Below are 56,284 nucleotides of genomic sequence, written 5' to 3' on the forward strand. Positions count from 1 at the left end.
CCCGCGGCATCCGCACCCGCCCCGGAAGCCGCGCCCCGCCGCCGCCGCGGACTGCTCATCGGCGGCGGCATCGCCGCCGCCGTGCTCCTCGCCGGAGGCGGCGTGGCCGTCGGAGCGGCGATCGGCGACGAGCTCGGCGACGACGATGACCGCCCCTCGGTCTCCGACGGACCCCGTCAGGACGACGACCGCGGCGGTGATCGCGGAGACCGGCCGGGCGACGACCGCGACGACGACGGAAGTCGTCCGCAGGGCGGCGGCCCCGTCACCGGGATCGGCACCGACTCCGCCGACGAGCTCGTGGCGATCGCGGATGCCGCTCGCGGCGCCGCCGACGGCGACGTGACCTCGATCGATGCGAAGCGGGACGGCACCTGGGAGGTGCAGCTGACGACCGCGACCGGCGGCGAGAGCGAGGTGCGCGTGGATGCCGACGGCACCGCGACCGTCATCTCCACCGAGGACGAGGACGACGACGACACCGGCTCGGCGCTGAGCCTCGACGAGGCGACCATCCGCGCCCTCGTCGACGCGGCGCTGAGCGAGGCGGACGGCATGATCACCGACCTCGACGTCGATGACGACAGCTCCAGCCCCTACGACGCGTCGGTGCTCACGAGCGACAACCGGTCGATCGACATCGACTTCGGCGCCGACTTCGCCGTCGTCGGCACCGACAGCGACGGCTGACCCGCACCTCGGCCGGATACCATCGCAGGCATGACGAACTCCGATCCGGTCGAGGTCTCCATCGGCGGCGACATGATCCGCCTCGGGCAGTTCCTGAAGTACTCGGGGCTGCTCGACTCCGGCGGTGACGCCAAGGAGGTCGTGATCGACGGGTTCGTGCGGGTCAACGGCGAGGTCGACCGTCGTCGGGGCCGCCAGCTCCACGACGGCGACCTCGTCACGTTCGAGGGACGCACGGTCCGCGTCCGCCCCTGAGCGTCGGCCCTACGCCCGGCTCGCGCATCCGCTCGTTCCAGGTGCCTAGCGACCGCTTCGCGCAGACGCAAGGCCGTAGCCGGTATCCATCGGGCGACGGACGATGAGGTCATGTCAGCCCAGCCCTCCGGTCGCCCGATCGCGGACTACGCGCCCATCGGCGACGGCCGCACGGTCGCGCTGATCGGGACCGACGGGCGCATCGACTGGCTGCCGCTCCCCGGCGTGGCCGACCTCCCCGTGTTCGCCCGCCTGCTCGACGAGCACACCGGCGGATGCATCGAGCTCCAGCCCGTCGAGGACTTCCGTTCGACGCGACGCTACGTGCCCGACACCAACGTGCTCGAGACGACCTTCACCACGGATGCCGGCATCGTCCGCGTGACCGACGCGATGGTGTCCGGCGTCGCCGGCCGCCTGCCGTGGGCCGAGCTCGCGCGCCGCATCGAGGGCGTCGAGGGCAGCGTCGAGATGCGGTGGCGGGTGCGGCCGGGGTCGTCGCTGCAGACCGCCGCCCCCTGGCTCGACCGCACCGAGCACGGAGACATCATCCGCAGCGGCAAGACCAACATCGCCGTTGTCGGCTTCGCGCACGGCCCGGCCGCGCCCGATCCCGACTCGGCCGACGGCCCGCAGTGCGACGGCGTCTTCACGGCATCCGCCGGGTCGCGGCACCTGGTCGCGCTGGCCGCCACCCACGACGAGCCGCTGCACCTCCCCGACCCGCACAACGTCGACGACAGCATCGACCGCACGATCGAGAACTGGCAGCACTGGTCGTCGGTCTTCTCGTACGACGGCCCCTGGGCGGACGCGGTGCAGCGCAATGCGCTGGCCCTGAAGCTGCTCATCCACAGCCCGTCCGGTGCGATCGCCGCGGCCGCGACCACCTCGCTGCCCGAGGATCCCCACGGCGGCAAGAACTGGGACTACCGGCACGCGTGGGTGCGAGACCTCGCCTACACGACCCACGCGCTCGTGCGGTTCGGCCTGCGCGAGGAGACCCACGCCGCCCTCTCCTGGCTGCTGCGGACCATCCGTCGCCACGGCTCCGAGCTGCACGTCATGTACACGCTCGACGGCGACCTCGTGCCCGAGCCGCAGGAGTACGACGTGCCGGGCTGGCGGGGCATCGGTCCCGTCGTCACCGGCAACCCCGCGGGGGACCAGCTGCAGCTCGGGGTGTACGGGGACCTGATCGCGATCTGCCGCACGTACGTCGACGCCGGCAACGTCCTCGACGTCGCGACGGGACGGATGCTCGCCGGCATCGCCGACCGGACGTGCGACCTGTGGCGCAACCCCGACTCCGGCATGTGGGAGCTGCCGGAGCAGCGGCACTACACCTCCTCGAAGATGGGGTGCTGGAAGGCGCTTGAGGACGCGGTCGCCCTCGCCGAGTCCGGTGCGATCCCCGGCAGCGCAGAGCGATGGCGTGCCGAGCGCGACCGCATCCGGGCATGGATCGAGGAGCACTGCTGGTCGGACTGCCGCAATGCGTACGTCTTCTACCCGGGAAGCGAGAAGCTCGACGCGTCCGTTCTGCTGCACGCGCCGAGCGGATTCGACCGCGGCGAGCGCATGTCGTCGACGATCGACGCGCTGACCGTGGAGCTCGGCGAGAACTCGCTGCTCTACCGCTACAGCGGCGTGTGCTCGGAGGAGAAGACCTTCGTGGCCTGCGCGTTCTGGGTGGTCGAGGCGCTCGCGTGCGTCGGCCGCCACGACGAGGCGCTGGAGCGCATGGAGACGCTCATCGAGCACGCCAACGACGTCGGCATCTACGCCGAGATGATCGATGCGAAGGACGGCTCGGCGTGGGGCAACACCCCGCAGGCGCTGAGTCACCTCGCGTTCCTGACCGCGGCGATGACGATCCGCGAGGTCGTGCCCACCGCCCTGCTCGCGGACCGCTGACCCGCCCGCACCCGGACCTGACCACCCGCACCCAGACCTGAACGACCACCGGAAAAACAAGGAGAGGACACACCATGTCTCGTGACCAGTACACCTTCGTCAACCCCGCAGAGCTCTACTCCGACATCGAGCCCGAGAAGCAGCACATGCCCGAGCCCGGCCTCGACGCCGATCTGGCCCCGAAGGCCGACCTCGGCGAGGAGTCGTACCGCGGCACCGGACGCCTCACGGGGCGAAAGGCGCTCATCACCGGAGGCGACTCCGGGATCGGCGCGGCGACCGCCATCGCGTTCGCGCGCGAGGGCGCGGACGTCGCGATCTCGTACCTGCCGGAGGAGGAGGAGGATGCGGCGCGCATCGCCGGCATCCTGCGCGAGGCGGGCGCGACCGTCGCCCAGATCCCCGGCGACCTGCGCGACCCCGAGTACTGCCGCACGCTCGTGTCGGAGGCCGTCGGCGCCCTCGGCGGTCTCGACATCCTCGTGAACAACGGCGGCAAGCAGATCTTCCAGGAGTCGCTCACCGACATCACCGACGAGCAGTTCGACGACACCTTCAAGACGAACGTGTACGCGATGTTCTGGATCACGAAGGCCGCGCTCCCGCACCTCACGCCGGGATCGACGATCATCAACACGACGTCGATCCAGGCGTACTCGCCGTCGGACATCCTCGTGGACTACGCGTCGACGAAGGCGACGATCAACGCCTTCACCAAGGGCCTCGCGCAGCAGCTGGCACCGAAGGGCATCCGTGTGAACGCTGTGGCACCCGGTCCGATCTGGACGCCGCTGCAGCCGAGCGACGGTCAGCCGCAGGAGAAGATCGACCAGTTCGGCGAGGACACCCCGCTCGGACGCATGGGCCAGCCGGCCGAGCTCGCCCCGGCCTACGTCTTCCTGGCGTCGCCCGAGTCGAGCTACGTCGCCGGCGAGACGCTCAACGTGAACGGCGGCATGCCCACTCCCTGACCCTCGAGGCCGTCGAGCGAGGACGACGCATCGATCCCTCGCTCGACGGCCCGGGGCTCGCCGATGTCGGCGGCATCCGCCACGATGGAGGAATGGCGGACGGCTACGACCTCGATTTCCTCCCGACCACTCTCCCCCTCCCCCGCCCCGCGCAGCAGACGCGGGAGCTGACGTATCCGCGGTTCTCCGTGCTCCTCGATCCCGCGCGCAGGCTCGCCGCTGTCACGGCTGTGAACATCGACGGCGAGCTGCTGCGGGATCTGCCGCGCACCGGCGACTGGCGCCTCGATCCCAGAGCGGATGCCGACGAGCAGACCGGCCCCGACGTGTACAGCCGCAACGATCTCGACCGCGGTCATCTGGTGCGTCGACGCGATCCGGGGTGGGGCGCCGCCGACGAGGCACGGGACGCCATGGAGGCCACCTTCTTCTACACGAACGCCGCCCCTCAGGCCGCGGGTTTCAATCAGTCGAAGGAGCTGTGGCTCGGGCTGGAGGACCACGTCCTCGCGTACGCCGAGACGACCGACCAGCGCCTCTCGGTGTTCACCGCGCCGGTTCTCGGTGACGGCGATCCGTCGTACCGCGGCATCCGCATACCGCTGCGTTTCTGGAAGGTCGTGGCGTGGCAGGGCGCCGACGGTCCGGCGGCGACCGGCTTCGTCCTCGATCAGGCCGACCTCGTCGACACCGAGAACGGACTGCTCGCCGCGCCGCCCCTCGGTGCCTTCCGCACCTTCCAGGTCGCCGTGGAGGAGGTCGCCGCGCTGAGCGGGGTCGACCTCGGACCCCTCGTCGACGCCGACGTCCTGAGGCGCAGGTCGGTGCGGGATGCCGCGTGGCGGCCGCTCACCGCGCGGGACGAGATCCTCCTCTGATCGGCTGCGCGTCGTCCGGATCGTCCTCCTCGTCACGGCTCGTCGCCGCGCTCCTCGCCTCGCCGACCAGCACCGCGGCGACCCCGACGCCGCAGAGCACGAAGCCGACGATCGTCACGCCGGTGAGGGCCTCGCCGAGCAGGAGTGCACCGCCCAGCGCCGTGGTCGGCGCGATGAGGAAGAGCAGCGCGTTGAGCGCCGTGATCCCCACGCGGCGCAGGAGCCACCAGTACAGTCCGTAGGCGGCGAGCGTCGGGAGGAGCGCGGTGAGCACGACGGCCAGCCAGAACGACGGCGATGAGGGCGGGACGAGGGCGCCGGACACCGCGGCGACGACGATCAGCAGTGCCGCCGTCAGGACGACGTGGATCGTCAGGGTGAGCAGCACGCCGGTGCGCACGGACGAGCGACGCTGCACGAACGTCCCGACGATGAGACAGGCCATGGCGATCGCGGGGAGCACGTAGGCGACCGGGGGCGCGGTGGCCGAGCCGAACTGCGAGCGCACCACGAGCAGCACTCCGACGGCTCCGAGCGCGAGGCCCGCCCACTGCACTCCGCGGACGCGCAGCCCCAGCAGCGGGCCGACCAGCACGGCGACCACGAGCGGCTGCACCGCATCGATCAGGGCCACGGTGCCGGTGGCGATGCCCGCCGCGATCGCGGCGTAGACCGCCAGACAGTACCCGAACTGGGCGAACAGGCCGATCAGCGCCTGCGTCCCGAGATCCCTGCGCGACACGCCCCTCGCCGCTCCCGATGTCCACGCGACGATCGCGAGGACCACGGCCACCGGCGCGAAGCGCCAGACGAGCAGGGTGAGCGGCGAGTCGTCGACCATCGCGACAGCGGGGATGAGGAATCCCGAGCTCCACGTCGCGACGAACGCGACAGCGCCGCCCACGGTCACCGCCGTGCGAGCTATACCGATCTGTTTACTCATCGGAGCCACTATACAGGTTGGTATACTCAGCGCATGTCCCTCGCTGCTCCCGACCTCTCCTCGTTGACTCCGGGCGCGCGACGAGTGCTGGACGCCGCGTCGACGCTGTTCTACGAGCGCGGGATCCACGCGGTGGGCGTCGACACCATCGCGGAGCTCGCGGGCGTCACGAAGAAGACCCTCTACGACCGGTTCGGGTCGAAGGAGGCGCTCGTCATCGCGTACCTGCAGCACCGCGACGCGCGATGGCGCGAGCACCTCGATGCGTGCCTCGCCGCGGCTCCTCCCGAGGGGTCGGAGCGCGTCCTCACGGTCTTCGACGCCGCACTCTCGTGGTCCGACGCGAACAGCCCGAAGGGATGCAGCGCGATCAACGCCCGCGCCGAACTCGGCGACGGGGCCGACGGTCGGGCCGTGCTCCTCGAGGTGCAGCGGCAGACCGCCTGGCTGCTCGATCTCTTCACGGAGCTGTGCGCGTCGGCCGGCCTGCGCGAGCCGCAGCAGACGGCGCAGGCCATGATGCTGCTCTACGAAGGAGCCATCGTCACGGTGGGTATGGCGACCTTCCCCGCGCCCTTCGTCACGGCGCGGGCCTGCGCCGCGACGCTCCTGGAGTCGGCGCGGGGCGACGCGTAGCTCACACGTCTCCGTCGGGGTTCCAGTGCCGGAGCTTGTCGGGATTGCAGACGACCCAGACACTCGAGAGCAGACCAGCGCGCAGCTCTCCGATCACCGCGGCCACCACCGCTCCGTCCCTCGTGAGCACGAGACCGGGAGCACCGTTGATCGACACCGTCGCCGTGGTCGTGCGCGCCGTCATGAAGGCGATGAGAGCTGCCGCCGCCTCCGCATCCGCATCCGCGTCCTCCGCCGGCGGGCGGGCGGGATGCGCGGCTCCGCCGCTGTCGACGATCAGCGACACGTCTGGCCGGAGCAGCGCGCGGATGCCGTCGGCGTCACCCTCGCCCATCAGGCGCGCGAGCCGCTCCATGACGCCCCGATCGACGGCGCCCCGATGTCTCCGGCGCGCCCGCGCCGGGTACCTCGCCGGGGTCATGCGCCGACCGCGGTCACGTGGCCGAGCTTCTGCGGGGCCATCACCCAGAGCAGCTGCTCGATACCGTCGTCCGACGTCGTCACCGTGACCATGGTGGTGACCTCGCCGTTCTCGACCAGGGTCGCCGCCGGCTGGCCGTTCACCTCGACCCAGTCGATCGTCTTGCCGATCCAGAAGTGGTGGGCGAACGCGGCCACGAAGCTCGCGACCCGTCGGCGGCCGATGACGGGGATCCTCGCGGCGAGCTTCACGCCGTTGCCGTCGGTGTAGCTGACCACGTCGTCCGCGAACAGCTTCTCGAGCTCCTGCGCGTCACCCTTCTGCGCCGCGACGAGGAACGCCTCGAGCAGGCGGCGCTGGTGGGCGGGCTCGACGGCGGCCTGCCGGGTCGAGCTCAGGTGCGCTCGCGCACGGCTGACCAGCTGGCGCGCGCTGACCACGCTCGACGAGATGATCTCGGCGATGCGCGGGTAGGGATAGTCGAACGCCTCCCGCAGGATGTAGGCGGCGCGCTCCGTCGGGGTGAGCTTCTCGAGCGTGAGCAGGATGGCGAACTGCAGCGCCTCCGCGCGCTCTGCGCCGAGCGCGGGGTCGTCATCGGTGTTCACCGGCTCCGGCAGCCAGGGCCCGATGTACGTCTCCCTGCGCGTGTGCGCTGACTGCAGGACATTGATCGACAGGCGCGTCGCGACGGTCGCGAGGAACGCCGCCGGCTCGTTCACCTGCGCCCGGTCGGTGCCCTGCCAGCGGATCCATGTGTCCTGCACGATGTCCTCGGCGTCGGCCACCGTTCCGAGCATCCGGTACGCGATGCCGAACAGCCGTCGCCGCTGCGCGGCGAACACCTCCATCGCGGTGTCGAGATCGGTCGACGCGCCCTCGGCCTCGCTCATCGCGGTCACCACTCCACTCTCCCCGTGTCATCGCGCTCCGGCAAGCGTCCGTCGACCTTCCGCATGCGCCCTCCCTTCCACCTGACAGCTCTGACCGCCCGACCCCGCGATGTGCGACGGATACATCGAAGATCGTCGACTCCGCGTCAGGCCGCCGCCTCGCGGATGCGTCGGCGCTCGTAGATCAGGGTCGCCCCGAGCAGTGCGAGCCCCAGGACGGCGCCGACGGCCTGAGCGACGAGGGGCGGGGCGCCGAGACCGATCAGCATAACCAGGGTCACGAGCGCTCCGCCGAGCACGCAGTTCACCGCGGCGATCATGCTCGCCATCGTGAACAGGAACGACGATCGCGCGTACCGCACACCGAGTTCTCCGGACGCCGGGTCATCGAGCGCGATGAGCGCGGCCGCACCGGGGTGGCGCGACACCAGGTACTCGCGGATCCGCTCCATCCGGCGTCGAGCCGTGATGTTCTCCACGGCGTTGTCGACGAGGCGGACGACCGAGCCGGCGGCGGCCTGCAGCACGAACTGCTCCGTGCCGAGGGCGGCGTTCAGGGCCGCGTCATCCGATACCTGCACGGGGTTCCTTCCGAAAAGAGGGCGCGTCGGAGCGACGCGTCGCCAGGGATGACCGGGTCCGGCGCGCCGATGTGACACCGGCCCCGATCGCGCCCCGATGTCTGCGCATCTGTCACACCGGACGCGGCTGACCGGTCATTCAGGTACGCGCGCTCTCGCGCGACCAGGCAGCGATCGAAGGAGCGACATGAGAATCACCGTCATCGGAGGCACCGGACTCATCGGCACGCGGCTCGTCCGAGCCCTCGACGAGAGCGGCCACGACGTGGTGGCCGCATCGCGCGCGACCGGGGTGAACTCCTTCACCGGCGAAGGCCTCGCGGATGCACTCGCCGGCGCGGACGTCGTCGTCGACGTGTCCAACTCGTCCTACACCGACGAGGAGGGGGCTCGGGAGTTCTTCTACGCCTCCACCATGAACATCCTCGGATACGGCGAGGCGGCGGGCGTCGGGAATCACGTCGTCCTGTCGGTGGTGGGCACCGATCGGCTCGCCCGCGCCGAGGGCGGCTACTTCGTCGCCAAGGAGCAGCAGGAGCGCCTCGTCACGGCATCCGGTCGGCCGTTCACACTCAGTGAGATCGCCGCACTCGATCTGCGCGCGCGGCAGGACGATCGTGAGGTCGTGCCCGATCCCCTCGGCACGTACTTCGGCGCGCATCTCGCGCCCCGCGACCTGCTGCCGGAGCCGACCGCGACGATCGCCCCCACCCGCTACCACGACTGGCGGGTCCGGGCGACGACGGTGTGACGCCGTCGGCTGTCACAACCGCGGCCGCGTGCCTGTCATAGCTCACAGGACGCCGGATCCGGCGTCATCCCCTCACGAAAGGCTTGGACATGGCAAGGATCATCGTCATCGGAGGCACGGGCCTCATCGGCTCGAAGGTCGTCGCGAAGCTCACGGAACACGGCCACGAGGCCGTCGCCGCATCGCCGAACACGGGCGTCGACTCGCTCACCGGAGAAGGACTCGCGGAGGCGCTCCGCGGCGCGGACACCGTCGTCGACGTGTCGAACTCCCCGTCGTTCGCTCCGAACGACGTGATGGCGTTCTTCACCACGTCGACCCGCAACATCCTCGAGGCGGAGAAAGCGGCGGGCGTCACGCATCACGTCGCCCTGACCATCGTCGGCACGAACCGTCCGCAGAACATCCCGTACTTCGCCGCGAAGACGGCGCAGGAGACGCTGATCCGCGACTCGGGCATCCCCTACTCGCTCGTGCACGCCACGCAGTTCTTCGAGTTCGTCGGAAGCATCGCCGACATCTCGACCGAGGGCGACACCGTCACGCTCCCCGGCGCGCTGATCCAGCCGATCGCCGCCGAGGACGTCGCGACCGCGGTGGCGCGCGCCGCTGCGCACGAGCCGACCGGCGACATCGAGATCGCGGGACCCGAGGCGTTCGGCATGGACGAGTTCGCGCGGCGTGCGCTGACGTTCCGCGGTGACTCCCGCACCGTCGTGCGGGACGACACGGCTCCGTACTACGGAGCGCAGATCGAGGAGCGCACGCTGATCCCAGTCGAGGGCGCGCACCTCTTCGAGACCACCCTCGAGGAGTGGCTCCCGCTGAACCCGCCGCGGGCGAAGGCCTGACCCGCACCGGGACGGCACAGGGCCGTGCGGGGCGCGAGGGTCGACGGCGCGTCCCGCGCACCGGTCCGACGGGGTCTTGCGCGACCGCCTGCCCGGTGTCACCATTGCCGCACAGCTCTGCCGCGCATGCGGCACCTGGGGTGCCGCCCGTATGACGGCATCGGCGGGGCGCCCTTTCCGCCGCCTCCCCCGTGGTGGGGGCGTCCCGCCTCCTCAGCCCCCTGCGCGGATCACCCCGGCTCGCCCGCCGGCTGATCGAACGCCTCCCCCGCCGGAAGCGGCGCTCGTCCGGCCGGCTGGGTGGGACGGGCGCCCGGCGGCGACAGCGCCGGAGTCGGCATCGTCACTTCCGCGCCCTCGAGCACGATCTCCTCATCGAAGTGCCGGATGCGGAGCGGATCGCCGCCGGAGTATCGATAGGTCGTCGCCGTCTGCGTGACATCCAGCCGCAGCGTCTCCCCGTGGATCCGTACGCCGAAGCCCAGACGTGCGAGCCGGGAGGGCAGCCTCGGACGGAAGAGGAATCCCTCTGCCGTGTCGCGCATCCCCCCGAAGCCGGCGACGATCGCCGTCCACCCTCCGGCGAGCGCGGCCATGTGCAGTCCCTCGTGCGTGTTGCCGTGGACGTCGTCGAGGTCGATCGTGGCGACCTCGGCGAGATAGTCGTACGCGAGCTCGAGGTGGCCCACCTCCGCGGCGATGACGGACTGAGCAGATGCCGAGAGCGAGGAGTCGCGCACGGTGAGAGCCTCGTAGTACTCGAACGCCCGCGCCTTCTCCTCCGGCGTGAAGGCCTCGTGCGCGAGATGCAGCGCGAGCACGAGGTCGGCCTGCTTGAGAACCTGCTTGCGATAGAGGTCGAAGTACGGGAAGTGCTCCTGCAGGAGGTACTGGTCCTGGCTCGTGGCCTCGAAGTCCCACCGCTCGAGATCGGTGTAGCCCGCGGACTGCGGATGCACCCCGCGGGAGTGGTCGAACGGGATGTGCATCGCGTCGGCGACGGCATCCCAGCGCTCCGGCTCGTCGCCGCGGATACCGAGTTCGCGCGCCCGATCGGGATGCCGCCGCGTCGCCGCCGCGGCCCCGCGGAGGTTGAGCTGGGCCATGAGGTTCGTGAAGACGTTGTCGTTCACGACGGCGGAGTACTCGTCGGGTCCGGTGACGCCGTCGATGTGGAACGCGCCGTCCGCGTCGTGACGGCCCAGCGACACCCACAGCCGCGCGGTCTCGGCGAGGATCTCGAGACCGTAGTCGCGCTCGAAGTCCACATCGCCCGTCGCCCGGACGTAGTGCAGCACGGCGGCGGCGACATCGGCGTTGATGTGGAAGGCCGCGGTGCTCGCAGGCCAGTAGCCCGAGCTCTCGCGTCCGTCGATGGTGCGCCACGCGAAGCTCGCTCCGTCGAGGTGCAGCAGCCTCGCGCGATCGCGGGCGTGCCCGAGCGTCGAGTGGCGCCAGCGCAGGGCCTGTTCCGCGGCGTGCGGCGCGGTCGCCGTCAGAACGGGGAGGACGAACGCCTCGAAGTCCCAGAAGGTGTGCCCCTCGTAGCCGGAGCCCGTGAGACCTTTTCCCGGCACGGAGCGGAGCTCGGCGCGGACCGCGGCCTGGAAGACCTGGAACAGCGCGAAGCGGACGGCCTGCTGGAGTCTCGGCTCGCCCTCCACGACGACGTCGGCGCACGCCCAGAAGTCGTCGAGCGTTCGCCGCTGACCGTCGACGAGGCGGTCCCAGCCGTCCGCCAGAGCGGCATCGGCAGCCGTCTCGGCCCGATCCCGCAGGGTCGCGGCCGACAGATCCGACGACCACTCGTGCGCGACGATCTTGACGATGTCGAGCCTCTCGCCGGGGTCCAGCCGTGCACGGATCGTCGTGCGCGCGAGGTCCTCGTCGGCCTCGGTCGTCGTCGCCGCGGACGCGCCGTCTACATGGTGCTCCATCGTGACGGCGATCGTGAGTCCGCTGCGTCGGGTGCGGTGGATGAGCGTCGCGCGGTCGCCGACGACATCCGCCTCGACCGTCTCGAGCGGTTCCGTGAGGAGATCCTGCACGCGGGGATCCTCGTGCACGATCGGCAGCGGCTCGTTCGCCAGCAGCTCGGACAGCACGGTGATCTCGCACGCACCGCCGACCGCCTCGACCTCGTAGCGCACCGCGGCGGCGGCGCGATGGGTGAAGGAGACGACCCTCGTCGACCGCACCGACACGCGCCTGCCCGTCGGGCTCGTCCAGTCGAACTCGCGGGTCAGCGTTCCGTCGCGGAGATCGAGACGACGGGAGTGCGACGTCAGCTCCCCGTGCCGCAGATCGAACGGCTCGTCGTCGACCAGGAGGCGGATGATCTGACCGTTCTGGACGTTGATGACGCTCTGACCCGCGTCCGGATAGCCGTAGCCGTCTTCGGCGTGCGGCATCGGATGCTCCTCGAAGACGCCGTTGAGGTAGCTCCCCGCGAGGCCGCGCGGATCGCCCTCATCCAGGTTCCCCCGCCACCCGAGGTGCCCGTTCGACAGCCCGAACACCGACTCCTCGTGGGCGAGGCGGTCGGCGTCGAGCCCGTGGATGCCGATCGTCCACGGGTCCACCTCGAATCGCGCCTCGCTCACAGCACGCTCCGGAGCGCGGGGAGGAGCTCGGTCTCGCATCGTCGGAGGAACGCCGCCTGATCGCGCCCCACCTGGTGGAGATAGATGTGGTCGTACCCCCGGGCGATGGACGCGATGCGGTCGACGAGCTCAGGGGCGGATGCCGAGATGAGCACTCCGCGCTCGAGCGCCTCGTCGGACGGCACGATCGCGGCCTCGAAGTCCTCGGGGTTCTCGACGTCCCACGTGCTCACCCCCTGCGCCATGGTCTGCGACCACTGGTCCCGCGCCGCGGCGAGCGCGGCCTCGTGCGTGTCCTCCAGGCTGAGGTGGATCTGCAGTCGCGCCGTTCCGCGCCCTCCGGCGCGGCGGTAGCGATCGAGCACGTCGCGCGTCTGCCCGGCATCCGACCCGACCGTGACGAGTCCGTCCGCCCAGTCGGCGATCCACTCCCCGGTGTCGGCGCTGACGGCGGCGCCGAGCAGAGGCACGTCCTCATCGGGGCGCGTCCACACGCGCGCGTCGTGGATGCGCACGAGTCCGTCGACGTCGACCCGCTCGCCGTCGAGCAGCGCGCGGATGGCGTCGACGCTCTCCCTCAGGCGCCGCTGGCGTTCGGGCTTCTCCGGCCACGGGTCGCCGGTGACATGCTCGTTCACCGCCTCGCCACTGCCGAGCGCGACCCAGAACCGCTCGGGGAACATCTGGGCGAGGGTGCCGATCGCCTGCGCGACGACCACGGGGTGATACCGCTGCCCCGGCGCGTTCACGAGACCGAAGGGGATGCTGGTCGTCGCCATCGCCGCACCGAGCCAGCTCCAGGCGAAGCCCGACTGCCCCTGCGCTCTCGTCCACGGCGCGAGATGGTCGGAGCACATGACGCCGTCGAAGCCGACGAGCTCCGCGAGTCTCACCGCCGCGAGGAGCTCGCGGGGCGTGTGCTGCTCATGCGAAGCGTGGTACCCGATCTCGACCATGCGGCGTCCCTCCCACGGCGTCGCCTCCCGGCCGCCGTCGCGTTCGTACGTCTGTGGTCGAACGTAATCGGCGGAGGAGCGGTCGCCCAGAGGGTTGCGCGGGAAGCCACCCGACCGGTATCCGCGGTCGGGACCGGCGCCGGGTCAGTTGAAGTCGCCGCCGGGCGCCATGTCATGGAAGCGCGAGTAGTGACCCTGGAAGGCGACGGTGATCGTGGCGGTCGGACCGTTGCGGTGCTTGGCCACGATGAGGTCGGCCTCGCCCGGGCGCACGTCCTTGTCGTAGACGGAGTCGCGATGCAGGAGGATCACCATGTCGGCGTCCTGCTCGATCGAGCCGGACTCGCGGAGGTCGCTGATCGCGGGCTTCTTGTCCTGACGCTGCTCGGGACCACGGTTCAGTTGCGACAGGGCGATGACGGGGACCTGGAGCTCCTTGGCGATGAGCTTGAGGCTTCGCGAGAACTCCGACACCTCCTGCTGGCGGGACTCGACGCGCTTTCCCGACGTCATCAGCTGCAGGTAGTCGATGATGACCATGCGAAGGCCCGCCCGCTGCTTCAGCCGTCGGCACTTGGCGCGGATCTCGACGAGAGTCATGTTGGGACTGTCGTCGATGTAGAGCGGTGCGTCGTTGATGCGACCTCGAGTCGACGCCACGGTCGTCCAGTCGCGCGGGTCGAGCGTTCCCTTGCGCATGTTCTGCAGGGGGATCGCCCCCTCGGCGCTCAGCAGACGCATGGCGATCTCGCTCTTGCCCATCTCGAGGGAGAAGAAGATCGACGGGAAGTCGTGGCCGATCGAGGCGGCACGGGCGAAGTCGAGGGCGAGCGTCGACTTTCCCATCGCGGGTCGTGCCGCGACGACGATCATCTGACCGCCGTGGAGGCCGTTCGTGAGCTCGTCGAGCTCCCGGAACCCGGTCGGGATGCCGGTCATGGAGCCGTCACGGCCGTTGGCCGCCTCGATCTCCTCGATCGCGGCGTCGACCGCGGTGGTCAGCGGCACGTAGTCCTCGGCGGTCTCGGTGCCGGTCACCGAGTAGATCTCGGCCTGGGCGTTGTTCACGATGTCCGTCGCGTCGCCCTGCCCGTCGTAGCCTAGCTGCACGATCCGGGTGCCGGCGTCGACCAGACGGCGGAGGATCGCGCGTTCCGAGACGATGCCGGCGTAGTAGCCGGCGTTGGCCGCGGTGGGAACGATCGAGGTGAGCGTGTGCAGGTAGTCCGCACCGCCCGCGCGGCTCAGCTCTCCGGTCTTGATGAGCTCGTCGGTCACGGCGACCACGTCGGTCGGCTCGCCGTGCGAGTACAGCGACAGGATCGCCTCGAAGATCAGCTCGTGCTTGGGGATGTAGAAGTCGGCGCCCTTGAGCGTCTCGATCACATCGGCGACCGCATCCTTCGACAGGAGCATTCCGCCCAGCGCGCTCTGCTCCGCGAGCAGGTCGTGCGGCGGCGTGCGCTCGGGCTTGCGCTGCGGCTGCCCCCCGAGGCGCTCCTCTGAGATGTCGGCGATCGACACGTAGTTCCCTTCGATGCGACGAACTGGATGGATGCGCGGGCGGAGTCTCGCTGCGCGGTGGCGGCCGCTCGATGCCGCCTGACCAGCGAAACAGCAGCCTCCGACATCGGGTCGCTCGACCACGCTACGAGCGAGGGTTTTCGGTCGCAACAGCCCCTGTGGATAACCGTGTGGAAAGCGTGCGAACAAGTCCGGAGTGTCTGTGCAGAACGCATGTGGATAACCCGGTGGAGTACCTGATATCAGTGATCATTTATCAGCTGCGAGCTGGTATTTTTCGTTTCCCCACCCTGTGGATGGAAACGTGCTTCAACTGCGCATTGAAGGTTTGGCTAACCGCGTTAGACATGTGTAGAACCTGGGGAAAGTCAAGCCGAGATTCCTCCGGGCGCGTCACACTCGGAAACGAGGCGAGATTGCGGGAATCGTCATTCGATTTTCCGTCAAGGGGTATGGACATACCGGTATGCCGAGAGTATCTTCCCGGATACCGGCGCAGCAGTGCCGGCAACGATCGCCTTTCGGGGAGGGAAGTCGACGTGAACGCTCAGGCCACCCGGCGCGGCGTACCTGCCGTCGCCCTCTGGGGTGGGCTGGGCGCGCTCGCATGGGCGGCCATCACCGTCCTCACCGGCGGCTCCTCCGCACAGGCGGACGAGGGAGACCACTCCCTTCTCGACGGCGTCGGCTCTCTCGTCAGTCAGACGGTCTCGACGGTCGGCGACACCGTCACGGCGGTCACGCAGCCGGTCGTGACGGAGGTGGTCGCGCCCGTCGTGACCGAGGTGGTCGCGCCGGTGGTGACCGAGGTCGTGACCCCCGTCGTCGCGCACGTGACGGCGCCGGTGCAGCAGGCGGCGCCCGTCGTCGAGACGGTGACCGAGACGGTCGCCCAGGTGCCCGTCGTGGGCCAGCCGGCGGCCGCCGCCGTGGGAACGACGACGGAGACGGTCGTCGACACCGTCGCCGACACGGTGGAGTCGGTGACGACTCCCGTGATCGCCGTCCTCGAGGACTCTCCCGCATCGCACATCGTGACACCGGTGACGGATGCCGCGGCATCGTTGCCGGTTCTCGGAGCACTGCTCGGACAGCTCGGTGTCTTCACACTCGTCGAAGATCTCGTCGGCGTCGTCGATGAGACCACCGCGATCGTCGGAGGTGTCGTCGACGATGTCGTCGACAGCACGGTGCCTCCTCTCGTGGACGCGCTCGAACCTCTCAGCCCGGCGACTCCCGACGACGTCGTCGCGGAACCCTCCGCCGTCGATGCGCACCAGGTGAGAGCTCTGCTTCCCGCAGCGCCGGCACCTGCGACGGCGACGACTCGCGTCTCCGCCTCGCCTGCCGCCCTCGAGCCGGTGGCCGCCACTGTCGATCCGGCGTGGACTGCGACCGCATCCGGCCGGGACGGAGTCCCCGCTCCCGCGCCTCTGGGCTCTCCGGTCGCGCCGTCATCGTCCACCGGCTCCGGTGGAGCATCCGCTGTCTCCCCCGCTCGCCTCGGCGACGCGGGAACCCCCGCGTTCTCCGCCGGAGAGCGCACCCCCGGTGCACCCGACGACGTCCTGCCGACGTCTCTGGTCGCCGACACCGACGTCTCTCCTGACTGACGGGTGGTCGCGTCGTCCCTTCGCGGACGACAGATGCCGTGCTGCGTGCGCACACATTCCGCACGCACCCATCCAGACACACCCAGAAAGTCAGGAGAAGGTCATCATGCGTACGTACCTCAAGCGGGCCCTGTGGGGCACGCTCATCGCCGGCGGGGTCACCCTGTTCGGCGCGACCGCGGCAAACGCGGCCGAGACCTCGGGAGACGACGGTCTGCTCTCGGGGACCCAGGCGGAGGCACCGATCTCCGTCCCCGTCACGATCGCGGGCAACGCGATCTCACTGCTCGGAGACTCTTCCGCGCAGCCGGCACCCGCGCCTGCTCCGGCACCGGCACCGGCGCCCGCACCGGCCCCCGCACCGGCCCCCGCTCCCGCTGCCGCTCCCGTCACGAGCGGTGAGTCCGGCACAGCCTCCGGCACCCAGGCTGTGGTGGACGTCACCCTTCCGGTGACGATCAGCGGCAACGCGGTCAGCGTCGTCGACGACTCGTCGAGTCAGGGCGCGACCGCTCCGGCCCCGGCGGCTCCCCAGGCCCCGGCGGTCTCCACCTCCGGCATCGACGGGCTCCTGTCCGGAACGCAGGGGCTCGTGAGCGTCGACGTGCCGATCACGGTGACCGACAACGCCATCTCGCTCCTCGGCGACAGCGAGACCACCGGCGCCGCCCCGGCCGGTTCCACCGCCGGTGCCGCCAGCACCGGTGTCCCCGGCGCGGCGGGGATGACAGGCGGTGACGACGGCGTCGCCAGCGGCACGCAGGTCACCGCTCCCGTCACCGCCCCGGTCACCGTCGGTGGCAACGCCATCTCCGTCCTCGGAGACAGCGAGGCCACGTCGATGGGATCGGCTCCCGCCACCCCCGCGACCGGTGTCCCCAGCACCGGCACCGTGACGGGTGGTGACGACGGCGTCGCGAGCGGCACCCAGGTCACCGCCCCGGCCACCGCTCCGGTCACCGTCAGTGGTAACGCCATCTCCATCCTCGGAGACAGCGAGGCCACGGCAGGATCGGCTCCCGCCACCCCCGCGACCGGTGTCCCCAGCACCGGTGTCCCCAGCACCGGAGCAGTGACGGGCGGTGAGGACGGCGTCGCGAGCGGCACCCAGGTCACCGCTCCCGTCACCGCTCCGGTCACCGCCGGCGGCAACGCCATCTCCGTCCTCGGAGACAGCGAGGCCACGGGGTCGGCCCCGGCCGGTCCTACCGCAGGTGCCCCCAGCACCGGCGGTGTGACGACCGGAGATGACGGCATCCTCGGCGGCACCCAGGTCACCGCCCCGGTGACTCTTCCGATCACGATCGGCGGCAACGCCATCTCCGTGGTGGGCGAGAGCACGGTGACGGGCACCGACCCCGGCACCGACCCCGGCACGGACCCCGGAACCGACCCCGGCACAGACCCCGGCACGGACCCCGGAACCGACCCCGGCACGACGCCCGGAACCGGCGCCGGTGACGGAGTCGGCACGGTGTTCAGCGGAGCCTCGATCACCGTCGCGAGCAGCGGGGCCGTGACCGCGGCTCCCGCCACTCAGGGGCTGGCCGCCACTGGCGGCTCGTTCCCGACGGCGCTCGGAGCTGTCGCGGTCGTCCTGCTCCTCCTCGGAGCCGGGCTGCTGCGTCGCCGCCTCATCTCGGCATAGCCGCCAGACCCCGGCGGCGCCTCCATCCTCGGGGGAGGAGATGTGGCGCCGTCGGTGTGCGGGTCCTGTGACGACCGGCAGGTTCCCCAGCCCTGCCCGCAGTCTGCGATGCCGCACAGTTCGCGGATGCCCCGTGTCCCCAGCACGGGGCATCCGCCGCGCCCGCTGAAGGGCGCGGTCGCAACAGCATCCCGTCGATCGCGGGGCCAGAATCACATCCCCCCGGGTCGAACGGGATGCTCTTTCGACCCCGCACCGGCAACGAATGCTGATTCGACCCCGCACCGGCGAACGCGCTCGCCCATCGACCCCGCACCGGGCCGACACGCAGAACGCCCCCCGTCCCGAAGGACAGGGGGCGTTCTCGCGAGTGCCGCGCCTTACTTGGCGGCGACGACCTGCAGCGTGATGACAGCGGTCACGTCGTCGTGCAGACGAACCGTGGCCTCGTGCTCACCGGTGACCTTGATGGCCGATCCGATGTGCACCTTGCGCTTGTCGATCGAGCCGAGACCCGCGGCTGCGACAGCATCCGCGATGTGATCGGTCTTGACCGAACCGAAGAGACGACCCTCGTTGCCGGCCTTGACGGCCAGGCGGACCTTGGTGCTCTCGATGTTGTTCTTCAGGGCCACGGCCTCGTCGCGGTCGTGGATCGCGCGAGCCTGACGAGCAGCCTGGATCGAAGCGACCTGCTTTTCGCCACCGCGGGTCCACGCCGTAGCGAAGCCCTGGGGGATGAGGTAGTTGCGGGCGTACCCGTTCTTGACCTCGACCACGTCACCGGCGCTTCCGAGCCCGGCGACCTCGTTCGTGAGAATCAGCTTTGCCATCTCAGTACCCCTTACCGGCCGGCGCCAGCGTAGGGCAGGAGCGCCATCTCGCGCGCGTTCTTGATCGCCGTGGCGATCAGACGCTGCTCCTGCACCGAGACACCGGTGATACGACGGGCGCGGATCTTGCCGCGCTCCGAGACGAACTTGCGAAGGGTGGCGACGTCCTTGTAATCGATGACGCCAACCCGGATGGACTTCGCGGGAGCGGCGTTCTTCGCGCCCTTCCGCGGCTTGCGGCGGTCGCCGCTCGACTTTCCAGCCATAGTTTTTCCTTAGTGATGAGACGGATGCCGCTCAGCGAGCGGATCCAGAAGTTGTTCAGAACGGGGTGTCGTCACCGAAGCTGCCCGGAGTGCTCCAGGCGTCTGCGCTGGTCGACGAGCCGGGCGTGGACCACGGCTCCTCCGACACCTGCTGCTGCTGAGCCGGGCGGGACTGTCCGCCACCGCCGCCGGCACCGCCGGTCGACGCGGCACGGGTGACCTGCGCGGTCGCGTACCGGAGCGAGGGGCCGATCTCGTCGACCTCCAGCTCGATCGCGGTGCGCTGGTTGCCCTCGCGGTCCTGGTAGGAGCGCTGACGCAGACGGCCCTGCGCCATGACGCGCATGCCCTTGGTCAGCGAACCTGCCACGTGCTCGGCGAACTCGCGCCACACGGATGCACGGAGGAACAGCGCTTCGCCGTCCTTCCACTCATTCGCGGCACGGTCGAAGTTCCGAGGCGTCGATGCGATGGTGAAGTTCGCCACCGGCAGCCCGTTCTGCGTGTACCGCAGCTCGGGGTCGGCCGTGAGGTTTCCCACCACGGTGATGACGGTCTCGCCAGCCATGAGCCTTAGGCCTTCGCAGCCTTGGCGGCCTTGCGGGCAGCCTTCTCCTCGGAGCGCTTGGCCTCCGAAGCGACCATCGCCTGAGCCTCCTCCGAGCGGAGGACCTTGGTGCGCATGATCTGCTCGTTCAGCTTCAGCTGACGGTCGAGCTCCTGCGTGGCCTCGCTGGTGGCGGTGAAGTTGACGACGGCGTAGATGCCCTCGTTCTTCTTCTGGATCTCGTACGCAAGACGGCGCTTGCCCCAGATGTCGACCTTGTCGATCGAGCCACCATCGTTGGTGATGACCTTCAGGAACTTGTCGAGCGTAGGTGCGACCTGGCGCTCGTCGATCTCGGGGGTCAGAATGACCATGAGTTCGTACTGGTGCGTCACTTACCCACCTCCTTCGGACTAGAACGGTTTCCGGGGCTTTCCCGGAAACAGGAGGGTGTGCATGCGTCCGCCCATCGACGGGCACAGGGGCCCAAGGCAGACAACCTTGACAGTCTAGCGGAGATTTCTTCGCGGCGCCCGCACAATCCGGGGCGGGAACTTGGCATGCTGGTATGCGTGCGTGGCGACCGACGCCGCGCACGCGACCGAAGGGGGAAACGCCATGCGCGTCAAGAAATGGGGGGTCGGACTCGTCCTGACCGCCGCCGTCCTGCTCACCGGGTGCACCGCAGCCACGGAGGAGCCCGCCGACGACAAGCCGGCCGCCACCGCGGAGGAGACCACGGCGCCCACGTCCGACTGCCCCGAGCTCTCCGAGGGTGCGACCGTCGACGGCTCCGAGCTCGGCACCTGCATCACCGAGGCGATGACGGACACCGCCGGATACGCCGCCAAGACCAGCATCCTGGGCATGGACACCACCGCCCGGTACAACCCCGAGACGAAGGCCGTCGAGACCATCACGCCGATGGGCTCGCTCATCGTGATCGGCGACGACGCGTGGGTGAAGTCGTCGACGAGCGAGTGGCAGGTCGCCGACCCGAACTCGTCCGACCCGATCATCGCGTCGCTGAGCAGCGGTGCGACGTCGGTGTCGCAGGCCGACCCCGCGACCGCGGCGGGCGCCCTCACGGGTGAGTTCACCGTCACCGGCACGGGCTCGCGCCTCGGTCAGGACGTCTACATCCTCACGGGCACGTCCGAGGCGCAGGGCGTCGCGGTCGACGTCACGTTCGAGGTGACCACGGACTACGTGGTCCTCGCGACGAGCGGCACCACCGAGGCCGCCGGCCAGTCCATCGAGACCTCCCTCGAGATCACCGAGTGGGACGTCGCGCAGGACATCGTCGCGCCGATCTGACGCTCGACGTCATCCAGCACAGCGGGCCGGGGCATTCGCCTCGGCCCGCCGTGCATTCCCGGGGCGCTCTCCGGCATGACCTCCGCAGCGACTCCGTCGGGGCGCCACGGATACGCAGGAGAACTCCCGTTCCGAAGGAGCATCCGCGCGAGATGCTCCTTCGAAGCGGGAGATCTCCTTCTGGAACGGGAGCCCGGCGCGAGGCTCAGCCGAGGACGGGCGGGATCTCCGACCAGAGGAGGCGGTCGTTGGTCGACGGCGCGAGCGGGATGCGGCCCGCGCCGTCGGGCTCGGGGATCGCTGCGAGCAGCGCCTGCGTGTACGGATGCTGCGGCGACGCCCAGACCCGATCGGTCGGCCCCGACTCCAGCACGCGTCCGGCGAACATCACGAGCGTGCGGTCGGCGATGCGTCGCACCACGGCGAGGTCGTGCGAGATGAACAGCATCCCTGCCCCGGACTCCGCGACGAGGTCGCGCATGAGGCCCGCGACGCTCGTCTGGGTCGAGGCGTCCAGTGCCGAGATCGGCTCGTCCGCGACGAGGAGCGACGGACGCGCGGCGAGGGCGCGTGCGATCGCGATGCGCTGCTTCTGCCCGCCGGAGAACTGGTGCGGGAACCGGGTGGCGACCTGCGCGGGGAGCCCGACTCGTTCGAGCCACTCCTCCACGGTCGACCCGGCCGCTCCGCGCGCGCGGGCGGTCGCGATGCCGTCGGCGATCTGATCGCCCACGCGGCGACGGGGATTCAGCGACGTCGACGGGTCCTGGAAGACCATCTGGATGCCGGTGAGCCCGACCGTGCGGCGTCGGATGCCCAGCGGGGTCACCGGCACATCGCGGAAGCGCACCTCTCCGCCGGCGATCCTCTCGATGCCGACGACCGCGCGCGCCAGGCTGGACTTGCCGCTGCCGGACTCGCCCACCAGAGCGACGGTCTCGCCCGGAGCGACCCGCACCGAGACGTCGTCCACCGCCACGACGGGAGGGGAGCCCGGATAGCGCACGACGACGTTCTGCGCGTCGAGAACGGCGACCTCACTCATGGGCGTCCTTCCCTTCCTCGACCGGCTCACCGGAGAGGGGCTCACCGGAGAGCGGCTCACCGGCATCCGGCGCACCGGCACCGGCATCCGCACTCGCGATCTTCGAGCCCGGGAGCGCGGCGAGCAGCGTGCGCGTGTACTCGTGCTGCGGCGAGCGGAACAGCGTCGCGCGGTCGGCCCGCTCGACGATCTCGCCGTTCTTCATGACGGCGACGTCGTCGGCGATCGCGCTCATGACGCCGAGATCGTGGGTCACGAGCAGCACCGCGAGGCTGCGCTCCGTCGCGAGGTCGCGCAGCAGCCGCAGGATGCCGGCCTGCACCGTCACGTCGAGCGCGGTGGTCGGCTCGTCGGCCAGCAGCACCTCGGGATCGCACGCCAGAGCGCAGGCGATCGCGATGCGCTGGCGCTGGCCGCCGGAGAACTGGTGCGGGTAGCGCTTCAGCGCGGCATCCGGATTCGGCACCTGCACGGTCTCGAGCAGCTCGATCGCCCTCGCCTTCGCGGCGTCGCCCCGCAGGCCGAGGTGCACGCGCATGTGATCGGTGAGCTGGCGTCCGATCGGCAGCTGGGGATGCAGTGAGGCCGAGGGATCCTGGAAGATCATCGCGATGCGGTTGCCTCGGATGCGGTTGAGCGACCGACGGCGGAGTCCGATCAGCTCCTCCCCCGCGAGCGAGATCGATCCGCCCGTGCGCGCCTGCCGTGGGAGCAGCCCGAGGACGGCGAGCGAGGTGAGCGTCTTGCCGGACCCGGACTCCCCGGCCAGGCCGTGGATGCGACGGGCTTCGAGGTCGAGCGAGATGCCCCTGACCAGGGGACGCCCGATGTCGATGGTGAGGTCGCGGATGCTCAGCGCCGGGACGGTCATGCCGCTGCTCCCTTCGCCGAGGCCGCGTGATCGGCCTGCTTCTCGTGCGTGACCTCCGCGGTGGGGTCGAGCACGTCGCGCATGGCGTCGCCCAGGAAGTTGAACGCGAGCACGACCGTGAGGATCGCGAGACCGGGGAACACGCCGAGCCACCAGGCGTCGAAGTTCTGCATCGCCGAGGAGATCATCGATCCCCACTCCGCCGTCGGCGGCTGAGCGCCCAGGCCGAGGAACGACAGCCCGGAGAGCAGGAGGATCGCGGCGCCGATGTCGAGCGTCGCGAGCACGAGCATGGGACCCGCGATGTTCGGCAGGATGTCGACGAACAGGGTGCGCAGCGGCGAGTGCCCGAGCAGGCGCCCGGCGATGACGTAGTTCTGCCCGCGAAGCCCCAGCACGATGCTGCGGGTCACTCGGGAGTACTGCGGCCAGGACACCACGATCGCGGCGATCACGGCATTGAACAGCGAGGGGCCGAGCGAGGCCGCGACGACCATCGCGAGGATGACCGTCGGGAACGCCATGAACAGGTCGGTGATGCGCATGAGCGTCTCGTCGACCCAGCCGCCGAAGTAGCCGGCGACGGCGCCGATCACCGTGCCGATGATCATCGCGGCGATCACGAGCATGAGCGCGAGGGGCAGGCTCACGGTCGCGCCGGTCATCAGCCGGGAGAAGATGTCGCGGCCGTTGCCGTCGGTGCCGAGCAGCGTGTCGATGCCCGGCTCCTGCAGACGCGGCAGCACCTGCGCGTTCGGGGCGAAAGGCACCCACCACTGCGCCGTGAAGGCCACGATGATCCACGCGGCGGCGATCACGGTACCGATCACGCCGAGCGGCGTGCGCCACGCACGCGGCCAGCGGACGCGGAACCGCCAGGGCCCGGATGCCGAGTCGATGCGGCTCATGCGATCCTCACTCTCGGGTCGAGGACGCCGTAGAGCAGGTCGACGACGAAGTTGATGAGGAGGTAGATGACGCCGACCACGAGCCCGACGCCCATGATGCCGGGCAGGTCGAGGTTCGCGGCGGAGTTGTAGGCGTAGGTGCCGAGTCCCGGCCACGCGAACACCGACTCGACGAGCACGGTGCCGGACAGCAGCGATCCGAAGGCGACGCCCACGACGGTGAGGATCGGGAGGGATGCGCCGCGGAGCACGTATCCGATGATGACGCGCATCGCCGGGAGGCCCTTGGCACGCGCGGCGCGGACGTAGTCGCTGTCGAGGACCTCGAGCACCGACGTGCGGATGAAGCGCGTGAGGAGTCCGATCGTCACGAGCGACAGCACCAGCACGGGGAGGGCGAGGTGCGCGAGGGCGTCGAAGAATCCGACGCTGTCGCCGTTCAGGAGGTAGTCGACCGTGTACATGCCCGTGATGCGCGGCGGCGGGGTGATCGACGGCGAGATCCGGCCGGATCCCGGCGCGATGCGCAGCTCGAGGAAGAACACGTAGAAGCTGACCAGCGCGAGCCAGAAGGTCGGCACGCTGAGCCCGATCAGGGTCACGATGCGGATCACCTGATCGGTCACGAGTCCGCGGCGATAGGCCGCGAGCGTCCCGAGGACGACGCTCACCGCGAGGCTCAGGATGATGGCGCCGATGGCGATCTCGATGGTCGCCGGCACGGCCGTGGCGAGATCGCCGGTGACCGGTCGCCCGGTCACCAGCGATGTGCCGAGGTCTCCGCGCAGGAGGTTTCCCATGTAGATGACGTACTGCACGATCAGCGGCTGGTCGAGACCGTTGGCCTTGATGAAGGCCTCGCGCGTCGCCGGGTTCTGCGATGCGCCCTCGCCCAGCGCCGCCGACACCGGGTCGCCGGGCACCAGGTTCGTCAGAGCGAAGGTCACGATCGTGACCCCCAGCAGGAGCAGCAGCGAGGTGCCGACCCGGCGCAGCAGGTATCCGACGAGCGGCGACCTGCGACGCTGTGACTGCCGTCGCACGGCCACCGTCGTCATCAGTCGGCTCCGCTCAGCCGGCAGGCGTGATCTCGGCGATGTCCATCTCCCACACCGAGTTGTACACGGCGCCGGAGACGGCATCCGCCGTGGCGATGTTGCGACCGGGGACGATCAGCGGGACGAACGGGCCCTCGGCCTGCATCGCCTCGGCGAACGCGGTGAAGGCCTCGCTGCGCTGGGCCTCGTCGGTGGCTGCCGCGGCACCGGCCGCGATGCCCGCGATCTCGGGGTTGGCCTCTGCGGCCCAGCCCGATCGCAGACCGACCTTGAGTCCCGGGGCGAAGGGGAGGAAGTTCGCGGAGTCGGCGTAGTCCGGGCCCCAGAACCACAGGCCGAACGACTCGGTGCCATTGACGTACGCGTCGAGCTCGGTCGCGAACGGGGCCGGGGCGAGCTCGACGGCGATGCCCGCGTCCTCCAGCTGCGCCTGCACGCGCTCGGCGAGCGGGGTGAACTCCACGCCGCCGACGGGGTAGTCGTTCGGGAACTGCAGCGTCAGGGTCTGACCGGTGTACCCGGCCTCCGCCAGAGCGGCCTTCGACTTCTCCAGGTCCTGCTCGACGCCGGACTCCAGTGCACCCTCGAATCCGGGCGGGATGACGCCCGTGGCCTGCACGGCACCCGAGCCCGCGAGCTCGAGCAGCGCGTCGTAGTCGAGGGCGTAGCGGATCGCCTCGGCGATCTTCACGTTGGCGAGGTCGCCGGCGACGGCCGACGACTGGTTGAGGAGCAGGAAGATCGTCTGACCGGACGGCACGGATTCGACCTGCAGGCCGTCGCCGAGACCCGCGACCTGGTCGCCGTTGAGGTCCATGGCGACCATCGAGTCGCCGCCCTTGAGGTTGGCGAGCTGCGTCGCGCTCTCCGAGACGTTGCGCACGACGACGCGGTCGTAGCCGGCCTCCTCGTCGCCGTTGTACTCGTCGCTCTTGGCGAGCACGACCTGCGACGAGAGGTCGAGGGTGTCCAGCGTGTACGGGCCGGATCCGGCCGACTCGCCGTCCAGGAACTTCTGGGCGCTGTCGCTGCCGTCGATCGAGCCGCCGTTCTCGATGACGACGTCGGAGTTCACGATGCCCAGAGCCGGGTTCGCGAGGATCGCGGGCAGCTGCAGCAGCGGGGTCTCCGAGGTGATCGAGACGGTCTTCTCGTCGACCTCGGCGATGGTCAGTCCGCCGAGCAGGAAGTTCGGCTTGGCGTCCTCCATGCCCTGGATGCGCTGCAGCGTGAAGACGACGTCCTTCGCCTCGATCGGCGTGCCGTCGGAGAAGACGCGGTCCCCCTCGAGCGTGAAGGTGAATTCGGTGGCCGCATCGTTCTGCTCCCACGAGGCGAGCCCGGGGACCGGCGTCGACACGTCGGAGCCCTCGAAGTCGACGAGCGTCTCGTAGAGCGCCTTCGCGATCATGTTGCCGGTGGGGTCGTACGTGTGGCCCGGGTCGGCGGTCTCGATCGAGAACGCGGTGTCGATGACGAGGGAGTCGGAACCGGAGGAATCGCCGCCGCTGTTCGCGGAATTCCCTCCCGAGCAGCCTGCGAGTGCGAGGAGGCCGACGGCTCCGATCGCGATGACGGACGTGCTGCGACGTGACGACATGAGGGCCTCCAAGGGCGAGGAGTTCATCGGGATGGTCGACTCCGGGTGGACGACCGGTGATCAGATTCGCATCATATGGGACGATGTGTCCAGCGAGGATGCGGATCGTCATCACGGTCTGTCCAGAACCTCGACCGTGAGGAGCAGGATGTCCACCAAGAGTGTCGAACCTTCGAAGCAGGCTGGACGAAGTGCCACCCCACTGGACGACATCGGATACAGAATCCTCGACACGCTGCGGGATAACGGTCGCATCTCGATCGCCGCGCTGGCCGAGACGGTCGGGATCTCCCGCGCGAACGCCTATACGCGCGTCGAGACCCTGATGCAGGACGGCGTGATCACGGGCTTCAGCGCCAAGGTCGATCAGGCCAAGGCGGGCCTCTCGATCGGAGCGCTCGTGTTCGTCACCGTCCACCCGCAGGCGTGGGGCTCGTTCCGCGAGCGCATCATCGAGATGCCGGATGTGGAGTGGTGCGCGATCACCACCGGCGAGCACGACGCGATGCTGCTCATCCGCGCCGTCGACGTGAGCGGAGTGCACGAGTTCTCCACCGGAGTGATCGCGCAGCTGCCCGAGGTCCGCACGGTGGTCAGCGTCGTGGTGCTCGACGAGGTCGTCCGCCGCTCCTACCTGCTGCCGTCCGATCTTCCGGAACGCGACACCGAGACGCCGCTGGGCATGACGCGCTGGACTCCCGCGTCCCCCGGTCGCGACACCCTGCCGCCCCGTTGAGCGGGCGTCCTCAGGCCGCGGCGGTCTCCTCGCAGACGCTGAGCTGCGGAAGGCCGTGCATCTCGTAGTGCTCGACGAGACGGATGCGGCCGTCATCGGTGAGCTCGAGCTCGCTCTCGCCGTTGCCCGTCACGACGCTGCCGTCGGCCACGAGCACGTGCACGAAGGAGACCCAGATGGTGTCGCCGGTCCTGGTGCCGACGAACCGCCCGAAGGTCACCGTGTCGCCGACGTAGTCGCCCCAGATCGCGCCGTCCTTCTCCTGATAGGTGAACACACTGGGGGCGTCGGGGTCGACGGCGGAGGTCGTCGAGGACACCATTCGGAAGCGGCGTCCGTCGAGGCTGGGGATAGCTGCGGGCGAAGTCATCCCCCGATTATGCGCGAGCCCGTGAGGCACGTCGCGACGCCCCCGTCATGCGTCTTCCGTCACCGATCCGACGGCGGCGCGGGCGAGACGAAACGGGCCGGAGCCGCGGCATCCCGTCGCCTTTCGTCCGTCCCGGTCATTCGAGATCGAGGCGCAGCAGCTCCGGCAGATGCGCGGTCTGGGCGCGCACGACGAGCAGGAAGTCCGCGTAGTCGGGCGTCATGTCGACCCGCGACGATCCCAGGACGTGCGTCATCCGCCGTCCGGCCGCGCGCTCGAAGCGGATGCGACGGACCGGGTACCCCGTCGGCGTGAGCCAGATGCGGGTGAGCTGCGCGAAGGGGATGTCGCGATCGTCGAGGCGGATGCCGTGATGATCGACGGCGACGTGGGCCGGGATGCTCCTCAGCACCCGCCGGCGCTGCACCGCCCCGATCAGCAGACCGATGCCGGCCACACCGGCGAACGGGACGACGAGCACGAGCGCCGAGAGCTCTCCGTCGAGGAAGCCGGGTGAGAACGCGAGTGCGCCGACCGCGGCGGCCACCAGGAGCAGCACCACCGCTCCGATCATAAGACCGGCGGCGAGCGAGCGCTCCTTCGAGGAGTCGACGGTGAACGACGACGGCAGGTGGGCACGAGCGCGAGCTGCGTCGACCGGATCGGCGGGTGCCGGCGATGCGAGAGGCGTGAGCACCGCCATCAGATCGTTGAACGTGGACCGCGTGAATCCGGGCAGTTCGATCGTGATCTCCCTGCCGGCGCTGTACACGATCAGAGCGCGGGTGACGCCGCTGCGCAGACCGTTCGTGCGGTGCTCGGTGATCTTCGACCGGAAGCCCGTGGTCGCGCGATCGTAGACCTCGCGGTTCCCCGCCCGCCCGATCTCGACGCTGTCGCCGCGCACGACGACGCGGGTGTTGCGCAGCCAGAGGACCGATGTGAACACCACGCCGGTCAGCACGAGCGCGACGACGAGCACGAGGATCCCGCGGGTCTCGAGGTCCATCCGCCGCGGCAGGAACTGCGGCAGCACGAACAGCGTCACCGCCGAGAGCAGCGCCGAGATCACGAGCGCGCTCACCACCCCACGGACCGGATCCCGGCGGAAGACCCGCTCGCCGGACACCACGGATACCCCATCGACCATCTGATGCCCTCCCGCATCGAGCTGCGAACGGACCGCCCTGCGATCCCCGCACATTTTGGCGCGTCGGACCCGTCGAGCGCACCCCCCGATCCGTCCCGGTACCGTGGGCGCATGGAGTGGACCCCTGACGCCTCGGCCGGAGACTGGCTGCGCGAGCGGATCGACGATCCGTGGAGCGCGACCATGCACGATGTCGTCCCGCGCGGTTTCCCCGCGTACGCGCGCATCCTGCACCCCGCGATCGTGCGATCACTGCCGGGGCGGCCCGTTCCCTCGCCCGAGGAGTACGAGCGGATGCCGCACGACGAGGCCGTCTCGCTGATCGATCAGTACGTGGACGAGCCTGCGACGTGGGCAGAGACCGCAGCCGCCTTCGGCACGACCCTGCATCCGCTCGCGCAGTGGCAGCGCATCGTGCGCACCCCGCCTGACGGCGACTGGAACCTGCGGATCGCGCCCGACGGCCGCGAGTTCACCGGCCCGATGGAGGGTGAGATGGCGCCCGAGATGCTCGCGGCCGTCGCGTCGCACCTCGTCGCCGGCACGACCACCCCGGATGCCGGCTTCGTAGCCCTCTGGGAGGGACGAGGTGGCCTGCTCGGTCACCTCGGTCATGGGCCGTCGCGCACCTTCCTCACCTTCGGCGACGACCCCAACCACCGGGCGATGCTCGAGCGCAGCGTGCACGATCCGTTCAACAACGCCTTCCGCAAGAAGACCTGGCAGGAGGGGATCCTGTCGCGGGAGGTCTCCGAAGGCCCGCGGTTCCGGCTCCCCGGGCGCGATCACGTGCTGTTCCGAGGCGCGGTCGGCGAGCTGGCGCGCCCCGACTGGGTGCTCGACGTCCCCTGGCGCGATCGGCCGGGCGAAGAGCACGGGTTCGCCCCCACCGCGCAGACGCCGTCGATCGTCTGGCCCGACGATCACGCCTGGGTGCTCGTGAGCGAGATCGACTACGACTCCACGATCGTCGCCGGCTCGCCCGAGCTCATCGCCGCGATCTGCGCGGACCCGCGCCTCGAGGCCTTCCCGATCGCCGAGGGCGCTGACCTCACCTGGGATGCCGACGAGGTCAATCGATGACCGCGCCGACTTCGGGATCGACGTTCGATGCGGCCCCTCTGACGGCTCCCGTCGACCCCCGCGCCGTGAGCGCCTTCAACGCGGAGCTGCGCGCGAAGGGCACGACGACCGTGTCCGCCGCGAACATCTTCGGGTTCGTCGTGCTCGCGCTGATCGTGATCGTGGCGGTGCCCGTCCTCTGGCGCACCGTCCACTCGATCTTCACCTCGGGCGGCTCACCAGGGTTCGCGCAGTTCGGCGTGGTCGTCTTCGGCGCCATCGCCGTCGTCGCCGTCGTCATCGGCGTCCTGAGCTGGCGGCGTGCGCGCGTCGTGCGGTATCGACTCGACGCCTTCGCCCGAGCGAACGGCATGTCCTACACCGCCCGACTCGTCGGTCCCGCGCTCCCCGGGATGGTGTTCGGTCTCGGGCACACGCGCGTGGCGACCGACCTCGTGCGCGGTACCTCTCCGCGTTTCGTCGAGTTCGGCAACTACGAGTACACCGTCGGCTCAGGCAAGAACTCGCGCACGTACAAGTGGGGATACGTCGCGGTCAAGCTCGACGTCCCTCTCCCGAACATCGTGCTCGACGCGAAGGGCAACAACGGCTTCGGCTCGAACCTGCCGGCGTCGTTCCAGCGCGCGCAGCGCCTGTCGCTCGAGGGCGACTTCGACCGCTACTTCACGCTCTACTGCCCGGAGGGGTATGAGCGCGACGCGCTCTACCTCTTCACCCCCGACATCATGGCGCGCTTCATCGACAACGCGGCCGAGCTCGACGTCGAGATCGTCGACGACTGGCTCTTCCTCTACACGCAGCGCAAGGTCTCGACGCTCGACCCGGCGACCTGGGCCTGGCTTTTCGGCGCGGTCGGCGCTCTCATCACGAAGTTCGAGCAGTGGGCCCGCTGGCGCGACGAACGGCTTCTGGAGGAGAGGGGATCGGCGTCCGCCCCCGCGGTCGTGTCGGCGGAGGCGGCCAGGGAACAGCTGCCGTTCGCGCCACCCGCCGGCCTGCTCGCACCCCCACCCGGGGTCGCGCGCGAGGGACGCCGTCTCAAGAAGAGCGTGCGCTGGCTGCCGATCGTGATCGCCGTCGGCTTCACGGCCGTCTGGCTCTGGTCGCGCTCGTTCTGAGCACGCGGACCCGGGCCGGTCGGCTGGCGAGCGAACCCGGGTGTGGGGGTGGGTGCTGTCTGGGGAACAGCTGTCCCACCCCATCCCCCCTCGGGATCAGAAGAAGATCTGACTCTCCCTCCGCAGGACGGCTTGGCCGTCCGACGCGTGGGTCAGCTGGGGACTGACGAATCAACGCGTTGAGATAACGGTATACCGGCGAGGGTTGCACGGAATTGCGACGCGGGATCTCGAAGGCTGCTCGGGGGAACGATGCGAAATCAGTCGCGAAACCCTCGTAAAGGAGTCAGTTTCGTGTGCTGTCGGCGCGTCGCGATCGTCCCCGTTCGAATCGCATGCGGGCATGCCGGAGTACTCGTTCACTGACGTGCTCTCCCGACTGACATGCTGCGCGTCAGCTTCTACTCTCGGGCGAATGGGCGACCTGATACCCGGCGACTACGCCGAAACCCTGGAGAATATCAAGCGCGAGGTGCGGTCGGCACGCCTGCAAGCGCAGAGGCGAGCGAATACGGAGCTGCTGAGGCTGTACTGGCGTCTCGGGCGCGAGATAAGCCTGAGGCAGGCGAGCTCCGGCTGGGGATCCAAGGTCCTCGAGCGCCTCGCCTCCGATCTTCGCGCCGCTTTCCCTCGATGGTGGGATTCTCCCGCGCGAATCTCTTCTACATGCGGCGAGTCTCGGAGGCCTGGCCGATCGAAGAGGACTTCGTCCAGCAGCCTGCTGGACAATTGCCGTGGGACCCACCTCACCCTCATCCTCGACAAGGTCAAGGATCAACGGGCACGAGACTGGTACGCGGCCAAGGCCGTGCGCAATGGCTGGACGCGGGCCCTGCTGACCCACCACCTCACCACTCACCTGCACGAACGGGACAGCGCAGCGATCGACAATTTCGTCGAGACCTTGCCTGTGGAGAGGGGTCTGGCTCGCGAGCTCACGAAGGACCCCTACGCCCTTCAGTTCCTCGCCGTCGACGGCGACGCGTCGGAGCGGGAGCTGGAGCAAGGTCTGGTCGACCGCATCCTCGAAACAATGCGGGAGCTCGGGCAGGGCTTCGCGTTCGTCCGTCGTCAGGTGCATCTCTCCGTCGGCGAATCCGATTTCTTCGTCGACCTGCTCTTCTTCCATGTCGAGCAGCTGCGTTACGTGGTGATCGAGTTGAAGACGACCGCTTTCACCCCCGCCGACGCAGGACAGTTGGGCTTTTACGTGGCCGTGGTGGACGAGTCCATCCGCCTCCGCGACAAGCACGCGCCTACGATCGGCATCCTTCTCGTGGCGGGCAAGAACGACACTGTCGTGCGTTACGCGCTGGCGTCCACCTCGCAGCCGGTTGCCGTGAGCCGCTATGAACTGTCTGCGGAAGATCAGCGATCGCTACCCGATGAAGGGGCACTCACTCGAGCATTCATCGCGGACCCGCCCCCCTCCGCGAAGGGATGAGATGCCGCTCAGACCACAGCCCCGTCGTGCGCCAGCTGCTCGAGCACGCCGTCGAGCGCGCCCCAGGCGTCGGACGCCCTCATGGCGTCGCCGATGCTCGCGGCGTGGGCGCGGTACGAGCCGTCGGACAGCACCCGATCGACCGCGTCCCGGACCTGCGGGGCCGTCGCAGACCGCGTGCGCAGATTGATGCCGGCACCCGACCAGCCGATGCGAGCCGACACCTCGATCTTGTCCTCGGTCTGGCCGGCGACCACCACCGGCACCCCGTGCGTCAGCGCCTGCTGCACGCCTCCGTACCCGCCGTTGGTCACCAGCAGATCGATCCGAGGGAGCAGCCGGTCGTACGGCACGTACTCCGCCGCCCGCACGTTCGCGGGCAGGTCACCGGGCAGAGCATCGATCGGGCGGCCTCCCGTCGACACCACCACCAGGACATCCCGATCGGCCAGCGCCTCGATCGTGGGCAGCACGAGCTGAGTGAAGTCGGAGTTGGCGACGGTGCCCTGCGTCACGTGCACGATCGGACGTCCGGAATCGAGGTCGGGCCACCAGGAGGGCAGCTGCCGATCCGAAGGGGTCGACGGCAGCGGCCCTGCGAAATGCACGGTCGACGGCAGGTCGGAGCGGGGGTACTCAAACTCGGGCACCGTGAACTGCACGTAGGCATCGGCCCGCCCGGCCCAGTCGAGGACGAATCCGCCGAGATCGCGTCCCACCTCGCTCTTCGCCACGTCATCCGCCTCGCGCTGCGCGCCTGCGAAGACGATCTTCTCGGCGACGAGACGCAGGGCGGTGTTGCGCAGCCTGCCGAGCACGCCGGGGATGGGAGTCGCGCCGAGCCCGAAGGGCGCAGCATCCCGACTCCGCACTCCGAGAGGGACGATACCCAGCACCACGACCGGCGGACGCTCGGACCGGGGGATGCGCTGCAGCAGCGCCGCGCCGATGAAGAGAGGCTCCGTCAGCACGGCGTCGACCGGAGCGGCGGCGAGCTCGGCGCGCACCGCGGCGAGCTGCGCGGCACCCGGACGGATGAACAGGTTGCTCATGTCGAAGCGGATCGCGGCCGGCCCGGTGAGGGTCTCGCGCTCGGGGAAGCGGTCGTTCGGATCGTCGAGATCGACGTCCGCCGCATCCGGAAGGGCCACGAAGCGCGCTCCCGACGCCTCGACACGCTCGGCGTAGCGCGGACTCGTGATCACGACGACGTCGTCGCCGCGCGCGATCAGGTGCCGCGCGATCTGCAGCAGGGGGATGACATGTCCGTGTGCGGGTGTGCAGGTGATGAGGTAGCGCGACATCGCGGCTTTCCTTCCTAAGATCGAATGTACTCACGAAGTATTCACTACCCTCTAAGGAAAGTCAATGACTGCACCCGCCCCTCGCGTCTACCGCTCGGAGCTCCGTGCTCGGCAGGCCAAGGAGACTCGCGCGAGGATCGTCGCCGCCGCCGCGGAGCTGTTCGCCTCGCAGGGCTACCAGGCGACGACCATCGCCGCGATCGCACGTTCGGCAGGCGTCTCCGCGGAGACGGTCAAGAACACCGCGTCGAAGGCGGAGCTGCTCATCGCCGCCTTCGAGACGACGTTCTCGGGCTCGGAGGCCGCCGAGTCGCTCACCGAGACGGAGGTCGGCTCCGGCCTCCTCGACCTCCCCGACGAGCAGTTCCTCGATGCGGTCGTCAGCCGGATCACCGTCGCGAACGCCCGCGGCCACGCGCTGTGGACCGTGCTGCTCGGAGCCGCCCTGTCGGACCCGATCGTCGACACCGCCCTCCAGGGGATCCTGGCGCATCGCCGGATCGACCTCGCGGGGCTGGTCGACGAGCTGATCCGACGCGGGATCGCCGCGGACCTGCCCGACGCGGATGCCGCTGCCGCCGCCATCTCGTTCCTCCTCTCCCCCGAGAGCTATCAGCAGCTCGTCGCGCAGTCGGCCTGGTCCGAGGAGCGGTACACCGCCTGGCTGCGCACCGCCGTGCTCGCCGAGGTGTCGCGCGGGAAGTGATCGCGACCTCTCTGCGTTACCCCCGGTGACGGCAGCGGCGCCGCACACTCCTGCATGCAACAGAATGGAAATGATGTCCGAAGTCGAAGCGCACACCCGCTGGCAGGCCGATCGTCGTGCCGCCGTCACCTCCCCCACCGGCAATCTCGCCCTGATCGAGACGCGGTGGACCGGCGAGCGACCCGACCTCGCGGCCGAGCAGGCGGTTCTCGCCGAGACCGTCGTCGCCACGCCGATCGAGCGGCGCAGCATCGAAACCGGCGATGCCGAGCACGGCCTGCGACTGTGGGATGCAGACGCTCCGGCGATCCGCTCCTTCGACCGCATCGACACGTACGACTACGACCCCGCGTGGGTCCTGACCGGACGCTTCACCCCCGTGGCCGGCGATCGCACCGTGCCGTTCGAGCACATCCGCGACAACGGCGGATCGCGCGATCTCGTCGTCCCGGGCGACATCCGCATCGAGGTGGGCGGCGAGGAGTACACGCTGGCGGCCTTCGACGACGGCGGCACCCTGCTGCTGGTGTTCGGCGACCAGACGAACGGCACCGAGACCTACGGGTCGGGACGCTTCCTGTTCGTCGAGCTCCGCGACGACGAGGGCGACGTCGTGCTCGACTTCAACCGCGCGTTCGTGCCGCCGTGCGGCTTCAGCGCCCAGTACAACTGCCCGCTCCCGCCGGCATCCAACCGCTTCCCCCTGCCTATCCGAGCAGGAGAGAAGAACGTCGTCTTCCGCGACGGCTTCGACATCTACGCGGCCTGACCGCACGCTCTCACCCTGGAGAACTCAATGAGAAGAACACGCTTCCTCGGCGCGCTCGGCGCCGTCGCGACGCTCGCGCTCGTCGCCGGCTGCGCATCCGGCGCGACCGACGACACCGCATCCGAAGACGCCACGATCGCCATCGGCTCGCTGTACGAGCCGACCAACCTCAGCAACACACAGGGCGGCGGCCAGGGCGTGACCGAGGCCCTGACCGGTAACGTCTACGAGGGCCTCTACCGTCTGACCGATGACGGCGAGGTCGAGCCGCTGCTCGCGGAGGACGCCCAGGTGTCCGACGACGGCCTCACCTACACGGTCACGCTGCGCGACGACGTCACCTTCCATTCCGGCGACCCCCTGACGTCCGCCGACGTGAAGTCGAGCGTCGAGGCCGTCACCGCCGAGGACTCGGTGTCGGCGCGCAAGTCGAGCTTCGCCACGATCGCCGACATCGCGACGCCCGACGACCAGACGGTCGTGTTCACGCTGTCGCAGCGGTCGATCTCGTTCCTGTACAACGTCAGCTACGTGTGGATCGTGAACGACGAGGCCGGCGACATCACCTCGACTGAAGACGGCACGGGTCCCTACACGCTCGACGAGTGGAAGAAGGGCTCGACCCTCACGCTGCAGCGGTGGGACGACTACTGGGGTGAGGCGGCCAAGAACGCCGAGGTCGTCTACACGTACTTCACCGACGCGACGGCCGAGAACAACGCGCTGCTGACCGGTGAGATCGACGTCATCACCAGCGTGCAGAGCCCCGACTCGCTCGCGCAGTTCGAGGGCGACGACTACGTCATCAGCGAGGGCACCTCCACCACGAAGGAGCTGCTCGCGTTCAACGACCGGGTCGCGCCGTTCGACAACGCGCAGGTGCGCAAGGCGGTGTACTCGGCGATCGACACCGCCAAGCTCCTCGACTCGATCTGGGGCGATTACGGCACACTCATCGGATCGATGGTCCCGCCGACCGACCCCTGGTACGAGGACCTCACGGCCGTGAACCCGTATGACGTCGAGCTGTCGAAGGACCTGCTCGCGCAGGCCGGCTACGCCGACGGCTTCACCTTCACGCTCGACACCCCGAGCTACGACCCGCACCCCGCCGTGGCGGAGTTCCTGCAGTCGCAGCTCGCCGAGGTCGGCATCACCGTCGAGATCAACACGATCAGCGCCGACGAGTGGTACACGAAGGTCTTCAAGGAGCAGGACTTCGAGGCCACTCTCCAGGAGCACGTGAACGACCGCGACGTGGTCTGGTACGGCAACCCCGACTTCTACTGGGGCTATGACGACGCGCAGGTGCAGCAGTGGGTGTCCGAGGCCGAGCAGGCCGAGACCACCGACGAGCAGACAGCCCTCCTGAAGCAGGTCAACGAGAAGATCGCCGAGGATGCCGCGAGCGTATGGTTGTACCTGTACCCGCAGCTCGTGGTCGCCTCCAGCGACCTCAGCGGGTACCCGGTCAACGGCCTGAACTCGCAGTTCTTCGCCTACGACATCGTCAAGTCCTGACGTGCGAGGGGGATGCCGCACGTCGGCATCCCCCTCTTCCATCCTGAGAGACCATGCTCGCCTACCTGCTGCGCCGCCTCGCGTTCCTCGTGGTGTCGCTGGTCGTCGCCATGATCGCGATCTTCGTGCTCCTGCGCCTGCTGCCCGGCGACCCGGCCAACGCTCTGCTCTCGGTGAACGCCACGCCCGAGCAGATCGCCGCCGCCCGCGCACAGGTCGGCTCCGACCAGCCGCTCCTGCAGCAGTTCACCACCTGGGCCGCACAGCTCCTCCGCCTCGATCTCGGTGAGTCCTTCCTGAGCTCACGGCCCGTCGGCCCGGACATCGCCGCCCGCTTCGCGGTCACGCTCCCCCTCACCCTCATCGCCTTCTCGGTCGCCCTCCTCGTCTCCCTCGTCATCGGCATCACCGCGGCCGTGAAGTCCGACCGCTGGTACGGCGTCGCCCTCTCCGGCTTCGCCCAGCTCGGTGTGGCCGTTCCGGTCTTCTGGGTGGGCGTCGTGCTCGTCTGGATCTTCGCGCTGGGATTCGGGCTGCTCCCGTCCGGCGGCTTCCCCCGAGACGACTGGGAGGATCCGGCGGACGCCCTCCGCTCGCTCGCCCTGCCCGTCATCACGATCGTGATCGTCATGAGCGCCTCGCTCAGCCGCTACGTCCGCTCCGCCACGCTCGACGTGATCGGCAGCGACTACCTCCGCACGGCGCGCGCCGGCGGATCGAGCATGCCCGAGGCGCTGCTGCGCCACGGCGTGCGCAACGGCGCCGTCCCCGTCGTCGCGATCCTGGGCATCGAGCTCTCCACCACCCTGCTCGGTGCGGTCGTCGTCGAGAGCGTGTTCACCCTCCCCGGTCTCGGCAGCCTGCTGCTGTCGGCGATCGAGCAGCACGACTTCCAGGTCATCCAGGGCGTGCTCGTCGTCAGCACCCTGTTCGTGCTGCTCGTCGGATTCGCCGCCGACGTCGTGCAGCGCCTCATCGATCCGCGCCTGCGCACGAGCGTCTCGGGCAACCGATGAGCCGGGTCGCGGAGCAGCTGATCACCGGTCCGGTGCGCGTGCGCCGGCGTCCGAAGGCGACCCTGCTGATCGGCGTGGTGCTCACCGGGCTGATCGTCCTGATCTCCCTGATCTCGCTCTTCTGGCTGCCCTATCCGCTCGCCGACACCAGCGGCAGTCGGCTCGAGGGACCGAGCGCCCTCCACCTGCTCGGCACCGATCGCCTCGGACGCGACCTTCTCTCGCAGCTCATGTGGGGAGCGCGGATCGCCCTCATCGTCGGTGTGTGCTCCGTCGCCATCGCCGCGGTCCTCGGCACGCTCATCGGCCTGATCGCCGCCTTCGCGCGGCCCTGGGTCGACGACACGCTGTCGGCGGCCCTCGACGTCGTCATCGCCTTCCCCGTGCTGCTGCTCGCGATGCTGGTCGTCGCCGTGCAGGGGGCGTCGCTGTGGTCGGCGGTGCTCGCGATCGGACTCGCCATGTCCGCCGTGGTCGCGCGGCTCACCCGCATCCTCGCCCGCCGCGTGCTGCAGGAGCAGTTCGTCACCGCCGCCCGCACGAGCGGAACGAGCGTGCTCGGGATCGTCTTCCAGCACGTGCTGCCGAACATCGCGCCGACGCTCGCCGTGAGCCTCGCTCTCCAGTTCGGTGCCGCCGTGCTCGCCGAGGCGAGCCTGTCGTACCTCGGCCTCGGCGCCCCGCCGCCCAACGCCTCGTGGGGTCGCATGCTGCAGGAGGCGCAGGGCACCGTGCTCACTGCGCCCGTCGGCGCCATCGCTCCCGGCATCGCGATCATCGCCCTCGTCCTCGGCGTCAACTTCCTCGCCGACGGCCTGCGCGACCTCGCCGACCCGACTCGCAGGAGGAGTCGATGAGCATCCTCGACGTGACCGGTCTCACCGTGCGCTCGGCATCCGGCACCCTCGTGCGCGACGTGTCGTTCTCCATTGCGCCCGGCGAGCGCCTGGGGCTGATCGGCGAGTCCGGGTCGGGCAAGTCGCTCACGTCGCTCGCGGTGACGGGCCTGCTGCCGACTTCGCTCACCGTCTCGGGATCGGTGCTGCTCGACGGGACGCGGATCGTCGGGGCTCGGGACGCCGCGCTGCGTCCGCTCCGGGGACCCGTCGCGCAGATCGTCTTCCAGGAGCCGCTGACCGCTCTCGACCCCCTGATGCGCGTGGGCCGCCAGATCGCCGAACCCCTGCGCCGGCACCTCGGCCTGCGCGGAGCGGAGCTCCGCACCGCCGTCGCCGCGGCGCTCGACGAGGTCTCGCTGCCCGATCCCCGGATCGCACGCGCGTATCCCCACGAGCTCTCCGGAGGTCAGCGTCAGCGCGTCGCCATCGCGATCGCCCTGGCCGCCCGGCCGCAGCTGCTCATCGCCGACGAGCCGACGACGGCGCTCGACGTGACGGTGCAGGATGCCGTGCTCGCGCTGCTCGAGCGCCTGGTCGCCGAACGCGGGATGGCGCTGCTGTTCATCAGCCACGATCTCGCGGTGGTCTCGCGGATGGTGGACCGCATCGTCGTGCTTCGCGACGGACTTGTCGTCGAGGAGGGCCCCGTGACGCAGGTGCTGCACCGGCCGGTCGAGCCGTACACGCGGATGCTGGTCGACAGCGCCCGCGCGCTCGACGCGTTCCTCGACGCGGAGGAGGCGGGAGCATGAGCGTCCTGGAGCTCCGCGGCGCCGGTTTCGCCTACGGATCCCGCACGGTCCTCGACGACGTGTCGCTCGGTCTGGACGAGGGCGACTCGCTCGGACTCGTCGGCGAGTCGGGTGCCGGCAAGTCGACCGTCCTGCGTCTGCTGCTGGGGCTCTCCGCGCCGCGTGCGGGGCAGGTGCTCTTCGACGGGGCCCCGCTGGTCCTGCGCGATCGCGCCCAGATGCGCAGGTTCCGTGCGAGCGTGCAGCCGGTCTTCCAGGATCCGTACTCCTCGCTCGATCCCCGACAGCGCATCGATCGCATCGTCGGCGAGCCGCTGCGCTCCCTGCGGCTCGCGACCGGCGACGACGCGCAGCGCCGCATCGCCGAGGCGCTCGAATCGGTGGGCCTTCCCGCCGACGCCGCGCGCCGCTACCCGCACGAGTTCTCGGGAGGGCAGCGCCAGCGCATCGCGATCGCGCGCGCGGTGGTCTCCCGCCCTCGCGTCCTCCTCGCCGATGAGCCGGTCAGCGCACTCGACGTGTCGACGCGTGTGCAGGTGCTCGAACTGCTCGACCGCCTGCGCCGCGAGAACGGGCTGACGCTCGTCATGGTGTCGCACGACCTCACCGCGATCGCCTCGGCCTGCGACCGAACCGTCGTCCTCAAGGACGGTCGCGTCGTCGAGCAGGGCACCACGGCATCCGTGCTCCACGCTCCGCAGGATCCGTACACCCGGGCACTGGTCGACGCCGTCCCGCGCCTCCCCCGCTGAGGTCCCGCTCAGCCGATCATCTGCTGTAGATGTCCCTGCGGTGTCCGGCGTGCACCGCCACGACCGTGAGCACTAGATCCTCGACGCGGTACAGCACTCGGTAGTCGCCCGTGCGAACGCGCCACTCCGGTCGTGCGGTGAGCCTTTTCGCGGCGGGCGGCCGCAGATCCTCGGCGAGCAGCTCGATCACAGCCTGGATTCGCCGCTTCGCCTCGGGCGGGAGCTTGCGGATCGCGCGCGCCGCGACCGGAAGCACCTGGATCTCGTACGTCACCGGATGAGGCCGAAGTCGCGCTTGACGTCGTCCCAGGGGATGGGGGTCTCGTCGAGGCTTTCGGTCTCTTCCCACGCGGCGTCCACCGCTCGGATGTCCGCGAGCTCTTCTGCATCTTCGAGGAGCTGCTCGAGGAACCCGGATTCCACCACGGCGGCCACGGCGCGGTTGCGACGCATCAGATAAACAGGCTCGGTCCGAGCCTCATCGATGACGGATGAGAGTCGCGTCCGTGCGTCTGTGATGGCGATCTGACTCATTCGTCCATTTTCGACGGGAATGTACGTTCCGTGCGATATTCGGCATCCCCGGTGCAGCCGTCACTCCGCCGAGGGCGCGAGCCCGAAGTACTCCAGCTCGGCATCATCAAGCATCCGAGACCGGATCAGGAACCGCAGGCCTGTCGGGCCCTCGACGGAGAAACCCGCGCCACGCCCCGGCACGACGTCGATGGTGAGGTGCGTGTACTTCCAGTACTCGAACTGCGACTCCGACATGAAGACCTCGACCGGGGCGCTGAGGCCGACGTCGAGGTCTCCCAGCAGCACGTCGCTCGGGCCCGTGAGGAACATGCCGACCGGGAAGCACATGGGCGACGAGCCGTCGCAGCATCCGCCCGACTGATGGAACATGAGCGGTCCGTGCTGCGCGGTGAGCTCGCGGACGAGGGATGCCGCGGCATCCGTCACCTCGACTCGCTGGTACGTGCCGATGCTGACCACGGTGCGCTCCTCTCGGCGGTGAGCAGGGATGGTGCCGGGCGGGCGCTGAGGGTGCAGCGCCCGCCCGGGATCGAACTCAGAAGAAGCCCAACGGGCCCTCTGCGTAGGAGACCAGGAGGTTCTTGGTCTGCTGGTAGTGGTCGAGCATCATCTTGTGGTTCTCGCGTCCCACGCCCGACTGCTTGTACCCGCCGAACGCGGCGTGCGCCGGGTACTGGTGGTACGTGTTCGTCCAGACCCGACCGGCCTCGATCGCCCGACCCGCGCGGTACGCCGTGTCGCCGCTGCGGCTCCACACGCCGGCGCCGAGCCCGTAGAGCGTGTCGTTGGCGATCGAGATCGCGTCGTCGTAGTCGTCGAACGAGGTGACCGACAGCACGGGACCGAAGATCTCCTCCTGGAAGATCCGCATGTCGTTCGTGCCCTCGAACACGGTCGGCGCGACGTAGTATCCCTCGCTGAGGTCGCCGCCGAGGTCCACGCGCTCCCCGCCGGTGAGCAGTCGAGCTCCGCCCTGCTTTCCGATGTCGATGTAGCTGAGGATCTTCTCCAGCTGATCGTTCGACGCCTGCGCGCCGATCATCGTCGCCGGGTCGAGCGGGTTGCCCTGCACGACCTTGCCGACACGCTCCAGCCCGTCGGCGAGGAATCCGTCGTAGATCGACCGCTGGATGAGCGCGCGCGAGGGGCAGGTGCACACCTCGCCCTGGTTCAGCGCGAACATCGTGAAGCCCTCGAGCGCCTTGTCGTAGAAGGGGTCGGAGGTCGACCGGGCGACGTCCTCGAAGAACACGTTCGGGCTCTTGCCCCCGAGCTCGAGAGTCACCGGGATGAGGTTCTGCGACGCGTACTGCATGATCAGGCGTCCCGTCGTGGTCTCCCCCGTGAAGGCGACCTTGCGGATGCGCTTGTGCTGTGCGAGCGGAGCGCCCGCCTCGATGCCGAAGCCGTTGACGATGTTGACCACGCCCGCGGGCAGCAGGTCGCCGATGATGTCGAAGAGGAAGAGGAGGGATGCCGGGGTCTGCTCGGCCGGCTTGATGACCACGCAGTTGCCTGCGGCGAGCGCGGGAGCGAGCTTCCAGACGGCCATGAGGATCGGGAAGTTCCACGGGATGATCTGGCCGACCACTCCGAGCGGCTCGTGGAAGTGGTACGCGACCGTGTTCTCGTCGAGCTGGCTGATGCCGCCCTCCTGCGCCCGCAGCACGCCGGCGAAGTAGCGGAAATGGTCGACGGCGAGCGGGATGTCGGCGGCGAGCGTCTCGCGCACCGGCTTGCCGTTCTCCCAGGTCTCGGCGACCGCGATGCGCTCGAGGTTCTCCTCGATGCGGTCGGCGATGCGATTGAGGATCACGGAGCGCTCGGCCGGGCTGGTCTTGCCCCAGGTGGCGAAGGCCTTCCAGGCGACGTCGACCGCGCGGTCGATGTCCTCGACCGTGCCGCGCCCGACCTCGGTGAAGGGCTTGCCGGTGACAGGGCTGATGTTCTCGAAGTACTGGCCCTTCACCGGATCGACGAGCTCGCCGCCGATGTAGTGCCCGTACCGGGGGCGGTAGTCCGCGATCGATCCCCGCTGACCGGGTGCCGCATAGGCCGCGGACGAGGGTGCGGCGGAGACGTCTTCTTCGACGATGGTCATCGGTGACTCCTTCGACGGGCCGCGGCTCCGATGCCGCGCGCTGTGGTGTCGACGGTAGGTCGTCGAACGTTGCGATCAGGTGCGCAACGTTGCAGGGGGTTGCACGCCTCAGCCGGCCTCGATGCGCTCGATCCGCGCGACCAGGCCGGCGCGCTTCGGCGAGCGGGCCGGCAGCATCTCCAGGGCGAGGCGCAGGGCCTCGGCGTCGCCCTGCCCCTCCGGGATCTCCGCGTACGCGAGGAGCACGTCGAGGCTGGCCTCCGACAGCATCACCTCGCGCAGCGCCGCACGCACGACGTCGCGGAACTCCTCGACGCCGGGCGAGGTCGACTCGGGAAGCACGGCACCGCGGTAGGCGGTCAGCGCGACGCGGTGCGCGCCGCGGTCGAGCAGCGACAGGACGTCGTGCGCATCCGTCTCGAGCGTCACGGGCAGTCGGTAGGGGCGCGACTCGGGCACGAGATCCGGCGCATGCTTCTCGAGCACCTTCCGCAGACGCACCATCTCGGGGCGCAGCGTGTCGGGCGACGCCTCCTCGCCGTACACGAGATCGCTCAGGCGCTCAGCCGACAGACCCTGACGGTGGACGGCGAGCATGAGCAGGATCGCCGCATGACGCGCGGTGAGCTCGATGACCGACTCCTCGAGCTCGGTCTCGACCTCGAGGCGCGCCCGGTCGCGTCCGAGCACGTGCAGCGTCGCGCGCCTCGTCGGCTTCGCGCGTGACGAGAACGTGGTGGGGCGCCTGGTCTCGCTGCGCTCCCGCAGTCGCGCGACCATGAGCTCCGACTCGACGGCGCGGGCCGTGGCGTCGACGAGGAGGCGCGCCTGGGTCGAGACGACCTCGTCCCCTCCCGTGATGTCGATGACGCCGAGCACCCGTCGGGTCTCGGGGTCGTGCACCGGCGCCGCCGTGCACGACCACGGGTGGACGAGTCGGTTGTAGTGCTCCGCCCCCTTGATCTGCACGGTGTGTCCGAGAGCGAGCGCGGTCCCCGGCGCTGTCGTGCCGACCGCGTCCTCCGCCCAGTTGGCTCCGGCGACGAAGCCCATCCCGTCGGTGAGGGATTGGAGCTGACGGTCTCCCTCGATCCACAGGAGCCGGCCGGCCTGGTCGCCCACCGCGATGACGACGCCGGAGTCCTCGGACTCGCCGGGGAGCAGCAGCGCGCGGATCATGTCCATCGCAGAGGCGAGCGGGTGCGCCAGCCGGTAGGCGTCGAGTTCGTCGGAGACCAGCTCGAGGCGGGGCGCCTCCTCGGGGCCGACCCGACCGCGCCACGACCGCACCCACGACTCCCGCACGAGCGGGCGCACCTGCTGCAGGCGCTGATCGTCGAGATTGCCGGCGATCAGCTCCTCGTGCGCACGCTCGATGAGCAGTCGGGATGCCTCCGGCGGGTTGTCTCGAGAGGTCTGCCACGACGCGATCACGGTGTCTCCCATCGTCATCGGTGGAACGTGGTCTCAGTGTAGGAATCGCACCATTCGGACGATACCCCGATATATCGGAATGCGCAGTAGGTGTGCGGCGAGCGGATGAGGCGGGAAGCGACGACGGCCGACAGGAGGGGCAGTACGCGACGCAGGACAACGGGATGCTCGCATCGATCCCCTCCGAGGACTACCGCGGAAAGCCGGTGTGGAACATCTACCCGCTCGACGAGGCGGAGTGGGATCCGATGACCGGGCGGCCCGACCTCTCGACCGCCAAGCACCCAGAGCCGCCGTTCCTCAAGGCACCCAGCATCGATGCGGCGAGCGCCACACCCACGCCCACGCCCACACCGGAGCCGCAGGTGTCCGAGACACCGGCACCGTGACGGCCATGGGCGAGCGCATCATCTCGATCGACATCACCCATCTCGTGCGCGCGGCCCTCGGGCAGCAGTCTGAGGCCGAGGACTCGGAGGACTGAGCCCGGGATGCGGCCCTCGCAGGTCGCATGCCGGGCCCGACCGTCGTCGTGCATGCCCGAATGACGTGTGCATGCCCGATCCGTCGGATTCGGCATGCAGACGCACATCGGACCTGCAGATGCGCGCACGCCCACCCCCATCGGACCTGCACACGCGCGCACGGCCGCCGGCTCAGAGTGCGGCGAGGCCCGGCTCAGCTCCGGCTCGCCCACCATTCGCGGAGCCTCTGCCCGGCGGCATCCGGACCGATGACGCCCTCGTCGAGGCGCAGCTCGAGCAGGAACCGGTACGCCTCGCCGACCTCGCGCCCGGGAGCGATGCCGAGGATCTCCTGGATCCTGTTGCCGTCGAGCTCCGGACGGATCGAGTCGAGCTCCTCCTGCTCGCGCAGCGCCGCGATGCGCGTCTCGATGTCGTCGTAGGCGCCGGCGAGGCGCGACGCCTTGCGCCTGTTGCGCGTCGTGACGTCGGCACGGGTGAGGATGTGCAGCCGCTCCAGCTCGTCGCCGGCATCCCGCACGTACCGGCGCACGGCGGCATCCGTCCACGCGCCCTCGGCATATCCGAAGAAGCGCAGGTGCAGCTCGATGAGCTTCGCCACGGCATCCGTCGTCGCGGTGTCGAAGCGCAGCGCCTGCAGGCGTTTGCGCGCCATGCGCGAGCCGACCACGTCGTGGTGGTGGAACGAGACCGCTCCGCCGTCCTCGAGCTTGCGCGTGCGCGGCTTGCCGATGTCGTGCAGTAGCGCCGCGATGCGCAGGGCCACATCGGGGGCCTCGCCGGGATGCCGGGACCGCTCGAGATCGATGGCCTGACTCAGCACGGTCAGCGAGTGCTCGTAGACGTCCTTGTGGTGATGGTGCTCGTCGACCTCGAGGCGCAGCGCGCTCACCTCGGGCAGGAACTCCTCGATCAGACCCGTGTCCACGAGCACGCGGATGCCGCGCACGGGGTCGTCCGTCTGCATCAGCCGCACGAGCTCGGACTGCACCCGCTCGGGACTCACGATCGACAGGGTCGCGCGCAGCCGCTCGATCGCCTCGGCGGTCGCGTCGTCGATGCGGAAGCCGAGCTGGGCGCTGAATCGCGCGCCGCGCAGCATCCGCAGCGGGTCGTCGCCGAAGGAGACCTGCGGGTCGGTGGGCGTGCGCAGGACCCCGGCGACCAAGTCCTCGACTCCCCCGGTCGGGTCGACCAGGGTCACGGCCGGGACTCGCAGCGCCATCGCGTTGACGGTGAAGTCGCGGCGCACGAGGTCGCCCTCGATCGTGTCGCCGAACTCGACCGTCGGCTTGCGGGTCGTGCCGTCGTAGCTGTCGGCGCGATAGGTCGTGATCTCGACCTGCTCGCCCTGCACACGGGCGCCGATGGTCCCGAATGCGCGGCCGATGTCCCAGTGCGCGGACGAGATCGGCGTCACGATGCGCAGGATGTCGTCGGGCAGGGCGTTCGTGGTGAAGTCGAGGTCGTGGGTGGGACGACCGAGCAGCGCGTCGCGCACGGGACCGCCGACGACGGCGAGGTCGAAGCCTGCGGCCGCGAACGCCTCCGCGAGGGTGCGGACCACCGGATCCTCGGCGAGCGCACCGAGTCGGGCGAGGCCCTCGGCCATGTTGAGCATGGGTTCCAGCGTACCTGCGGCCGTGACCCTCGCATCCGCCCCGGAGGCCGTCGCCGCGTTCACCCGCGGCTCGTCGCCGAGTTCACCCGCACGTCGCCGACACGTCAGCCCGAGGTCATCTCCTTTCGATGGGCTGAGGGCGCCCCGTGCGGCTGAGCACGGATCCCCACCCCACGAAGGACAGACATGACCTCCCCCACCCCTGCGGTGCGGTGGCGGCGCTACGGACTCGCGTCCGCCGCCGTGATCGCGCTGCTCGGAGGCGCCGTCGTCGCGCCCATCGCGACCGCCGCGCCCGACCCCGAGGTGCCCACCGGCTCGCTCATCACCGGCGACACCACCTGGCGCTACCTCGACGACGGATCGGACCCGTCGCCCGCACCGGCCGCCCTGCGCGACTGGACCCTGCCCGATTTCGACGACAGCGCCTGGAAGTCGGCGCCCGGATCGTTCGGCGCCAAGAACGGCAAGCTCGCGGCCGTCGGCCCGGTCACCCCGAAGACGCTGCTGAATCACTACCTCGACGGCACGAAGGCACCGACGGTGCCGACGTACTTCTTCCGCACGACGTTCGACCTCGAGGCGGGCGTCGCCGAGCAGGTCGCGGCGCTGCGCAGCACGATCACCTACGACGACGCGATCGTCGTCTGGATCAACGGCGAAGAGGTCGCACGCTACGTCGACGGCCGCATCACCGACACCGTCAACGTCGAGTACGCGGGAGACTCGAACGGCGACCCGCTGACGAGCACGTTCAGCGCCGAGGGCACGCTGCTGCACGACGGCGAGAACGACATCGCCGTCGCCCTGTTCCAGGACCGCGAGTCGAGCTCCGACATCTACTTCGACATGTCGTCGCTCACCCTTGTCGAGGCGTCGGACCCCGGCTCGCCGGTCATCGCACCGCCCACCCGCGTCATCCTGACCCCGACCGAGCAGCCCGCGATCTCGCAGGCGTTCTCGTGGCTCGCGGGCGACGCGTCGCACACGGTCGGCCAGGTGGAGATCGCGCCGGCCGCCGGTGGCGACAGCCGCATCGTCGACGCCTACGACGCGGGCGTCGTCAACGGCAACCCGAACAAGCACTTCTCGGCCACGGTCACGGGCCTCGCGCCCGCGACGGCCTACAGGTACCGCGTGGGCCTGCCCGGCAACTGGAGCGACTGGTTCGAGTTCACGACCGCCGACCCGAGCGCCACGGACTTCCAGTTCATCTACTACGGCGACGCGCAGATCGGCCTCGACACCACCTGGCCGAGCGTCGTCAAGCAGGCCGAGGCGAACGCGCCCCGATCGATCGGATCGGTGCACGCCGGTGACCTCATCAACACGTCGAGCAACGAGAACGAGTGGCTCAACTGGTTCAAGGGCATGGAGGACTCGGCCGTCCGCACGAACGTGATGGCGGCTCCGGGCAACCACGAGTACTCGGGCGACAAGCTGCTGACGGCATGGAAGGCGGCGTTCGAGTACCCGCACAACAACCCGTCGACGAGCACGATCGGCGACCTCGCCGACCTCGCCAAGGGCGACAGCCCGGTCGCGCAGCAGTACCGCGCGTACTTCGATCACTGGTCGTCGTTCGCGGCGGAGACCGCGTACTACACCGACTACCAGGGCGTGCGGTTCATCACCCTGAACGCGACGCGCGACACCACGTTCCTCACCCCGGCCGGACTCCCGTCCTGCACGGGTGCGGAGTGCCCGTCGACCCAGGTCGCCGTGCTGTGGACGCGCTTCCAGGCCGCATGGCTCGACCTGCTGCTGCAGAACAGCCCGTCGAAGTGGAACGTCGTCACGTTCCACCAGCCGGTCTTCTCGGCCTCCGAGGGGCGTGACGAGCCGGTGCTGCGCGCCGAGTGGCTTCCCGTCTTCCAGCGCAACGACATCGACCTCGTGCTCATGGGCCACGATCACACCTATGCCCGCGGCTACGTGAACACCGATGCGACCGAGACCCCTGGCATGACCTCGGGCCCCGTCTACGTCGTGTCGAACTCGGGCGCGAAGCACTACGAGCTCGAGACCCCCGAGAAGAACGTCTGGACCAACAACGGCGCCACCCAGGTGCTGCGCGGGCAGGGCGTCACGACCTACCAGGTGATCGACGTCTCGAAGAACCAGCTCGTCTACCGGTCGTACCTGGCCGAGAAGCAGCCGGACGCCACCACCGACCTCGCGGTCGGCGACGTCTACGACACCTTCACGGTGACGAAGTCGGATGCCGGTGAGAAGTACGTCACCGAGGCCGGCGTCACCCCGCCGGTGATCGAGGAGCCGAAGGCTCCCGAGATCGAGCTCGACACCGCATCCGTCGTCGCCGGCGGGAAGATCGAGGTGTCGGGAACCGGATTCGAGGCGGATGCCGCGCTGCGGTTCGAGCTCCGCTCCGACCCGGTCGACCTGGGCACGGCGACCGCCGACGCATCGGGCGCGTTCAGCCGGACGCTGACGATCCCGGCGGCCACGCCGGCGGGCGTGCACACGCTCGCGGTCATCCTGGCCGACGGCACCGAGGTCACCTCCCCGGTGACCGTCACGGCCGCGGCAGGTGGCGAAGCGACGACGCCGGGCACCGGTGGCGCGACCGCTCCGGGCACCGGCGGGGCGACCGACGGCTCCCTCGCGACGACGGGTGCGGACAGCACCCCGTACATCGTGGGTGCCGTCGTGCTGCTCGCCCTCGGCCTCGGCCTGTTCGCGATGCGGCGTCGCCGCCACGCGCACACCACGGAGTCCGCCGAGTAGGCACGGCATCCGTTCGGGGGCGTCGTCGGGCTTCGGCTCGGCGACGCCCTCGTCCGTGTCGGCCAGCCCGATCGACGCGGGCCTGACGAGCGACGCCGAGACGGGGTGCGCCCGATATGCCGCCGCGCCTAGGATCGGGCACGTGACAGCAGACGAGCGGCAGAACCCCCGCGATCCGTCGCGACGCGGGTTCCTCAAGATGGGCGGCGCCGCCCTCGCGGGCGCCGTCGTCGGCGGAGCGGGCGGCGCGGCCATCGGAGCGGGCGTCGCGGCAGGGAATCGCGGCGGCTTCGCCTCCGATCCCGACCCGTTCGCGGCCCTCACCCCGCGCAGCGAACCGGGTTTCGACCACCTCGTCGTCGTGATGGGCGAGAACCGCTCGTTCGACAACCTGCTCGGGTACCTCTACACGACGGCGACACTGCCGAAAGGCGAGACCTTCGAGGGACTCGCGTTCGGGACGCACAGCAACACGGCATCCGACGGGACGACGGTCGAGGCGCACGTGTATCGGGGCGACACCGACCGGATCATGAGCTATCCCGACCCCGATCCGGGCGAGGAGTACCCGCACGTCAACACCCAGATCTTCGGCACGGTCGATCCGAAGGGCAACGCGGATCTCTTCGCGGAGCAGATGACCGCGCCCTTCAACGCTCCGACGAGCGGCGAGAAGGCGACGATGTCAGGGTTCCTCGAGGACTACATCATCAACTTCCGCAGGCTGAAGGGCGGAACACCGCCGAAGCCCGCCGAGGCCGCGCACATCATGGGGTCGTTCTCCCCCGAGATGCTGCCCGTCCTCTCCACTCTCGCCGCGGAGTTCGCGGTGTTCGACCACTGGTTCGCCGGCGTCCCGTCGCAGACGTTCTGCAACCGGTCGTTCTTCCACGCCTCCACGTCGCACGGCTTCGTCACGAACCAGGGGGGCGAGGGCTTCAAGAAGTGGATCGACGCGCCGGCGGCACCCACCGTGTTCAACCGGCTCGAGGACGAGAAGCTCAGCTGGAAGATCTATATCGACAAGATCCAGCTCGTCTCGTACACCGGGATGCTGCACGTGGCCGTGCTCGAGAAGTACTGGCGCACCGAGCACTTCGGCACCATGGAGGACTTCTACGCCGACGCCGAGAACGGCACCCTGCCGGCGTACGCGTTCATCGAGCCGCGCATGGTCTACGACCACAACGACTTCCATCCCCCGTTCGGCTCGCCGCGCGAGGGCGAGGTCGACGGACAGGAGGTGTTCGACAGCGCGATCTCCGACGTCCGCGCTGGCGATCGCCTGATCCACGACATCTACGAGGCCGTGCGCACGAGCGCGTCGCCGAAGGGCTCGAACGCCGTGAACACCCTGCTGCTCATCACGTTCGACGAGCACGGCGGCACCTACGACCACGTGCCGCCTCCTGCGGCGACGAAGCCCACGAAGGACACCGGCCCTGGCGAGATGGACTTCACGTTCGACCGTCTCGGATGCCGGGTTCCGGCCATCGCGGTATCGGCGTACACGAAGCGCGGCACGATCGTCCACGACGAGATGCACCACGGCTCGGTGACCGCGACGCTGTCACGGCTGCACGGTCTGAAGCCTCTCAACGACCGGGACCAGTCGGCCAACACTCTCTTCTCCGTCGTGAACCTCGACAAGCCACGGCATCCTGCGGACTGGCCGGTCACGACGCCGGCCTACACGCCGCCGAATCCCGAGCGCGGCGAGCCGAAGCCGGGGAGCCCGGAGCACCTGAAGCCGCTCACGCCGCCGGCGCGCGGTCTGCTCGGCCTGCTGATCGCGAAGTACGGCACGCCCGGCGAGCCCGAGCCGCAGACGTTCGCCGATGCGTACCGCCTGCTCCACGAGCACGGTGAGGAGCTCTTCGGGCCGCCCCAGGCATCCTGACCCCACCTCCGGTCAGGGCCGGCGCGATCACTCGATCCCGCGCCGATCGTCGCGGTTGGCGCGCCGGCGGGAGACGCCGAGAAGCACGCCGCCCAGCACGAGGACGGCTGCTCCGGCGGCCGCCCACGCGAACGTCTTGGGACCGAGTCCGGTGTCCGAGAGCACTCCGCCGTCGCTGCTCGGCGGCGTGGTCGGGGTGACGGTCGGATCGACCGGCGGGTCCACCGGCGGGTCGACCGGGGGCACCACGACCGCCGCGAGCGTGAAGTCCTGGTCGACCACGGCCTCCCCTGCGGCGGTGATGACGACCGTGCGGGTCGGTGATCCGACGATCGTGCTTCCGGCGGGTGCCGTCACCGTGAGGGTATACGTGCCGGGGGGCAGCTCGTCGAGCCCGTACGTGCCGTCGGCCGCGGTCGTGACGGGGGAGGAACCCTCGTCCGTGCCCACGGTGATCGTCACCCCTCCGGCGGGGGCTCCCCCGTCGGTCAGCACTGTTCCCGCGACGGCTCCGAAGCGGGCGAGGGCGAAGTCGACGCCGGTGATGTCATCCGCCGCGACCGTCTCTTCTCGCGACGTCGCCCCGTCCGGCGCGTAGCCGTCGGGAACCGCGACGCTCACGGTGTAGTCGCCGCTCGGCAGCCGCGGGAAGTCGTATGCGCCCGTGGCATCCGTCGCGGTGGAGAGCGACTGGCCGTCCGGCCCGGATGCCGTCACGGCGACCCCGGCGACCCCGATGCCGTCGGACGTCACGACGCCGCTGAGCGTCGCGTTCTCGGTGAACACGAAGTCCGGCAGCGTGATCGGCACCTCGCTGTCCTCCGGCACGACGAGCGGCTGCAGAGGCGTCGTGGTCGAGTAGCCGGGCACGGCGTCGACGAGCACCGAATGCGGCCCCGTGGCGACGGTGTCGAAGAGGTAGAAGCCGTTCGCATCGGTGGTCACCGGCGGCCCCGCGTCGACGCGCACGGCGACGCCGGCGAGGGGGTTTCCGTCCGCGTCGACGACGCGACCCGAGACGGCCACCGGCACGATGTCGCGCACCGTGAAGTCGGCGACGCCGTCGACGGTGGTGAGGTCGACGGAGCGCGCCGGCGAGTCGACGGTGATCTTGCCGTCGGGAACGGCCAGGCGCACCGTATAGCCGGGCGCCGCGACGATGCCGGGGAACGAATACGTCCCGTCCGGCGCCGTCGTCGTCGTTCCGACCAGCGTGCCGTTGGCGTCGAACAGCTCCAGCTCGGCCCCCTCGAGCGCGCCGTCGGCGACATCCGACACCGCGCCGGTGATGTCGCGCGCGATCGAGGCGAACCACGTCTGGTAGATCGGGAAGCCGGAGCGGCGCGTGAAGAAGAAGGTCAGCGAGCTGATCGGCGCCGCGGGCTCGAACCATGCGGCGGCACCGCTCGTGTCGACCGCGCCGGCGTTGCCCGTGAGGGTCAATGTGGCCGGGTCCCAGGTGGGGACGTCCGCCGAGTCGCCCGTGCACGACGGCTTGCCCGCGAGACCGGGCGCGCAGTAGTTGAAGCCGCCGCGGAATCCGAGCTGGGCCGCGGTGAGGGCCTGTCCGTTCGCACCGATCGCCTGGATGCGCACGGCATCCGCATCGATGTCGCCGAGCACGAACGTCCATCCCGACGACGGGGTCGGGTTCTCGAACGAGTAGGTGGTCGTCGAGGCTCCGTTCGCGGTGTCGGCGCGCGGCCGCAGGTTGAGGTACTCCTGATCGCGGCTGGTGCCGTACTTGGCCCCCACGGGTGTGGCCTCGGACAGCCAGGTGCTCGCTCCCGAGATGACGCCGACCTGACCGGCGCGGGAATCGCTGGTGACGTCGGCGGTGATCTGCGGCGCGGCGGCGATCTGCACCGAGGTCGTGTAGGCGCCCCCCGAGCCGGTCAGGTCGTCCCAGCCCGCCCAGGAGGTCGTCGTCGCGGCCGCTGCGGGCAGCGCTCCTGCCACCACGGCGAGAAGGGCGATGGTCCCGATGATCACTCCGCTACGACGCGCACGCATGCGGCCAGAGTATCGGCGGACGCCGCTCAGGGGAATGCCGGAATCCTGCCAGGCGACGAGCGCTTCTCCCCCCGGGGAGCGCGTCGAGCGCGGGGACGAAGGGAGGTCAGCGGTTCGCGACGGCGGCACCGACGACGAGAGCGTTCGTCACCACGATGACCGCGGCGATCTCTTCGCTCGGCTCCGCGCCGTTCCTGGTGCATGGGCGTTCGGGGCGACCCCGGCGCAGGCCGACGAGCTGCTCGATCTGGTGCTCACCGGGGTCAAGACCGGCACGGCCTCGTCGCTGTGGGACTACGAGGCCACGAGCGACCCGCAGCCCTTCGCCGGCGAGCTCAGCATCGTCCTCGACGGGCGGGGCGAGCCGCGCGCGGTGATCGAGACCCTGAGGGTCGACACCGTGCCCTTCATGCAGGTCAGCGCCGAGCACGCCTACGCGGAAGGCGAGGGCGACCGCACTCTCGCTCACTGGCGCGAGGTGCACGAGCGCTACTGGCGCACCCACTCGGAGAATCCCCGCGGGTTCGCCCCCGACATGCCGGTGATCTGCGAGACCTTCCGGGTCATCCACCCGGGCTGATCAGGCAGGGTCCCCCTGCACAGGTCCCTCGGTGTTCGGCTTCCACCCGAGGGCGGGAGCGACGTGCTCGGCGAAGGCCTCGAGCACGTGGAGGTTGTACTCCGGTCCGAGCTGGTTGGGGATCGTGAGCATCAGGGTGTCGGCGGCCATGACGGCCTCGTCGGCGAGCAGCTGCCTGATGAGCACATCGGGCTCGGCGGCGTAGGTCTTGCCGAACGTCGAGCGGTACCCGTCGATGATGCCGATCTGATCGGCGTTCTCCTCGCTGCGGAGTCCGAAGTACGCGCGGTCCATGTCGGACACGAGCGGGAAGACGCTGCGGCTGACCGAGATGCGCGGCGTGCCGGTGTGGCCCGCCTCCTTGTAGGCGGCGCGGTACAGGTCGATCTGCTCGCGCTGCAGCTCATGGAACGGCACGCCGGTCGCCTCGGTGAGCAGCGTGGAGCTCATCATGTTGAGCCCCTTGCGACCGGTCTCCTCCGCGGTGGCGCGCGAGCCGGACCCCCACCAGACGTGGTCGCGGAGCGTCGGCGACTGCGGCTCGACGGCCAGGTAGCGGCCGGGTCCCACCATCCGGGGGTCGCCGGGTGCGAGGGCCTCGCCATCGATCGCGCGCAGGAAGAGATCGAACTTCTCCCGGGCGATGACACCGCCGCGCTCCGGGTCCTCCTCGTCATGGAAGCCGAACGTCTCGTATCCGCGGAGCGCCGTCTCGGGTGAGCCACGACTCACGCCGAGCGCGATCCTGCCGTCGGCGATGAGGTCGAGGGCGGCCGCCTCCTCGGCGAACTGGAACGGGTTCTCGTAGCGCATGTCGATCACGCCGGTCCCCACCTCGATGCGCTCGGTGCGCGCCGCCATCGCCGACAGCAGCGGCATGGGCGACGCCGCCTGGCGCGCCCAGTGGTGCACGCGCACGTACGCGCCGTTCACCCCGAGCTCATCGGCGCCTTCCGCGATCTCGATGGTCTGCTTCAACATGTCACCGGCGGTGCGGGTCGCCGAGCCGGGCACGTCCGCATAGTGCCCGAACGAGAGGAATCCGAAAGCCTTCATGGTGTATTCGAACGCATGGATGCGGTGATGTATTCCGGAGTCACGGGCGGGCGAGCAGCAGACCGTCGAGCACGAGCTGGCGGATGCGGGGCTCGAGGTCCGCCCAGAGCTCGACCAGTGGCACCTCGAACAGATCGGCGATCGCTGCGACGATCTGCATGACCGTGAGCTCGCCGTCGCAGGCGCCGACGAAGGCGGCGAGCGCCGGGTCCACGGCGATCGTGCGCGCGAAGCCGCCCCCCTGACGCAGTTCGATGATGCTCGGATCGTCGTTGCCAGGAAGCAGGTGGCGCGCCTCGGTGACGTCGGATGCGGTGACGAGGGCCTCGGGCAGGCCCTGGCCGAGCAGATCGTGGGCCGCCACCCCGGCGCGCAGCGCGCTGCCGACGTTCGCGATCGGCTGCGACAGCCTCTCGAGACGGCGCAGGGGCGTCGCCTCGCCTGCGAGACCCGCAGGCCGTCGGATGAGGATATAGCCGAATCCGACCGCGGTCACGCCGCGCGCCTCGAAGTCGTCCAGCCAGGCGGCGAGCAGGGGCGTGAAGCCCGTGTCGCGCGGCGTGGTGCCTCCGTCACGGATCCACAGCTCGGCGTAGGCCAGAGGCGACAGCTCCTCTCGCTGCACCACCCACAGGTCGAGGTCGTCGACCACCCAGGACGCGAGCCGGTCGAGACCGGCACGACCCGTCAGCTCCGGCTGACCGCCGCGCGACTCCCAGTTGCCGAGCAGCTGCGCCGACCCGCCGGGCGCGAGGAACTCGGGCACGCTGCGCACGAACTGCTCGACCAGGGCGTCTCCCACGAGCCCTCCGTCGCGGTATTCGTACTCGGGCACGCCGTCGACACGGGGGGTGATCACGAACGGCGGGTTCGACACGATCAGATCGAACGTCTCCCCGGCCACGGGCTCGAACATGCTCCCCCGGCGGAAGTCGATGGAGGCCACTCCGTTCAGCTGCGCGTTGAGCTCGGCGTACGCGAGAGCGCGCTCGGAGATGTCGGTGGCGACGACGGACCCGGCGTGGCGGGCGACGAGCAGCGCCTGGATGCCGCATCCCGTGCCGAGATCGAGAGCTCGATCGACCTCGACCGGCATGACGATCTCGGCCAGGGTGCGCGAAGCGCCGCCCACGCCCAGCACATGGTCGGCGGGGAGCGGACCGTCGAGGGCCACCTCGTCGAGGTCGCTCGCGATCCACCATTCGCCGATCCCCTCGGCGTCGACGAAGGACTGCGGACGGACGAGCGCGGTCGCGACGACCGTCTCTCCGACGACGCGTCCCAGCCCGAGAGCCTCGAGGCCTCCGACGCCGAGGGCGGGCAGCGCCGTTGCGACGGCCCCGGCAGGCTGCGGCATCCCCAGCACGAGCAGGCGGCCGAGGGTGGCGAGCGTGCCGTCGTCGCCGTGGATCGCACGGAGGATGGGTTCGCGCATGCCCCTCGCCAGAGCGTCGTCGGCCTCCTCTCCCCACAGGCGGCGGAGCGGCTCCGAGCGGAAGTCCGCGGCGTCGAGATCGGCGGCGAGCGCGCCGGCGAGGATCGGATCGGGGACGGGGGCGGGGGTGTCGGACACGGCCGTCACTCTACGCGTCTTCAGCGTTCTCCCTCAGCCG

The 56,284-nt window shown here is 69.8% G+C and carries 54 protein-coding genes; 26 read left to right on the top strand and 28 right to left on the bottom strand.

Annotated elements, in window-relative coordinates:
- From A4X16_RS18160 to A4X16_RS14845, 5 genes are all read left to right on the top strand, one after another.
- Positions 1 to 690: hypothetical protein (locus A4X16_RS18160; RefSeq protein WP_231880386.1), on the top strand; the 690-nt coding region annotated here is incomplete at its 5' end.
- Between the two features lie 30 nt (positions 691 to 720).
- Positions 721 to 945, top strand: a complete 225-nt coding sequence (locus A4X16_RS14830) for an RNA-binding S4 domain-containing protein (RefSeq protein WP_067121919.1) — start codon at positions 721 to 723, stop codon at positions 943 to 945.
- 111 nt (positions 946 to 1,056) lie between these two features.
- Positions 1,057 to 2,862 carry a glycoside hydrolase family 15 protein gene (locus A4X16_RS14835; protein WP_067121922.1) on the top strand — a complete coding sequence of 602 codons (1,806 nt, stop codon included), beginning with the start codon at positions 1,057 to 1,059 and terminating at the stop codon, positions 2,860 to 2,862.
- A 74-nt stretch (positions 2,863 to 2,936) separates the two neighbouring features.
- A complete protein-coding gene (locus tag A4X16_RS14840; RefSeq protein WP_067121925.1) occupies positions 2,937 to 3,833 on the top strand; it encodes an SDR family oxidoreductase in 897 nt (298 codons plus the stop codon).
- Between the two features lie 92 nt (positions 3,834 to 3,925).
- On the top strand, positions 3,926 to 4,711 hold the full coding sequence (locus tag A4X16_RS14845) for a DNA/RNA non-specific endonuclease (RefSeq protein ID WP_067121928.1): 786 nt from the start codon (positions 3,926 to 3,928) through the stop codon (positions 4,709 to 4,711).
- On the opposite strand, the gene A4X16_RS14850 is transcribed toward A4X16_RS14845, so the two are convergent.
- Positions 4,683 to 5,654, bottom strand: a complete 972-nt coding sequence (locus A4X16_RS14850; RefSeq protein ID WP_067121931.1) for a DMT family transporter — start codon at positions 5,652 to 5,654, stop codon at positions 4,683 to 4,685. The two genes, A4X16_RS14845 and A4X16_RS14850, sit on opposite strands and share 29 nt — an antisense overlap.
- A 33-nt stretch (positions 5,655 to 5,687) precedes the next feature.
- Here A4X16_RS14850 and A4X16_RS14855 point away from each other — a divergent pair, with 33 nt between their 5' ends.
- Positions 5,688 to 6,290, top strand: coding sequence for a TetR/AcrR family transcriptional regulator (locus A4X16_RS14855; protein ID WP_067121935.1), 603 nt, complete (start codon positions 5,688 to 5,690; stop codon positions 6,288 to 6,290).
- Position 6,291: 1 nt separating this feature from the next.
- Here A4X16_RS14855 and A4X16_RS14860 read toward each other — a convergent pair whose 3' ends face one another.
- From A4X16_RS14860 to A4X16_RS14870, 3 genes are all read right to left on the bottom strand, one after another.
- On the bottom strand, positions 6,292 to 6,645 hold the full coding sequence (locus tag A4X16_RS14860; protein WP_067121938.1) for a hypothetical protein: 354 nt from the start codon (positions 6,643 to 6,645) through the stop codon (positions 6,292 to 6,294).
- A gap of 62 nt (positions 6,646 to 6,707) precedes the next feature.
- Entirely contained in the window at positions 6,708 to 7,604 is an 897-nt protein-coding gene (locus A4X16_RS14865) for an RNA polymerase sigma-70 factor (RefSeq protein ID WP_067122269.1), read from the bottom strand.
- A 146-nt stretch (positions 7,605 to 7,750) separates the two neighbouring features.
- Complete coding sequence (locus A4X16_RS14870) at positions 7,751 to 8,185, bottom strand: hypothetical protein (protein ID WP_067121941.1); 435 nt, start codon at positions 8,183 to 8,185, stop codon at positions 7,751 to 7,753.
- A gap of 187 nt (positions 8,186 to 8,372) precedes the next feature.
- Between A4X16_RS14870 and A4X16_RS14875 the strand changes: the two genes are divergently transcribed.
- The gene (locus A4X16_RS14875) at positions 8,373 to 8,936 is read left to right on the top strand and encodes an SDR family oxidoreductase (RefSeq protein WP_067121944.1); all 564 of its coding nucleotides are present in this window, start codon (positions 8,373 to 8,375) and stop codon (positions 8,934 to 8,936) included.
- Positions 8,937 to 9,025: 89 nt separating this feature from the next.
- Complete coding sequence (locus tag A4X16_RS14880) at positions 9,026 to 9,787, top strand: SDR family oxidoreductase (RefSeq protein ID WP_067121947.1); 762 nt, start codon at positions 9,026 to 9,028, stop codon at positions 9,785 to 9,787.
- 230 nt (positions 9,788 to 10,017) lie between these two features.
- On the opposite strand, the gene A4X16_RS14885 is transcribed toward A4X16_RS14880, so the two are convergent.
- From A4X16_RS14885 to dnaB, 3 genes are all read right to left on the bottom strand, one after another.
- Positions 10,018 to 12,390 carry a glycoside hydrolase family 65 protein gene (locus A4X16_RS14885; protein WP_231880387.1) on the bottom strand — a complete coding sequence of 791 codons (2,373 nt, stop codon included), beginning with the start codon at positions 12,388 to 12,390 and terminating at the stop codon, positions 10,018 to 10,020.
- Positions 12,387 to 13,346: a TIGR03885 family FMN-dependent LLM class oxidoreductase gene (locus A4X16_RS14890; protein WP_067121952.1), complete on the bottom strand. Its 960-nt coding sequence runs from the start codon at positions 13,344 to 13,346 to the stop codon at positions 12,387 to 12,389. Before A4X16_RS14890 ends, A4X16_RS14885 begins: the two co-directional genes overlap by 4 nt.
- 144 nt (positions 13,347 to 13,490) lie before the next feature.
- Complete coding sequence (gene dnaB / locus A4X16_RS14895) at positions 13,491 to 14,870, bottom strand: replicative DNA helicase (RefSeq protein ID WP_067121955.1); 1,380 nt, start codon at positions 14,868 to 14,870, stop codon at positions 13,491 to 13,493.
- A 539-nt stretch (positions 14,871 to 15,409) separates the two neighbouring features.
- On the opposite strand from dnaB, the gene A4X16_RS14900 reads away from it, so the two are divergent.
- On the top strand, positions 15,410 to 16,483 hold the full coding sequence (locus A4X16_RS14900; RefSeq protein WP_067121957.1) for a hypothetical protein: 1,074 nt from the start codon (positions 15,410 to 15,412) through the stop codon (positions 16,481 to 16,483).
- Positions 16,484 to 16,589: 106 nt separating this feature from the next.
- Positions 16,590 to 18,131 carry a beta strand repeat-containing protein gene (locus tag A4X16_RS14905; RefSeq protein ID WP_067121960.1) on the top strand — a complete coding sequence of 514 codons (1,542 nt, stop codon included), beginning with the start codon at positions 16,590 to 16,592 and terminating at the stop codon, positions 18,129 to 18,131.
- 380 nt (positions 18,132 to 18,511) lie between these two features.
- Here the strand turns inward: A4X16_RS14905 and rplI are convergent, their stop codons facing one another.
- From rplI to rpsF, 4 genes are read right to left on the bottom strand one after another with little or no spacing between them, the layout of a single operon-like run.
- On the bottom strand, positions 18,512 to 18,964 hold the full coding sequence (gene rplI, locus A4X16_RS14910) for a 50S ribosomal protein L9 (RefSeq protein ID WP_067121963.1): 453 nt from the start codon (positions 18,962 to 18,964) through the stop codon (positions 18,512 to 18,514).
- A gap of 11 nt (positions 18,965 to 18,975) precedes the next feature.
- The gene (rpsR, locus tag A4X16_RS14915; protein WP_017203799.1) at positions 18,976 to 19,230 is read right to left on the bottom strand and encodes a 30S ribosomal protein S18; all 255 of its coding nucleotides are present in this window, start codon (positions 19,228 to 19,230) and stop codon (positions 18,976 to 18,978) included.
- 55 nt (positions 19,231 to 19,285) lie between these two features.
- Positions 19,286 to 19,798: a single-stranded DNA-binding protein gene (locus tag A4X16_RS14920; RefSeq protein WP_067121966.1), complete on the bottom strand. Its 513-nt coding sequence runs from the start codon at positions 19,796 to 19,798 to the stop codon at positions 19,286 to 19,288.
- A gap of 5 nt (positions 19,799 to 19,803) precedes the next feature.
- Complete coding sequence (gene rpsF / locus A4X16_RS14925; RefSeq protein ID WP_029264265.1) at positions 19,804 to 20,172, bottom strand: 30S ribosomal protein S6; 369 nt, start codon at positions 20,170 to 20,172, stop codon at positions 19,804 to 19,806.
- A 223-nt stretch (positions 20,173 to 20,395) separates the two neighbouring features.
- Between rpsF and A4X16_RS14930 the strand changes: the two genes are divergently transcribed.
- Positions 20,396 to 21,094, top strand: coding sequence for a hypothetical protein (locus A4X16_RS14930; protein ID WP_067122272.1), 699 nt, complete (start codon positions 20,396 to 20,398; stop codon positions 21,092 to 21,094).
- Positions 21,095 to 21,299: 205 nt separating this feature from the next.
- Here the strand turns inward: A4X16_RS14930 and A4X16_RS14935 are convergent, their stop codons facing one another.
- Genes A4X16_RS14935 through A4X16_RS14955 form a run of 5 tightly spaced genes read right to left on the bottom strand, consistent with a single transcriptional unit; the run spans position 21,300 to position 26,576 of the window.
- On the bottom strand, positions 21,300 to 22,139 hold the full coding sequence (locus tag A4X16_RS14935; RefSeq protein ID WP_067121970.1) for an ABC transporter ATP-binding protein: 840 nt from the start codon (positions 22,137 to 22,139) through the stop codon (positions 21,300 to 21,302).
- Positions 22,132 to 23,010 carry an ABC transporter ATP-binding protein gene (locus A4X16_RS14940; RefSeq protein WP_082914486.1) on the bottom strand — a complete coding sequence of 293 codons (879 nt, stop codon included), beginning with the start codon at positions 23,008 to 23,010 and terminating at the stop codon, positions 22,132 to 22,134. Before A4X16_RS14940 ends, A4X16_RS14935 begins: the two co-directional genes overlap by 8 nt.
- Complete coding sequence (locus A4X16_RS14945; protein ID WP_067121974.1) at positions 23,007 to 23,918, bottom strand: ABC transporter permease; 912 nt, start codon at positions 23,916 to 23,918, stop codon at positions 23,007 to 23,009. Before A4X16_RS14945 ends, A4X16_RS14940 begins: the two co-directional genes overlap by 4 nt.
- Positions 23,915 to 24,976 (bottom strand): ABC transporter permease, encoded by a 1,062-nt coding sequence (locus tag A4X16_RS14950; RefSeq protein WP_067121977.1) that lies wholly within the window; start codon positions 24,974 to 24,976, stop codon positions 23,915 to 23,917. Before A4X16_RS14950 ends, A4X16_RS14945 begins: the two co-directional genes overlap by 4 nt.
- Positions 24,977 to 24,989: 13 nt before the next feature.
- The gene (locus A4X16_RS14955; RefSeq protein WP_067121980.1) at positions 24,990 to 26,576 is read right to left on the bottom strand and encodes an ABC transporter substrate-binding protein; all 1,587 of its coding nucleotides are present in this window, start codon (positions 26,574 to 26,576) and stop codon (positions 24,990 to 24,992) included.
- Between the two features lie 148 nt (positions 26,577 to 26,724).
- On the opposite strand from A4X16_RS14955, the gene A4X16_RS14960 reads away from it, so the two are divergent.
- Positions 26,725 to 27,312, top strand: a complete 588-nt coding sequence (locus tag A4X16_RS14960; RefSeq protein WP_231880388.1) for an Lrp/AsnC family transcriptional regulator — start codon at positions 26,725 to 26,727, stop codon at positions 27,310 to 27,312.
- Positions 27,313 to 27,322: 10 nt separating this feature from the next.
- Here the strand turns inward: A4X16_RS14960 and A4X16_RS14965 are convergent, their stop codons facing one another.
- Both A4X16_RS14965 and A4X16_RS14970 read right to left on the bottom strand, forming a co-directional pair.
- Complete coding sequence (locus tag A4X16_RS14965; RefSeq protein WP_231880389.1) at positions 27,323 to 27,682, bottom strand: hypothetical protein; 360 nt, start codon at positions 27,680 to 27,682, stop codon at positions 27,323 to 27,325.
- 136 nt (positions 27,683 to 27,818) lie between these two features.
- Positions 27,819 to 28,832 (bottom strand): hypothetical protein, encoded by a 1,014-nt coding sequence (locus A4X16_RS14970; RefSeq protein WP_157560234.1) that lies wholly within the window; start codon positions 28,830 to 28,832, stop codon positions 27,819 to 27,821.
- 111 nt (positions 28,833 to 28,943) lie between these two features.
- Here A4X16_RS14970 and A4X16_RS14975 point away from each other — a divergent pair, with 111 nt between their 5' ends.
- The 3 genes from A4X16_RS14975 to A4X16_RS14985 all read left to right on the top strand — a co-directional run bounded on the left by A4X16_RS14975 (position 28,944) and on the right by A4X16_RS14985 (position 32,477).
- Positions 28,944 to 29,915 (top strand): hypothetical protein, encoded by a 972-nt coding sequence (locus tag A4X16_RS14975; protein WP_067121990.1) that lies wholly within the window; start codon positions 28,944 to 28,946, stop codon positions 29,913 to 29,915.
- Entirely contained in the window at positions 29,912 to 31,033 is a 1,122-nt protein-coding gene (locus A4X16_RS14980; RefSeq protein ID WP_067121993.1) for a hypothetical protein, read from the top strand. Before A4X16_RS14975 ends, A4X16_RS14980 begins: the two co-directional genes overlap by 4 nt.
- Before the next feature lie 415 nt (positions 31,034 to 31,448).
- Positions 31,449 to 32,477 (top strand): PDDEXK nuclease domain-containing protein, encoded by a 1,029-nt coding sequence (locus A4X16_RS14985; RefSeq protein ID WP_231880390.1) that lies wholly within the window; start codon positions 31,449 to 31,451, stop codon positions 32,475 to 32,477.
- A gap of 8 nt (positions 32,478 to 32,485) precedes the next feature.
- Here A4X16_RS14985 and A4X16_RS14990 read toward each other — a convergent pair whose 3' ends face one another.
- On the bottom strand, positions 32,486 to 33,781 hold the full coding sequence (locus tag A4X16_RS14990) for a glycosyltransferase (RefSeq protein WP_067121997.1): 1,296 nt from the start codon (positions 33,779 to 33,781) through the stop codon (positions 32,486 to 32,488).
- Positions 33,782 to 33,845: 64 nt separating this feature from the next.
- On the opposite strand from A4X16_RS14990, the gene A4X16_RS14995 reads away from it, so the two are divergent.
- The 7 genes from A4X16_RS14995 to A4X16_RS15025 all read left to right on the top strand — a co-directional run bounded on the left by A4X16_RS14995 (position 33,846) and on the right by A4X16_RS15025 (position 40,196).
- Entirely contained in the window at positions 33,846 to 34,487 is a 642-nt protein-coding gene (locus A4X16_RS14995) for a TetR/AcrR family transcriptional regulator (RefSeq protein WP_067122000.1), read from the top strand.
- Between the two features lie 73 nt (positions 34,488 to 34,560).
- Positions 34,561 to 35,256 carry a DUF1684 domain-containing protein gene (locus A4X16_RS15000; protein WP_067122278.1) on the top strand — a complete coding sequence of 232 codons (696 nt, stop codon included), beginning with the start codon at positions 34,561 to 34,563 and terminating at the stop codon, positions 35,254 to 35,256.
- Positions 35,257 to 35,283: 27 nt separating this feature from the next.
- Complete coding sequence (locus A4X16_RS15005; RefSeq protein WP_067122002.1) at positions 35,284 to 36,777, top strand: ABC transporter substrate-binding protein; 1,494 nt, start codon at positions 35,284 to 35,286, stop codon at positions 36,775 to 36,777.
- 53 nt (positions 36,778 to 36,830) lie between these two features.
- Positions 36,831 to 37,793, top strand: coding sequence for an ABC transporter permease (locus A4X16_RS15010; protein ID WP_067122005.1), 963 nt, complete (start codon positions 36,831 to 36,833; stop codon positions 37,791 to 37,793).
- A complete protein-coding gene (locus A4X16_RS15015) occupies positions 37,790 to 38,650 on the top strand; it encodes an ABC transporter permease (RefSeq protein WP_067122007.1) in 861 nt (286 codons plus the stop codon). Before A4X16_RS15010 ends, A4X16_RS15015 begins: the two co-directional genes overlap by 4 nt.
- Positions 38,647 to 39,444 (top strand): ABC transporter ATP-binding protein, encoded by a 798-nt coding sequence (locus A4X16_RS15020; protein WP_067122010.1) that lies wholly within the window; start codon positions 38,647 to 38,649, stop codon positions 39,442 to 39,444. Before A4X16_RS15015 ends, A4X16_RS15020 begins: the two co-directional genes overlap by 4 nt.
- Positions 39,441 to 40,196 carry an ABC transporter ATP-binding protein gene (locus A4X16_RS15025; RefSeq protein ID WP_067122013.1) on the top strand — a complete coding sequence of 252 codons (756 nt, stop codon included), beginning with the start codon at positions 39,441 to 39,443 and terminating at the stop codon, positions 40,194 to 40,196. The genes A4X16_RS15020 and A4X16_RS15025 overlap by 4 nt, the downstream gene beginning before the upstream one ends.
- Positions 40,197 to 40,212: 16 nt before the next feature.
- Here the strand turns inward: A4X16_RS15025 and A4X16_RS15030 are convergent, their stop codons facing one another.
- The 5 genes from A4X16_RS15030 to A4X16_RS15050 form a co-directional block, all read right to left on the bottom strand.
- Positions 40,213 to 40,470 carry a type II toxin-antitoxin system RelE family toxin gene (locus tag A4X16_RS15030; protein WP_067122016.1) on the bottom strand — a complete coding sequence of 86 codons (258 nt, stop codon included), beginning with the start codon at positions 40,468 to 40,470 and terminating at the stop codon, positions 40,213 to 40,215.
- On the bottom strand, positions 40,467 to 40,730 hold the full coding sequence (locus A4X16_RS15035; RefSeq protein ID WP_067122019.1) for a type II toxin-antitoxin system Phd/YefM family antitoxin: 264 nt from the start codon (positions 40,728 to 40,730) through the stop codon (positions 40,467 to 40,469). Before A4X16_RS15035 ends, A4X16_RS15030 begins: the two co-directional genes overlap by 4 nt.
- Positions 40,731 to 40,790: 60 nt before the next feature.
- Positions 40,791 to 41,192: a DUF779 domain-containing protein gene (locus A4X16_RS15040; protein WP_067122022.1), complete on the bottom strand. Its 402-nt coding sequence runs from the start codon at positions 41,190 to 41,192 to the stop codon at positions 40,791 to 40,793.
- Between the two features lie 76 nt (positions 41,193 to 41,268).
- Positions 41,269 to 42,834 (bottom strand): acetaldehyde dehydrogenase ExaC, encoded by a 1,566-nt coding sequence (exaC, locus tag A4X16_RS15045; RefSeq protein ID WP_067122025.1) that lies wholly within the window; start codon positions 42,832 to 42,834, stop codon positions 41,269 to 41,271.
- 108 nt (positions 42,835 to 42,942) lie between these two features.
- Positions 42,943 to 44,286 (bottom strand): GAF domain-containing protein, encoded by a 1,344-nt coding sequence (locus tag A4X16_RS15050; protein ID WP_231880391.1) that lies wholly within the window; start codon positions 44,284 to 44,286, stop codon positions 42,943 to 42,945.
- Positions 44,287 to 44,432: 146 nt separating this feature from the next.
- On the opposite strand from A4X16_RS15050, the gene A4X16_RS15055 reads away from it, so the two are divergent.
- Positions 44,433 to 44,657 (top strand): hypothetical protein, encoded by a 225-nt coding sequence (locus A4X16_RS15055; protein ID WP_157560236.1) that lies wholly within the window; start codon positions 44,433 to 44,435, stop codon positions 44,655 to 44,657.
- A gap of 289 nt (positions 44,658 to 44,946) precedes the next feature.
- Here A4X16_RS15055 and A4X16_RS15060 read toward each other — a convergent pair whose 3' ends face one another.
- Positions 44,947 to 46,374, bottom strand: a complete 1,428-nt coding sequence (locus A4X16_RS15060) for a CCA tRNA nucleotidyltransferase (RefSeq protein ID WP_067122034.1) — start codon at positions 46,372 to 46,374, stop codon at positions 44,947 to 44,949.
- A gap of 186 nt (positions 46,375 to 46,560) precedes the next feature.
- Between A4X16_RS15060 and A4X16_RS15065 the strand changes: the two genes are divergently transcribed.
- Complete coding sequence (locus tag A4X16_RS15065) at positions 46,561 to 49,122, top strand: purple acid phosphatase family protein (protein ID WP_067122037.1); 2,562 nt, start codon at positions 46,561 to 46,563, stop codon at positions 49,120 to 49,122.
- Positions 49,123 to 49,264: 142 nt separating this feature from the next.
- On the top strand, positions 49,265 to 51,022 hold the full coding sequence (locus A4X16_RS15070; protein WP_231880392.1) for an alkaline phosphatase family protein: 1,758 nt from the start codon (positions 49,265 to 49,267) through the stop codon (positions 51,020 to 51,022).
- Positions 51,023 to 51,049: 27 nt separating this feature from the next.
- Here the strand turns inward: A4X16_RS15070 and A4X16_RS15075 are convergent, their stop codons facing one another.
- Positions 51,050 to 53,035 (bottom strand): MSCRAMM family protein, encoded by a 1,986-nt coding sequence (locus A4X16_RS15075; RefSeq protein WP_067122039.1) that lies wholly within the window; start codon positions 53,033 to 53,035, stop codon positions 51,050 to 51,052.
- Between the two features lie 34 nt (positions 53,036 to 53,069).
- Here A4X16_RS15075 and A4X16_RS17585 point away from each other — a divergent pair, with 34 nt between their 5' ends.
- On the top strand, positions 53,070 to 53,615 hold the full coding sequence (locus A4X16_RS17585) for an ASCH domain-containing protein (RefSeq protein WP_082914489.1): 546 nt from the start codon (positions 53,070 to 53,072) through the stop codon (positions 53,613 to 53,615).
- Here A4X16_RS17585 and A4X16_RS15085 read toward each other — a convergent pair whose 3' ends face one another.
- Both A4X16_RS15085 and A4X16_RS15090 read right to left on the bottom strand, forming a co-directional pair.
- Complete coding sequence (locus tag A4X16_RS15085; protein WP_067122042.1) at positions 53,616 to 54,671, bottom strand: LLM class flavin-dependent oxidoreductase; 1,056 nt, start codon at positions 54,669 to 54,671, stop codon at positions 53,616 to 53,618.
- Between the two features lie 40 nt (positions 54,672 to 54,711).
- A complete protein-coding gene (locus A4X16_RS15090) occupies positions 54,712 to 56,253 on the bottom strand; it encodes a DUF7059 domain-containing protein (RefSeq protein ID WP_197491851.1) in 1,542 nt (513 codons plus the stop codon).
- Positions 56,254 to 56,284 lie beyond the last annotated feature (31 nt).

The organism is Microbacterium sp. H83, assembly GCF_001650405.1.
Taxonomy (GTDB): domain Bacteria; phylum Actinomycetota; class Actinomycetes; order Actinomycetales; family Microbacteriaceae; genus Microbacterium.

Coding starts and splice junctions, on each gene's coding strand:
- A4X16_RS15035 (WP_067122019.1), bottom strand. CDS start 40,730: ATGAGTCAGATCGCCATCACAGACGCACGGACGCGACTCTCATCCGTC.
- A4X16_RS14960 (WP_231880388.1), top strand. CDS start 26,725: ATGTCCACCAAGAGTGTCGAACCTTCGAAGCAGGCTGGACGAAGTGCC.
- A4X16_RS14845 (WP_067121928.1), top strand. CDS start 3,926: ATGGCGGACGGCTACGACCTCGATTTCCTCCCGACCACTCTCCCCCTC.
- rplI (WP_067121963.1), bottom strand. CDS start 18,964: ATGGCAAAGCTGATTCTCACGAACGAGGTCGCCGGGCTCGGAAGCGCC.
- A4X16_RS15000 (WP_067122278.1), top strand. CDS start 34,561: ATGTCCGAAGTCGAAGCGCACACCCGCTGGCAGGCCGATCGTCGTGCC.
- A4X16_RS14875 (WP_067121944.1), top strand. CDS start 8,373: ATGAGAATCACCGTCATCGGAGGCACCGGACTCATCGGCACGCGGCTC.
- A4X16_RS14850 (WP_067121931.1), bottom strand. CDS start 5,654: ATGAGTAAACAGATCGGTATAGCTCGCACGGCGGTGACCGTGGGCGGC.
- A4X16_RS14995 (WP_067122000.1), top strand. CDS start 33,846: ATGACTGCACCCGCCCCTCGCGTCTACCGCTCGGAGCTCCGTGCTCGG.
- A4X16_RS15025 (WP_067122013.1), top strand. CDS start 39,441: ATGAGCGTCCTGGAGCTCCGCGGCGCCGGTTTCGCCTACGGATCCCGC.
- A4X16_RS14980 (WP_067121993.1), top strand. CDS start 29,912: ATGACCGCGCCGACTTCGGGATCGACGTTCGATGCGGCCCCTCTGACG.
- A4X16_RS14890 (WP_067121952.1), bottom strand. CDS start 13,346: ATGGTCGAGATCGGGTACCACGCTTCGCATGAGCAGCACACGCCCCGC.
- rpsR (WP_017203799.1), bottom strand. CDS start 19,230: ATGGCTGGAAAGTCGAGCGGCGACCGCCGCAAGCCGCGGAAGGGCGCG.
- exaC (WP_067122025.1), bottom strand. CDS start 42,834: ATGACCATCGTCGAAGAAGACGTCTCCGCCGCACCCTCGTCCGCGGCC.
- A4X16_RS15055 (WP_157560236.1), top strand. CDS start 44,433: ATGCTCGCATCGATCCCCTCCGAGGACTACCGCGGAAAGCCGGTGTGG.
- A4X16_RS14920 (WP_067121966.1), bottom strand. CDS start 19,798: ATGGCTGGCGAGACCGTCATCACCGTGGTGGGAAACCTCACGGCCGAC.
- A4X16_RS15085 (WP_067122042.1), bottom strand. CDS start 54,671: ATGAAGGCTTTCGGATTCCTCTCGTTCGGGCACTATGCGGACGTGCCC.
- A4X16_RS15015 (WP_067122007.1), top strand. CDS start 37,790: ATGAGCCGGGTCGCGGAGCAGCTGATCACCGGTCCGGTGCGCGTGCGC.
- A4X16_RS15020 (WP_067122010.1), top strand. CDS start 38,647: ATGAGCATCCTCGACGTGACCGGTCTCACCGTGCGCTCGGCATCCGGC.
- A4X16_RS14985 (WP_231880390.1), top strand. CDS start 31,449: ATGGGCGACCTGATACCCGGCGACTACGCCGAAACCCTGGAGAATATC.
- A4X16_RS14930 (WP_067122272.1), top strand. CDS start 20,396: ATGCGCGTCAAGAAATGGGGGGTCGGACTCGTCCTGACCGCCGCCGTC.
- A4X16_RS14940 (WP_082914486.1), bottom strand. CDS start 23,010: ATGACCGTCCCGGCGCTGAGCATCCGCGACCTCACCATCGACATCGGG.
- A4X16_RS17585 (WP_082914489.1), top strand. CDS start 53,070: ATGCCGGAATCCTGCCAGGCGACGAGCGCTTCTCCCCCCGGGGAGCGC.
- A4X16_RS15060 (WP_067122034.1), bottom strand. CDS start 46,374: ATGCTCAACATGGCCGAGGGCCTCGCCCGACTCGGTGCGCTCGCCGAG.
- A4X16_RS15050 (WP_231880391.1), bottom strand. CDS start 44,286: ATGACGATGGGAGACACCGTGATCGCGTCGTGGCAGACCTCTCGAGAC.
- A4X16_RS14855 (WP_067121935.1), top strand. CDS start 5,688: ATGTCCCTCGCTGCTCCCGACCTCTCCTCGTTGACTCCGGGCGCGCGA.
- A4X16_RS14950 (WP_067121977.1), bottom strand. CDS start 24,976: ATGACGACGGTGGCCGTGCGACGGCAGTCACAGCGTCGCAGGTCGCCG.
- A4X16_RS14860 (WP_067121938.1), bottom strand. CDS start 6,645: ATGGAGCGGCTCGCGCGCCTGATGGGCGAGGGTGACGCCGACGGCATC.
- A4X16_RS14975 (WP_067121990.1), top strand. CDS start 28,944: ATGGAGTGGACCCCTGACGCCTCGGCCGGAGACTGGCTGCGCGAGCGG.
- A4X16_RS14905 (WP_067121960.1), top strand. CDS start 16,590: ATGCGTACGTACCTCAAGCGGGCCCTGTGGGGCACGCTCATCGCCGGC.
- A4X16_RS14955 (WP_067121980.1), bottom strand. CDS start 26,576: ATGTCGTCACGTCGCAGCACGTCCGTCATCGCGATCGGAGCCGTCGGC.
- A4X16_RS14935 (WP_067121970.1), bottom strand. CDS start 22,139: ATGAGTGAGGTCGCCGTTCTCGACGCGCAGAACGTCGTCGTGCGCTAT.
- A4X16_RS14970 (WP_157560234.1), bottom strand. CDS start 28,832: ATGGTCGATGGGGTATCCGTGGTGTCCGGCGAGCGGGTCTTCCGCCGG.
- A4X16_RS15065 (WP_067122037.1), top strand. CDS start 46,561: ATGACCTCCCCCACCCCTGCGGTGCGGTGGCGGCGCTACGGACTCGCG.
- A4X16_RS14965 (WP_231880389.1), bottom strand. CDS start 27,682: ATGACTTCGCCCGCAGCTATCCCCAGCCTCGACGGACGCCGCTTCCGA.
- A4X16_RS15005 (WP_067122002.1), top strand. CDS start 35,284: ATGAGAAGAACACGCTTCCTCGGCGCGCTCGGCGCCGTCGCGACGCTC.
- A4X16_RS14835 (WP_067121922.1), top strand. CDS start 1,057: ATGTCAGCCCAGCCCTCCGGTCGCCCGATCGCGGACTACGCGCCCATC.
- A4X16_RS15010 (WP_067122005.1), top strand. CDS start 36,831: ATGCTCGCCTACCTGCTGCGCCGCCTCGCGTTCCTCGTGGTGTCGCTG.
- A4X16_RS15075 (WP_067122039.1), bottom strand. CDS start 53,035: ATGCGTGCGCGTCGTAGCGGAGTGATCATCGGGACCATCGCCCTTCTC.
- A4X16_RS14865 (WP_067122269.1), bottom strand. CDS start 7,604: ATGAGCGAGGCCGAGGGCGCGTCGACCGATCTCGACACCGCGATGGAG.
- A4X16_RS14840 (WP_067121925.1), top strand. CDS start 2,937: ATGTCTCGTGACCAGTACACCTTCGTCAACCCCGCAGAGCTCTACTCC.
- A4X16_RS14945 (WP_067121974.1), bottom strand. CDS start 23,918: ATGAGCCGCATCGACTCGGCATCCGGGCCCTGGCGGTTCCGCGTCCGC.
- A4X16_RS14880 (WP_067121947.1), top strand. CDS start 9,026: ATGGCAAGGATCATCGTCATCGGAGGCACGGGCCTCATCGGCTCGAAG.
- A4X16_RS14990 (WP_067121997.1), bottom strand. CDS start 33,781: ATGTCGCGCTACCTCATCACCTGCACACCCGCACACGGACATGTCATC.
- A4X16_RS14830 (WP_067121919.1), top strand. CDS start 721: ATGACGAACTCCGATCCGGTCGAGGTCTCCATCGGCGGCGACATGATC.